This is a genomic window from Bradyrhizobium sp. RD5-C2 (assembly GCF_019972155.1).
Classification (GTDB): Bacteria; Pseudomonadota; Alphaproteobacteria; order Rhizobiales; family Xanthobacteraceae; genus Bradyrhizobium.
In genome coordinates, this window is record NZ_BOVL01000019.1 from 158,015 (window position 1) to 213,338 (window position 55,324).

The following is a 55,324-nucleotide window of genomic DNA, read 5'->3' on the forward strand; positions in this document are numbered from 1 at the left end:
TATCGCCGGTGCGCAGGCCGAAGCGGCGGATTTGCGAGGGCGAGACGTAGATGTCGTCGGGACCGGGCAGGTAGTTCGCGTCGGGCGAACGAAGGAATCCGAATCCGTCGGACAGCACCTCCACGACGCCCTCACCGACAATGTCGGTCTCGGCGGCCGCGAGGTTCTTGAGAATTGCGAACATCAGCTCCTGCTTGCGCATGGTGCTGGCATTCTCGACCCCGTTCTCTTCCGCGAACGAGACGAGCTCGGCCGGCGTTTTCGATTTGAGGTCCTGGAGCTTGATTTCCCGCATGGGGGTCGTCCTGTGAGGAAGTAAGTAGGGAAGGGGTGCGAGGTGGCTTGGAAAAAGCGGACGCCAAAGGAAGGTCCGCAGGTCTCAGCCAGGAAAGTGCCGTTTGGGCTTTCAAACCTGATGCGGCGCCGGCCCGAAAAGAACCGAAACGCGACCACATCCGCCTGCGTGGGGTGGGATAAACCCTATATAGAAAATCGATTCGTTCTTCGCAAGAAGGACTGAAGCATGCGTCCTAGGCATCGCGATGTCTAGAACGGCTTCACGACCACCACGATCACGATCAGGATCATCAGGAGCGTCGGCACCTCATTGATAATGCGATAGAATTTCTGGGTGCGCTGATTCCGGTCGGCGGCGAAATCCTTCACGCAGCGGGACAAAAAGCCGTGGATACCCGACATGATCAGCACCAGCGTAAATTTGACGTGAAACCAGCCCGATAGGTACCAGTGTCCTGCCCAGGCCAGATAAAGCCCGGCAAGCCAGGTCACGATCATCGCGGGGTTGATGATCGCCCTCAAAAGCCGCCGCTCCATGACCTTGAAGGTCTCGGACTGCTTCGAACCGATCTCGGCCTCGCAATGATAGACGAACAGCCGCGGCAGATAGAGCATGCCCGCCATCCAGGAGATCACGGCAACGATGTGCAGGGCCTTGATCCAGTCGTACAACATCGCGGTGATGCCTTTCAGGGAGCAGCTCGGGCGCTCTCAGCGTTGCGCGCCAAGCTCTGCTTGCGAGGGACCGATACATATCCGCTCACACGGCTCTCCTAAACTTAATTAAGTTTAGAATCTAAGGTTTGAGTCTAAGTGACAGTGAATTTGACTCATGCAAGACGATCCAGCCGTTCTTGCAGGCTTGTTCACATCCCTCAACATTTCCGCCAGCGAGCGCGAATATTCGGAATCTATCGCTTAACTCAATCGGTTGCGGACGTATGTGGGCAGCTTATCAAGAGACAAATCCACACCGATTCACTATCATCCGTCCGATGACGTCGACTTATCCTTTTCGGCAGTGCTGTGCAGAAGATGACGAGATATACAGGGACCTGGCGGCGGACCCGGATTCTTCTCCTCGACCTCCACAGGGATTCACAGGATAGACAGGGGCTCCGGTGCCGACGACCTCCAATTATTTCCACCTGCATCTGGTGTCTGATTCGACCGGCGAGACGCTGATCACCGTGGCGCGCGCGGTCGCCGCGCAGTACGCCAACGTGACCGCGGTCGAGCATGTCTATCCTTTGGTGCGCAGCCAGAAGCAGCTCGATCGCGTGCTCGACGAGATCGAGGAATCGCCCGGCATTGTCCTGTTCACGCTGCTCGAGAAGGATCTGGTCGGTCGGCTCGAGGGCAAGTGCAAGGAAATCAACGTGCCGAGCCTGTCGATCATCGGGCCGGTGATGCAGCTGTTCGAGGCGTATCTGGGTGCCGCGACGACCGGACGCGTCGGTGCGCAGCATGTGCTGAACGCAGAATATTTCAGCCGGATCGACGCGCTGAACTACACGATGATCCATGACGACGGTCAGCATGTCGAAGGCCTTGAGGATGCCGACGTCGTCCTGGTCGGCGTGTCCCGCACATCGAAGACCCCGACCTCGATCTATCTCGCCAACCGCGGCATTAGAACTGCAAATGTGCCGCTGGTGCCGGGCATCCCGTTGCCGCACCAGCTCGAGACCCTGAAGAAGCCGTTGGTGGTCAGCCTGCATGCGACGCCGGAGCGCCTGATCCAGGTCCGGCAGAACCGCCTGCTCACGATGGGCGATCGCGACAACGACACCTACATCGACAAGCAGGCAGTGGCCGACGAAGTCGCATTTGCGCGGCGCCTGAGCGCGAAATTCAACTGGGCATTGCTCGACGTGACGCGCCGCTCGATCGAGGAGACGGCGGCTGCGATCATGAAGCTCTATAACGACCGACAGCGCGCGCGGCCGTCGGAGTAGCGGCCAAATCATGAGCATCTGGCGTGGCCCGCAGAAGCTGATCCTTGCGTCGCAAAGCCGTGCGCGAAGGATGTTGCTTGAAAACGCCGGGCTCGAATTCGAGGCGCTGCCGGCCGATATCGATGAGCGCGCCGTGCAGAAGAACTCCGGCCTTTCGGCACCGGGCGAGATCGCCTCGCTCCTGGCGCGCGAGAAGGCGCTGTTCATATCGCGGCAGAAGCCGGGTCAATATGTTGTCGGCGCCGACCAGACGCTGGCACTGGGGCAGCGGATGTTCAGCAAGCCGGCCGGCCGTGCGCAGGCTGCCGAGCAGCTCGGCCTGCTCGCCGGACAGACGCACGCGCTGCATTCGGCCGTCTCGGTCGCGCGCGACGGGAAAGTTCTGTTCGACGATGTGAGCGTGGCCCGGATGACGATGCGGCGGCTTGCTGCCGGCGAGATAGAAGCCTATCTCGACCAGGCCGGGGAGGCTGTGACGACCAGCGTCGGCGCCTACCAGCTCGAGGGTCTCGGCGTGCATCTGTTCGAGCGGATCGAAGGCGACCATTTCACCATCCTCGGCCTGCCGCTATTGTCGCTGCTCGCATTCCTGCGCCGCGAAAGGCTGCTCGCGGTGTGAGATGCCGAGACATGGCGACGGAGAGATGCTGAACCGATGTTGATTTTGGGACTCACCGGCTCGATCGGGATGGGGAAATCCACCACGGCCAAACTCTTCATGGAGGCCGGTGTGCCGGTGTACGACGCCGATGCGGCCGTGCATCAGCTCTACGAAGGCGAAGCGGTCCCTGCGATCGAGGCCGCCTTTCCCGGCACCACCGCGGACGGCAAAGTCGACCGCGCAAAACTCTCGTCACGCGTGGTGCATGACCCCGCGGCGATGCGGCAGCTCGAACAGATCGTGCATCCGATGCTTGGCGCGTCGCGGCAGAGATTCTTTGCCGATGCGGAAGCCGCCCGCGCGCCGATTGTCGTCGTCGACGTGCCGCTGCTGTATGAGACCGGCGGTGAGAAGCGCGTCGATGCCGTCGTCGTGGTCACAACCACGCCGGAACTGCAGCGCGAGCGCGTGCTGGCGCGGGGCACCATGGATGCGGCCAAGCTCGACGCCATCATCGCCAAGCAGATGCCGGACGCTGAGAAGCGCAAGCGCGCGGATTTCATCGTGGATACCTCGCACGGACTTGATCCGGTGCGGGCGCGGATCCGCGACATTCTGGCCGAGGTTGCTAAGATGTCGGAGCGGCGAACCTGATTCGCGCCGCTTTTCCGGATTCCCTCACGTCATGCGCGAAATCGTTCTCGATACCGAAACCACTGGCCTCGATCCGCTGCGCGGCGACCGGCTGGTCGAGATCGGCTGCGTCGAGATCTTCAACCGCATGCCGACCGGACAGACCTACCACGTCTACATCAATCCCGAACGCGACATGCCCGCTGAAGCGTTCAACGTGCACGGACTGTCGACCGAATTCCTGGCCTCCAAGCCGCTGTTCAATGAGGTGGTGGACGAGTTCCTGGCCTTCATCGGCGATACGCCGCTGGTGATCCATAACGCCTCGTTCGACATCAGCTTCATCAACGCCGAGCTCGACCGCATCAAGCGGAAGGCGATTCCGAAGGACCGGCTGGTCGATACGCTGCTGCTGGCGCGACGCAAGCATCCCGGGGTGTCGAACCGGCTCGACGATCTCTGCTCGCGGTATCAGATCGACAATTCCCGCCGCACCAAGCACGGCGCTCTGCTCGATGCCGAGCTGCTGGCCGAGGTCTATATCGACCTGATCGGGGCGCGGCAGTCGCAGCTCATCCTGGCGTCGGAAAATTCGGATGCGCGCAGCGGAAGCCATGGCGATACGCCGCGGCGGCAGCGCGAGACGGCGCTGGTTGCACGGGTCAGCGAGGCGGATCGCGAAGCCCACCGGGCCTTCGTCGCGACGCTCGGCGACAAGCCGATCTGGAACGACTATTTGCCGCCGCCAACGCCCGCTGCAGCACCGGCGGCTTGATTCACGATTGCGATGTTTCCCCCGTCACCCCCGCGCAAAGGCTTTGCCTTTGTCGCTGGAGGAGCCGCGAAGCGGCGTCTCGAAGGATGAACGGACCGGCCGGTGGCCCGCCGATCCTTCGAGACGCCCGCAAGTGCGGGCTCCTCAGGATGACGGGTTAGGCTTCGGTATTCTCTAGCTCTAGCTCAGCTCGGCTTGACGCCGGAGGCGGCCTGGGCGGCGGCCTGCCGCTCCATGTTCTGGCGGTAGAGGCCGACGAAATCGACCGGGTCGAGCAGCAGGGGCGGGAAGCCGCCGTCGCGGACCGAGGTCGCGACGATCTCGCGCGCGAACGGGAACAGCAGCCGCGGGCACTCGATCATGACCAGCGGATGCAGATTCTCCTTCGGCACGTTCACGATCCGGAAGACGCCGGCATAGGCGAGATCGAAGCTGAACATCACCTTGCCCGCGGTCTCGGCCTTGCCCTCGATGGAGAGGACCACCTCGTACTCGTTTTCCGACAGGTTGTTGGCGCCAACGTTGATCTGGATGTTGATCGCGGGCTGCTGTTGCTGCTGGCCGAGCGAGGTCGGCGCATTCGGGTTCTCGAACGACAGGTCCTTGGTGTACTGCGCCAGTACGTTGAGCTGGGGAGCGGGCTGTTCGACGGGGGCGCCGTTGCCATTGGTCATGGAAATGTCTCCTGGAGCGGCGCTCGGGACTGGGTGTCCGACGGCACGCGTTAAGGTTTGGAAATGCCGATGCCGGCGAGTGGCTATCATAGCCCCGGCTTGGTCCACAAGGACGACGAGCGCGTGCGGGCCGGCGGCCCTGCGGCCAAATCGCCGGCATCGGGGCAGCGAGCGCAACTCCGCCCAATCCTTTAACGGCTTCCTAAATTATTGAAGATACGCGATTTCCGGGAAGGAACGGGTTTCCCCCCGGGGTCAAAACGCGCTACACTTGCCCGTGCCAAAAAGCGCCATTGGCCGGGCATAGTTTCGTGCCTACATGCTGCGGACTCAATCGGTGATGTAATCTCTGCCGTTCCCGACCGGGAACGCTTTGATGCCCGGCCCGTTGCCGGCAGAGACCAGAAAGCGAACTCGACGTGGATATCTACACCATCATCTTCCTGGCGCTGGCCGTATTTATCTTCCTGCGTCTGCGCAGCGTTCTCGGACAGCGCACGGGAAGCGAGCGGCCGCCGTATGATCGCGCAGCACCCAACGTCCTGCAGCGCGGCCAGGATAACAACGTCGTGCCGATCCCGGGATCGGTGATCGATCAGCCGGCCCCGGCCGCGCCCGCCGAACCGGTCGAGCCCACGGAACGCTGGAAGGGCATCGCAGAGCCCGGCACGCCGCTGGCGCAGGGTCTCGACGCGGTTGTCGCCCAGGATTCCTCGTTCGACCCGCGGCATTTCCTCTCAGGCGCCCGCTCGGCCTATGAAATGATCGTGCTGGCCTTCGCCAACGGCGATCGCCGCGCGCTGCGCGACCTGCTGTCGGCCGAGGTCTATGAAAGCTTCGAGGCCGCGATCAAGGATCGCGAGAAGCATGAGCAGAAGACCGAGACGCGGTTCGTGTCGATCGACAAGGCCGAGATCGTCAGTGCGGAGACGCGCGATCGCTCGACCCAGCTCACCGTCCGCTTCGTGTCGCAGATGATCTCGGTCACGCGCGACAAGGCGGGAACCATCGTCGACGGCAGCCCGGACAAGGTCGCCGACATCACCGACATCTGGACATTCGCCCGCGACTCGACTTCCCGCGATCCGAATTGGAAGCTGGTTGGAACTGGAAGCGCTCACTAAACATCTCAGCTACGGGCGCCTCGCGATCGCGTGCTGTGCGCTGGCGGTTGTGTGCTCCACGGCGGCGATCGGCGCGCGCTACAGGTCGAACAGGCACGCTCCGCCGCGACACGAGCAGTCTCACCCGATCCCCTATCCCAATCTGGAATTGCCGCTGCAGGTCAGCGGCAGCCAGTACGAACCGCTCGCCTGGGCCAATGTCTCCGGCTGGAACGACGACGATCATCTCGCCGCCTACAACGCGTTTCGCACCAGCTGCAAGCCGATCGCGGCCCAGCAGGGCGCGCCCGCGGATTCGAAGGCGCTCGGCGGCTCGTTGCGCGATCCCTGCCGGATCGCCAAGGGACTCGATCTCGGCAGCGGGGCGAAGGCGAAGGAATTCTTCGAGCAGAATTTTGTGCCGCTGCGGATCTCGCGGCTCGGCGAGGATGCTGGCTTCGTCACCGGCTATTACGAGCCGGTGCTTGATGGCTCGCGGACCCAGACCGACGTCTACAATGTTCCGGTCTATCGCCGCCCGTCCAACCTGTTCGTGCGCGGCAAGACGCAAGCGTCGGTCGGCTTGCCCAACAGCGGTCCGGTGTATCGCAAGATCGGCCGGCGCAAGCTCGTGCCCTATTACGACCGTGGCCAGATCGAGGACGGCGCGATCGCCGGCCGTGGGCTGGAGATCGCTTGGCTGAAGAGCCAGACCGATCTGTTGTTCGCGCAGATCCAGGGCTCGGCGCGGATCAAGTTCGAGGACGGCACCACGCTGCGCATCAACTACGACGCGCATAATGGCTATCCCTATACGCCGGTCGGGCGCGTCCTGATCGACCGCGGCATCATCCCAAGGGACCAGATGTCGATGCAGAAGATCAGGGAGTGGATGGAGCAGAACCCCGACGGCGCCAAGGAGCTGCGCCGGCAGAACCGCGCCTACGTGTTCTTCCGCGAAGTGCCGCTGTCGGACAAGGACGAGGCGGTCGGCGCGCAGGGCGTGCCGCTGACGCCGGGCCGCTCGATCGCGGTCGACAAGGCGCTGCATGTCTACGGCACGCCGTTCTTCATTGCCGGCGAGCTGCCGATCGAATCCGAGCAATCCAAGACGCCGTTCCACCGGCTGATGATCGCGCAGGATACTGGATCGGCGATCGTCGGCCCGGCGCGCGCCGATCTCTATTTCGGCGCCGGCGCGGACGCCGGCAAGGTCTCCGGCCGGCTGCGGCACAACATGCAGTTCGTGATGCTGGTGCCGAAGGGACTCGATCCCGTTGCGCGCGGCCACAAGCTGCCGATCCCTGACGAACGGCCGTCGGCCAAGATCGCGAAGCTGTTTCCGCAGACCGATCCGCAGAAGGACAAGCCGGCGGATGTACCGACTGCGACCGTCGCCAAGGCTGGGAGCAAGGACGCCGCCAAGACCCCGGCCGCGAAGGATGCCGCGCCCGCAGCACCGGCCGCAACAACCTCTGTTGCGCAGTCGGCGCCTGTGGCAGAACCGGTGCCGCTGCCGGTCGCCCGGCCTGACATTCCGCAACCGGAGAAGCGGCGCACCCGGCGCACTCGCCATCACCGCGATCAATGAAACGACCCGTGCCGATCCCCGATCTGTCCGCTCCGTCGCGGCGCAAGCGTGCGCTGAGCGAGGAAGAGCGTGCGCTCTGGGAGAGCGTGGCCAAGCAGGTCAAGCCGCTGCGCAAGAAGCCGGCCGCACCGAAAGCCCACGCCGCAGCTTCTGACCCGGCCACGCATCACGCCGCGGCCAAACCCATCCCGGTCAAGCCGGTGACGTCGGTCAAGGCCGCGCCGGCGTCGCGCCCGCAGGTGCCGCCGCTGGCGCCGATCGGCCGCCGCGAACGTGCAAAACTGTCGCGCGGCCGGCAGGAGATCGATGCGCGGCTTGATCTGCACGGCATGACGCAGATCCGCGCGCATCGCAGGCTGTTCGCGTTCCTGCAACGCGCGCACAGCGACGGGCTCACCTTCGTGCTCGTCATCACCGGCAAGGGCAAGGTCGGTGGGCTGGAGTCCGAACGCGGCGTGCTGCGCCGCCAGGTGCCTGAATGGCTCAGCCTGCCGGAATTCCGCTCGCTGGTCGTCGGCTTCGAGGAAGCGCATATCGGCCACGGCGGCGAGGGCGCGCTCTATGTGCGCGTCCGGCGCGCGCGCTGAACCTAAAAAGGTCTGACGATTCCGACGCGAGGGATCAGCGTCACGATCCAGCCCAAAATCGTCGACTTGCGATCGTCTGACGGGATGGGCGGCACGTCCTTTGACGCCGGCAGCATCTTCACGGCATGCAGCATCAGGAACATGCAGACCGCCCAGTTCGAGATCCAGCGCGAATAGTCGAACACGGTCACGAACATCACCAGATAGCCGGCGCTAATCATGATGAGCGCGGCGAACACGATCCGCCGATGTAGCTCATTTGCGAGCGCGCCGATCAGCCGCGCGAAATAGCGCCACAGCGGCACATGCAGCCAGATCAGCAGCGCAAATACCGGGACGCCGAGGATGTTCGAGGGCATCCGTGCCCAGGTGTCGGCGAACTCCTTCGACAGCGGCTGGTACCAGATGTAGCCGAACTGAAGCAGGTCGGTGCGCGACGGATCGGCCATCCGGCTTTGCAGGTGACGGATGAATTCGTCATCGGGCACCTCGACCGTGCCGGCGAACTGCGCGACCAGGAACAGGATGCCGACCGCGGCGACTGCCACGAGGCCGACGGCGATGCTTCGCGGCGTCACGCGTTGCATCAGATAGAAGCGCAGCACCACGATCGCGGCGATGGTCGGAACATACATCAGGACGAAGATGTGATGGACCAGGATCAGCAGGATCGAGAACAGCGCCGCGATCAGCACATAGATGACCGAGCGCGCCGGGATCAGCAGCAGCGCGATCGTCAGCGCACAGCCATAGATGTCGAAATGGCCGAGCGTGTGCATGAAATTCTTCAGGAAGAACGGCGATCCCGCGATGAAAATGAACAGCGGCCAAAGCGCGTCGTCGAAGCCGAATGTCCGCTGGAACAGTTTGACGAACAGGGCGAGCGTCACCAGCCAGACAGCGCCGGCCAGCGCGAACACCAGCCACACCGGCACCTTGTCGGTAAACAGCGACACGATCGCGCCGATCAGCGCGCGCTTGGTGAAGCCGTAGTGATAGTCGACCAGGAGATGGATGTAGGGAACGAAGGGCGGCAGTGCGATCTTGTGCAGGAACACCCCGACCAGCACGGCCGCATTGACGGTCAGCATCAAGCGCCAGGGTCTCTCCCAGATTCGCAGACTCATCGATCGCCCACTCTCGTCGTCCTGGGCAAGCGAAGCGCGACCCGGGACCCATAACCACCGAAGGCAGCTTTTAGAAGGAATGTCGTCCCGAGTCTTGGTTACTGGGGGCTGCAGGGGTTATGGGCCCCGGCCTTCGCCGGGGCGACGATGACTGTACGTCTACAAAATAAACCGGCTGAGATCGGCGTTCTTGGCGAGGTCGCCGACATGCTTGGTCACGTAATCGGCGTCGACCTGAATGGTCTCGCCGTGGCGATCAGGGGCGGTGAAGGAGATCTCGTCCAGCACCCGCTCCATCACGGTCTGCAGCCGCCGCGCGCCGATATTCTCGACCGTGGAATTGACCGCAACGGCAACATCGGCCAGCGCGTCGATCGCGCCGTCGGTGATGTCGAGCGTGACGCCCTCGGTCTTCAGCAGCGCGACATATTGCTTGATCAGCGACGCCTCCGGCTCGGTCAGGATCCGGCGCATGTCGTCGCGGGACAGCGCCTGCAGCTCGACGCGGATCGGCAGGCGGCCCTGCAACTCCGGCAGCAGGTCCGACGGCTTGGCGATATGGAAGGCGCCCGAGGCGATGAACAGGATGTGGTCGGTCTTGACCGCGCCGTGCTTGGTCGAGACCGTGGTGCCTTCGATCAGCGGCAGCAGATCGCGCTGCACGCCTTCGCGCGAGACGTCGCCGCCCTGGCGGTTCTCGCGCACGCAGATCTTGTCGATCTCGTCGAGGAAGACGATGCCGTTGTTCTCGACGGCGCTGATCGCCTCCTGCACCAGCTGGTCGGTGTCGAGCAACTTGTCGGATTCCTCGTTGACGAGGATCTCGTGCGAACCTTCCACGGTCAGGCGGCGGGTCTTGCTGCGTCCGCCCATCTTGCCGAAGATATCGCCGAGCGAGATCGCGCCCATCTGGGCGCCGGGCATGCCGGGGATTTCGAACATCGGCATGCCGCTGCCGGACGACTGCGTCTCGATCTCGATTTCCTTGTCGTTGAGCTCGCCGGCGCGCAGCTTCTTGCGGAACGACTCCCGCGTCGCCGGGCTCGATGCGGGACCGACCAGCGCATCCAGCACGCGCTCCTCGGCGGCGAGCTGGGCTCGGGCCTGGACGTCCTTGCGCTTGCGCTCGCGGGTCTGCGAAATCGCTACCTCGACGAGGTCGCGGACGATCTGCTCGACGTCGCGGCCGACATAGCCGACCTCGGTGAACTTGGTGGCTTCGACCTTGAGGAACGGCGCGCCCGCGAGCTTGGCGAGCCGCCGCGCGATCTCGGTCTTGCCGACGCCGGTCGGCCCGATCATCAGGATGTTCTTGGGCAGAACCTCCTCGCGCAGGGAACCGGCAAGCTGCAGCCTCCGCCAGCGGTTGCGCAGCGCGATCGACACCGCGCGCTTGGCATCGGCCTGGCCGACGATGAAACGGTCAAGTTCAGAAACGATTTCGCGGGGGGAGAAGTCGGTCATTGGCTCTAGCTAGGTTGAAAAGGTGGTCTCGGCAAGCGGCAGTCTTCCAGGGCATGATCCCCTAAAGGATCGGCGGCCCAGCCTGCCAGTGCCTGATCGCCTCGAACGGGTGGATCAGCATGATGATGTTCAGTGTCAGATTGTCGCGAATGTGCAGCAGCATCACGGTTTCGAACACAACTCCAAGCGCGACGGTTGCGGCGACCGGCAGCTTGCGCGCCAGCAGGAAACCCAAAACCATCGCAAGCGTGTCCGACACCGAATTGACGATGGTGTCGCCGTAATAATCGAGCGAGATCGTGCCGGCGCGGTAGCGCTCGATGATCCAGTTGGAGTTTTCGACGAGCTCCCAGCTGCCTTCGACCAGCATCGCGACAATCAGCCGCCCGGGCCAGGCGAGCCGGGGCAGCAGCAGGAAGGTCAGGCCATAGAACAGCAGGCCATGCAGTATGTGCGACAGCGTGTACCAATCGGCGATGTGCTGCGAATTCTGCGAGCTCTGCACCGTGCCGTGCCAGAGCTTGACATAGCCGCAGGCGCAGATCGGCAGACGGCCCATCGCATAGAGCAGCGCGGCCTGCAGCACGAGCAGCGCGGCGGCGATCGCAAACCATTGCCACGCCGGAACATTGGTGTCGGGCTTTGGCGCGAGTGTCATGCGTCGCGGACCATCAGCAGCGCAGGCCCGTCAGGCGTATCGACCATTCCGGCCTCCCGAAAGCCCGCCTTCGCATAGGCGCGCACGGCACGCGCATTGGCCGGATCGGGATCGGTGACGATGCGGGGCACGCCTTGCGCCAGCCAGTCGTCGACAAAGGCGCGGATCAGCGCCGAGCCGTGGCCACCCGCCGTCATGTCGGGCGCGCCGATGAAGAGATCGATGCCGCGGGTGCCTTCCGGTTGCTTGCCGAAGCCGGAATTCCACGCCGTCAGGTCGTAGCACTGGATGTAACCGAAATCGTTGCCCTCGGCGGCAACGATGAACTGGTCCATCGCCGGCTCGTCGAGGTCGCCGCTGACGAGCGCATATTGCTCGGCCGGATTGCCCCACCACTGGCGGACATGCGGCAACGCCAGCCACTGCCTGATCTGCGGCAGATCGGCCGTCGTCATCGGGCGGAAACGGTAGGGGCCGGCCATGCTCAGCCGCCGATCGTCTCGATCGTCACGTTCCGGTTGGTGTAGACGCAGATGTCGGCAGCGATATCCAGCGCGCGGCGCACGATGGTCTCGGCGTCCTTGTCGGTATCGACCAGCGCGCGGGCCGCGGCGAGGGCATAGTTGCCGCCGGAGCCGATCGCCATGACCCCGGATTCGGGCTCCAGCACGTCGCCGGTGCCGGTCAGCACCAGGGAAACGTCCTTGTCGGCCACGATCATCATGGCTTCCAGCCGGCGCAGATAGCGGTCGGTCCGCCAGTCCTTGGCGAGCTCGACGGCCGCCCGGGTCAGCTGCCCCGGATATTGCTCCAGCTTGCTTTCCAGCCGCTCGAACAGGGTGAAGGCGTCGGCGGTGGCGCCGGCAAAGCCGCCGATCACGTCGCCCTTGCCGATCCGCCGGACCTTCTTGGCATTGGCCTTGATCACGGTCTGGCCGATCGAGACCTGCCCATCACCGCCGATCACCACCTTCCCGCCCTTGCGGACCGTGCAGATCGTGGTGCCATGCCAGACCGGCAGCTCATTTTGGGATGCTTGCATAGGTTACCTCTCTTCCGGGCAGATTTAGGCGGTCGGGCAGGGGGTTACAATCGGGCGATTTAGCAAGGAATTTGGGTCACCATGGCCCGAAGTTAGGGCGTTTCGGGGTCATCCCGCAGTAGCGAAGGTGACATCAGCCTGTTAAAAGACCGGCGTTTTCGGCACGGGAAAGCTCAATCTTCATGCGCACGGCAACCATCAAGCGCAAGACCAAGGAGACCGACATCGAGGTGACGGTCAACCTCGACGGGGCAGGCGTATCCACGGTTTCGACCGGGATCGGCTTCTTCGACCATATGCTCGATCTCCTGGCCCGGCATTCGCGCATCGACATCACGGTGAAGGCGGATGGCGATCTCCATGTCGATTACCACCACACCACCGAAGACGTCGGAATCGCGCTCGGGCAGGCCGTGAAGCAGGCGCTCGGCAACATGGCCGGCATCACCCGCTACGCCTCGATCCACATGCCGATGGACGAGACGCTGTCGCGCGTCGTGATCGACATTTCCGGCCGCCCGGTGCTCGTGTTCAAGGTCGAGTTCCCGCGCGACAAGATCGGCGAGTTCGACACCGAGCTGGTGCGCGAATGGTTCAACGCCTTCGCGATGAACGCCGGCGTGACTCTCCACGTCGAGACCCTATATGGCGAGAACAGCCATCATATCTCCGAATCCTGCTTCAAGGGTTTGGCGAGGGCACTCCGGACGGCGGTTGCGATCGATCCGCGTGCCCAGGGCGAAGTGCCCTCGACAAAGGGTCAGCTCGGCGGCTGACCCCGGGAGCATGATCCGGACACGGTGGCACCGGTTTTCCGGGAGATCATGCGGTAAGTAAGAGTCCATCCTCGGCGGAGCGTTCGATGCCGGTCTATACAGTGCATGCCCCCGTGGCCAGCGGCGCCGATCTCGCGGCAGCCGACAAGTTCGTTTTCGTGCGCGACGGCTTCCATTTCTGGGCCGCGGTCGCGGGGGTGATCTGGCTGGTCTGGCATCGGCTCTGGCTGGCGCTGATCGGCTGGCTGGTGCTGACTTTCGCGATCGATTTTGCGCTGACCAAGCTCGGGATCGGCCGCGGCGCGATCTTGCTCGTCGACCTGGTGTTGATGGTACTGATCGGGCTGGAGGCCGCGACCTTGCAACGCTGGACGCTGTCGCGGCGCAAATGGCGCCAGCTCGACATCGTCGTGGCCCACAACAGGGACGCCGCCGAGCGCCGCTTCTTCGAGCGCTGGACCGCGCGGCATCGCGGCGCCGTCAACGATCAGCGGTCCGTGGATCGCGGCGGGCCGCCGCCGACCCGGGACGTTCCGGGCCAGTCATTCTCAAAGCCCCCGCCGATGCCGCAAGGCGGCATCATCGGATTGTTTCCAGAGCCAGGAGGATCGCGATGAGCGTTGCAATCATCGATTACGGCTCCGGCAATCTGCATTCGGCGGCGAAGGCGTTCGAGCGCGCCGCGCGCAGCATGGAGGATCCGCAAGCCATCAAGGTGACGCGCGATCCCGACGCGGTGTATCGCGCCGATCGCATCGTGCTGCCCGGTGTCGGCGCGTTCGCCGATTGCCGCCGCGGCGTCGACGCGGTCGACGGCATGCTGGAAGCGCTCACCGAGGCGGTGCGGGTCAAGGCGCGGCCGTTCTTCGGCATCTGCGTCGGCATGCAGTTGATGGCGACGCGCGGCAAGGAGCACGTCATCACCGAGGGCTTCAACTGGATCGGCGGCGATGTCGTGAAGATCGAGCCGCGCGACGAGAGCCTGAAGGTCCCGCACATGGGCTGGAACACGCTCGACATGGTGCGCGAGCATCCGGTGCTGGAGCGGCTGCCGCTCGGGCCGAAGGGACGCCACGCCTATTTCGTGCACTCCTATCACCTCAACGCTGCCAACGAGGCGGACGTGCTGGCGCGTGCCGACTATGGCGGGCCGGTGACCGCGATCGTCGGCAAGGACACCGCGATCGGCACCCAGTTTCACCCCGAGAAGAGCCAGCGCTTCGGCCTCGCTTTGATCTCCAATTTCTTGAAGTGGAAGCCGTGATTCTCTTTCCAGCGGTTGATCTGAAGAACGGCCAGTGTGTGCGCCTGGAACAGGGCGACATGGCGCGCGCCACCGTGTTCAATCTCGATCCGGCGGCGCAGGCCAAGAGCTTCGCCGCGCAGGGCTTCGAATATCTCCACGTCGTCGATCTCGACGGCGCCTTCGCCGGCAAGCCGATGAATGCGCATGCGGTGGAGGCGATGCTGAAGGCCGTCACCATGCCGGTGCAGCTCGGCGGCGGCATCCGCGACCTCAAGACCATCGAGGCCTGGCTCGACAAGGGCATCACGCGCGTCATCATCGGTACCGCGGCGGTGCGTGATCCGGAGCTCGTGAAGGGCGCGGCGAAGCAATTCCCCGGCCGCGTCGCGGTAGGCCTCGATGCGCGCGACGGCAAGGTTGCGGTCGAGGGCTGGGCCGAGACCTCGCATGTGACTGTTCTCGAGATCGCGCAGCGCTTCGAGGACGCCGGCGTCGCCGCGATCATCTTCACCGACATCGCCCGCGACGGCCTGCTCAAGGGCCTCAACCTCGAGGCCACGGTCGCCCTCGCCGACCGCATCTCGATTCCGGTGATTGCCTCCGGCGGCTTCGCCTCGATCGACGACGTCAAGGCGCTGCTGGAGCCGCGTGCCAAGAAGCTCGCCGGCGCCATCGTCGGCCGCGCGCTCTACGACGGTCGGCTTGATCCCGCCGCCGCGCTCAAGCTGATCCGCAGCGCGGCCTAGGAGACACAGACATGTTCAAGGTTCGCGTGATCCCCTGCCTCGACGTCAAGGACGGGCGCGTGGTCAAGGGCGTCAACTTCGTCGATTTGCGCGACGCCGGCGATCCGGTCGAGGCCGCGATCGCCTATGACGCCGCCGGCGCCGACGAGCTCACCTTCCTCGACATCACCGCCACCCATGAGAACCGAGGCATCATGCTGGATGTTGTGCGGCGGACGGCGGAAGCCTGCTTCATGCCGCTGACCGTGGGCGGCGGCGTCCGCACCGTCGACGACATCAAGATCCTGCTGCGGTCCGGCGCCGACAAGGTCTCGATCAATTCAGCGGCGGTCAGCCGCCGTGAGTTCGTCAAGGAAGCGGCCGAGAAGTACGGCGAGCAATGCATCGTGGTCGCGATCGACGCCAAGCGGGTCAAGCGCGCCGGCGGCTCGGACCGCTGGGAGATCTTCACCCATGGTGGGCGTAATGCCACCGGGATCGATGCCATCGAATATGCCCAGGAGGTCGTCGCGCTCGGCGCCGGCGAAATCCTGCTGACCTCGATGGACCGGGACGGCACCAGGCAGGGCTTTGACCTGCCGCTGACCCGGCTGATCGCGGACAGTGTCCCCGTACCGGTCATCGCGTCCGGTGGCGTCGGCAATCTCGATCACCTGGTCGATGGCGTCCGCGAGGGTCATGCCACCGGCGTGCTGGCCGCGTCGATCTTCCACTTCGGGGAATTTACCATCCGCCAGGCCAAGGATCACATGGTGCGCGCCGGCCTGCCGATGCGGCTCGATCCCTAACGTGCGTGGTTTGGGACTCCTTGTCACAAAAATGCTAAGCCCCCACCTGAGGGATGGCACCAGAGCGGTGCCGGTGCGCATGCTTGAGTTGAGTTGATGTCGCGTTTCACGGTCCACGATCTGGCCGCTACCATCGACGCCCGTGCTGCAACGGGCGGCGAGGCGTCCTACACCCGCAAGCTGCTCGACAAGGGTGCGGAGCATTGCGCGAAGAAATTGGGCGAGGAGGCGGTCGAGACCGTGATCGCCGCGGTCGGGAATGACCGAGATCATCTCATCGCTGAAAGTGCCGATCTCGTGTTTCACCTGCTGGTTCTGTTGAAATCACGCGGCGTGAAGCTGGAGGATGTCGAGGCCGCGCTGGAGAAGCGCACCTCGATGTCGGGACTGGAAGAGAAGGCGGCGCGCAAGCGCGACTAGCGCACATGATCGAGCGCATTGAGAGGGGCGGCCTTATGGACATCCGGTCACCAGATCAGCAATACAACCCCTATCGCACCTTCACGCGCCAGCAATGGTCGCATCTGCGCGACGATACGCCGATGACGCTCGAGCCGGGCGAGTTCGACCGCCTGCGTTCGATGCACGACCGCCTCGATTTGCAGGAGGTCGAGGACATCTACCTGCCATTGTCGCGACTGCTCTCCATTTATGTCGATGCGACCCAGCGGCTGTATTATTCGCAGCGCCAGTTCCTCAACATCCGCGACCGCAAGATGCCCTATATCGTCGGCGTCGCCGGCTCGGTCGCGGTCGGCAAGTCGACCACGGCGCGCGTGCTGCAGGCGCTGTTGGCGCGCTGGTCGCCGCGCCCGAAGGTCGATCTGATCACGACCGACGGTTTCCTGTTTCCGAATGCCGTGCTCGAGCGGCAGGGCATCATGCAGAAGAAGGGTTTTCCCGAGAGCTACGATCTGCCGACGCTGCTGTCGTTCCTCAGCGACATCAAGGCAGGGCGACGCCGGGTGCGTGCGCCGGTGTATTCGCATCTGACCTACGACATCGTGCCGAACAAATGGGTCGAGATCGACCAGCCCGACATCCTGATCGTCGAGGGCGTCAACGTGCTGCAGACCGGGCGGCTGCCGCGCGACGGCAAGGCGGTGCCGTTCGTCTCCGACTTCTTCGATTTCTCGGTCTATATCGACGCCGACGAGTCCGCGCTGCGGCAGTGGTACATCAAGCGCTTCCTGGCGCTGCGCGACACCGCGTTCACCGATCCAAGGTCCTACTTCCACCGCTATGCGCCGCTGTCGGACGAGGAAGCAACCGCAACCGCGATCGCAATCTGGGAGCGCACCAACCTCGCAAATCTCGAGGACAACATCCTGCCGACCCGGCCGCGCGCGACGCTGATCCTGAAGAAGGGCGCCGACCACGTGGTGCAGACGGTCGCGCTGCGCCGGCTGTAACACCCGCTGTTCTGGTCGTCATTGCGAGGAGCGGAGCGACGAAGCAATCCATGTTTCCGTTATGCGGCGCGGTGGATTGCTTCGCTTCGCTCGCAATGACGGGTAGATTTACGCCGCGACATGCCGCGCAGCGGCGAGGCCTGCGAGCGCTTCCTCAAGCTTCTCGCGGTCGAGCGGCTTGATCAGAAAACCATCCATGCCGGCTTCGAAGCAGGCATAGCGATCTTCCACCAGCGTGTTGGCGGTCAGTGCCAGGATCGGCGTCCGGCGTCCGGACTGACCAGCCAGCCCGCCGGACTCGTGGGCGCGGATTTGCTTGGTGGTCTCGATGCCGTTGAGGCGCGGCATCTGGATGTCCATCAGCACGAGATCGTAGGGCGTGCCGGCGGACGTCGCCGAGAGCCAGGATTCCATCGCCTGCTCGCCATTGGTTGTGATGACCACGGTGTGGCCGAGCCGGGCGAGCAGCGAGCGCATCAGGAGCGCGTTGATCTCATTGTCTTCAGCGACCAGGATCGAGAGCCCTGGTGGCGCGGCCGCCGGCGCAGTGGGCGCGGACTCCGTGTCCGTCTCGATCGCAGTGCTTGGCGTCACAAGGCTTGGCATCATGAGGCTTGGCGCGGTGATTTCGGGTGACGCGGTCAGGCGAGCGGCGAGCGACGACGCCCGCAGCGGCTTGACCAGATAGCCGGTGAGCATGGTTGTCTCGGAGGCCGAAAGGTCCTGCCGCGTCGCCGGCGTCACCATCACGATGCGATGGGTAGTGTGGATGCGGGCAGCGTTGGCGAACGTCTCGATCGTCGGCGTGCCGAGCGTGTGATCGATCAGCACCGTGTGCCAGCTCCGCTCCGGCAGCAAGGCCTTGGCGACATCGGCATCCGACACGATGCAGGTCTGCGCGCCCCAGCGTTGCAGCCGCCGCGAGATCAGCGAGGCCTGGATGCTGTGCGGTGCGACCAGCATGATGGATTGGCCGGCGAGATCAGGCGCGGTGAAGCCGTTGGCCTCGCCGCTGTCGGCAGCGACGAGCGGAATCGAGACCTCGAAGGTCGAGCCCGCGCCCGGCGTGCTTGCGAGCGAGATCCGGCCGCCCATTCGCTTGACGATGCGGTCGCTGATCGAGAGGCCGAGGCCGGTGCCGCCATAGCTGCGCGCGATGCGGTCGTCGGCCTGCTCGAATTCCCGGAAGATGCGCTGCTGCGCTTCCGGTGCGATGCCGATGCCGGTGTCGCGAACCAGGAAGCTGATCTCGTCCGGCCAGATGCCGGGCTCGACGATCAGCGCCACGCCGCCGGTCGCGGTGAACTTGATGGCGTTGCCGGCGAGATTGAGCAGCACCTGGCGCAGCCGCGCGGCGTCGCCGGTCACCTGCATCGGCAACCGCTCGTCGACATAGGCGGCGATCTCGATGCCCTTGGCCTCCGCGCGCGGCGCCAGCAATTCGGTGATCTCCTCGATCAGGCCGGACAGCGCGAAGGCGCGGTGTTCGAGATCGATCTTGCCGGCTTCGATCTTGGAATAATCGAGCAGCTCCTCGATCAGCGCGAGCAGCGCGTCGCCGGAGGTCTTGACCGCCTTGACGTAGGTGGTCTGCTCCGGCGTCAGCTGGGTGTCCATCAGCAGTCCGCTCATGCCGATGATGCCGTTCAGCGGGGTGCGGATCTCGTGGCTGGCCATCGCAAGGAAGCGCGACTTGGCGCGGTTGGCGGCGTCGGCCTGATCGCGCGCCTCGGCCAGCGCGCGCTCGCTCTCGGTGCGGTCGGTGACGTCGCGGCCGACGCTCTGCATCTCCGCCGGCGCGCCGGCATCGTTGCGCACGAGGCCCTCGCGCCAGGCGATCCAGCGCGGCCCGAGCGGTCCCTCGATCTTCTGGTCGTAGACCCGCGTGCCGTTGGATTCGAGTGCGGTGTCGCCCTGCTCGAGCACCTTGAGGGTAGCGGTGCTGCCGATCAATTCGCCACGGGGGATCTGCGCCAGCGCGCAATAGGCGTCGTTGGCATAGGTGATGAGGCCGTCGAGGTCGCGCAGCACGATCAAATCGTCCTGCGCCTCGAACAGGGTGGAGGCGCGCTGTTCGGCTTCCTGCAGTTCCCAGTTGCGGTCGGCCATCGCCTCATTGTGCATGGCGATGGTGCGCAGCCGTCTGCGCATCAGCCGCAGCCGGATGCCGAGCGTCACGATCCAGAGACAGGCGAGCGCGAACAGGAAGCTGACGCCGATCGCGAATATATTGGGATCGTAGCCGCTGTGGCTCGAGAGCGCGCCGGAAATGAACCCGAAGGCGCCGCCGAATGCGACGGAAAAGATCGTGAAGGAACGGACGATCGTCGCGACCCAGGAATGGCGTCGCAGGAAGCGGCGAAGGCGTAACTTGATCCGGAAGAAACGCCCCATCAATGGTGGTCCTGAGAGTGCCGATCTGCCGATGACGATGCGTCGGCCACCTTGAAAAGTGCTTGAGGTTGGTGGCCGTTTCGCGCCGCCCCTCGCAACAGGGTTAGCGCGGGGTTAACTCCGCCATTGTCTGGTCGAGGAAGCGCGCGTGCGGCTCTAGCGCTGCCGCCTCGAGGCGGCGGTGTCCGCCGCGGGCGCTGACGATCAGGGCCGCGGCATCGCGCGCCGAGAACGTCTTCGACTGCACGTAGACGCGGTAATCGAACGGACCGTCATGAGAAAGATAGATGATGGGGCCGGTTGCGGTCGGCGCGCCGGAAATCCCGATCAGCTGCGGCACTGAACTGCTTTCGCAGGCGCCGGCCTCGGCATCGTCGATGTCGTCGATCACGGTGAAGTCGGCGGCCTCGGCGCTGTCGGCGACCCGGACCCGGACGGTGGCAAGGCTGGGGTCGTCGGTGAAGCTGACGTGAAGCTGCGCCTGCCAGGGGACCGATGCGATTTGCATCGTGGCGCCGCCGACCTCGATGCAGGGCCGGGGACCCGGCAGGAATTCAGCGCGGGCGAATACCGCGGCCACGGCAAGGGGGACCACCGAGGCCAAAACCTTCATACGCAACATGACACAACTCGCTCGACCCAAGCTTGCCGCGGACCGCGGTGCTTATGGTTTGCGCAGCGTAAATGAGAGTGGTTACCGTCGCGTTGACGCGGATGATTCCGGCATGAATCGGGACAGTGCTGCGGTTCGAGTCAGGCCGCGCGGCGCAGATCGTCGGCCAATGCACGATAGGACAGCGCTTCGGCGAGATGCAGCCGGCCGATCGTCTCGGCGCCGTCGAGATCGGCGAGCGTGCGCGCCACCCGCAGCACGCGGTGATAGCCGCGCGCGGTGAGGTGCATGTTCTCGGCCGCCTCGCGCAGCAACTTCTGGCCATGCGCGTCGGGCTGCGCGATGGTCTCGAGCAGCGCGCTCGGTGCTTCCGCATTGGTGCGGACATGCGGCATGCCGGCCGCAGCGTAGCGCGCGAGCTGGATGTCGCGCGCGGCCGCGACGCGTGCGGCGACCTCGGCCGATCCCTCCGCCGGCGGCGGCAGGATCAGATCCGCCGCGGTCACGGCCGGGACCTCGATCCGCAGATCGATGCGATCCATCAGTGGGCCGGAGATCCGCATCTGGTAGTCGGCGGTGCAGCGGTCGAGCCGGCCGCGCTTGCAGGAATAGCCGGGCTCATAGGCGTGGCCGCAGCGGCACGGGTTCATTGCCGCGACCAGCATGAAGCGCGCCGGATAGGTGACGCGGTGGTTGGCGCGGCTCACCGAAACCTCGCCGTTCTCCAACGGCTGGCGCAGCGAATCCAGCACCCGCGGATCGAACTCCGGCAATTCGTCGAGGAACAGCACGCCCTGATGCGCGAGCGAGATCTCGCCGGGCTTGGCGCGCATGCCGCCGCCGGTGAGCGCCGCCATGCTGGCGGAATGATGCGGGCTGCGGAACGGGCGCCGCGCGGTCAACGCGCCGTCGCGGATCTCGCCGGCGACCGACGCGATCATCGAGACTTCGAGCAATTCCGGCATTAGGTAGCAAACTCACCTAATTGCCATTTTGGCTTTTACCCACGATCTCCACAGGGAGTACAACGGGATAAAGCACAGCAAAATCAGATGGATAGTTTAATGTCAGAAAAACCCTATCCGAGGGTTGCATTTGTTCCTTGCGGGGTATCCGGGGAACTGGTACTAGACTGGCAACTCCTCGGAGAATCCATGTCTGACGACCCCATCAGCAGCGCTTTGGAGCGCATCCAACAGCACGACGCTCAAGCCGCATTCCATGCGGCCGAGTCGGTGCGTTGGAAAACGGTAGTCAACGCGCTGGACGAGCTGGCACAGCGTGCTCCCCGCTTCACCGACCTTTCACCCACGACCACACCAGGAGCGGCGGTCGCGCAGACTGCGCGCATCTCGACAAAGGCTTGGGCCGCTGGCGAGTTTTTGGGTGTGCCGTTCGCAACGGCGGCAAAGGCCATTTTTCAGGCCCGCTTTGACGCTGCCGGTAAAGCGTCGCCGGCTCCCGTCGAGGATATTCGGGAAGCTCTTTTGCAAGGGACATACAACTTCGGCACCTCAAACGCAGATGTGCAGAAGCAGGGTATTCGCATTTCACTCGGCAAGAATTCGGCACTCTTCGTGAAGCTGCCGAACACAGATTTATTCGGCTTGCTTGAATGGTATCCGGGCCTTCGAAAGCCGACGCCGAAGGCGCGCGTGGCGAAGCCGCAAGACGAGAAGGAGCCTACTTCTGACCCTTATTTCACCGCGTCTGAGGACGCCATCGTGGCGGAGGATGACAAGGCGAAGGGCCTATAAAACAAAACCGGAGCCGCGAGGCTCCGGTTCTATAAAATGGGGATGGCGTAGTGCGGGGTGCGGCTTTCCATCCAACGCCCCGAGGGTGCAAATCCCTCCATCTCCACCGTACCACCGCTAGAGGGCCAATCTTGGCGGAAAAACCCTCTGGCATGTTCAACCCCGAGACCCTTACCGAGGGCAGAGACTAGGAGTATCCCATGTGGCAAGCCCACATAATAGTTCACGGGGCTTAACGCCCCATTTTTAGCAGACCCGCCGAATCGCGTCTAGCGCGGCATGAAAATGCCGCGCTTCTTTTCATCCTCGACAAATGAAACGCCACCTTTTTCCAGTGCAGCTTGCATTGCCGTTAGATTGTTTCGCGTCGGCTCCCGCCTGCCTGCCTCAAAGTCTCGAACGGTCGAAACGCCCACGCTCGCGGCTTTTGCAAGCGCGTCTTGAGGCCAATTTAGCCATGCTCGGGCGGCTCGACACTGTTCCGGCGACATCATCGCAATATGTTGACAGTCAACATATTCGTCAAGGTCAACGATTTAAGTTGACGTCATTACTTTCAACACTTATCAATGAGGTCAACGGAAAACGTTGGTCTCATGTCGCAACACTTCCTTCTCACGGCAAAGGCGACGTCGCTAAGTTTAGCGAAGGTCGCCCGTTTGTCGGACGAGGAAGCCTATCAGACCTTCAAGCTTGTCCGTTGGGCCGCCACTGACGGCGAGCCGGTTTGCCCTCGGTGCGGTTGCGTCGCGGTCTACACTTACGCGACCCGCAAGCTGTTCAAGTGCAAGGCCTGCAATCACCAATTCAGCGTGACGAGCGGGACCATCTTCGCCAGCCGCAAACTATCGATCCGTGACTACTTGCTTGCCATCGCCATTTTCGTGAATGGCGCGAAGGGCCATAGCGCGCTCCAACTGAGCCGTGACCTGGACTGCCAATACAAGACGGCTTTCGTGATGGCGCATAAAATCCGCGAAGCTCTTGCGTCCGAAGCTAACGGCGCAATCGTTTCGGGTGAGGTCGAAGTGGACGGTGCATACTTCGGCGGTCACGTTCGCCCGTCCAATCGCCGTGTTGACCGCAAAGACCGTCGCCTTGCTGAAAACCAAACCGGCAAGCGCCGCGTGGTTGTCATTATGCGCGAGCGCGGCGGTCGGACGCTGCCATTCGTGTTCAAGTCGGAAGATGCTTCGGTTGTTACGATTGCCCGCACCGTCGCGCCCGGCAGCACCGTCTACGCTGACGAGGCCGTGCATTGGGACGCGCTACATGCGCGCTTCCTGACGAAGCGGATCAATCATTCCGAGGCCTATTCAACCGAGGAAGCTAACACCAACCAAGCGGAATCGTTTTTCTCTCGCTTGCGTCGCGCTGAAATCGGCATTCATCACCACGTTGCCGGGCCGTACCTGTCAGCCTATGCCAGCGAAATGGCGTGGCGCGAAAACAACCGGCGCGTGAGCAATGGCGAACAATATTTGATGACCACTAGCGCCACTCTCAACCATCCCGTGTCTCGCCAATGGAAAGGCTACTGGCAACGGTCGGAGCGTCAATAATCCGACGCTGGCCTATCAAACGCTCCAACCCGTCATTGATAAATTGCCGGATGGTCGCGGCCTCGTCGCCATACAGCTTGCGGGCGACGCACTGATCCAGCAGCGCCTTCATGCCGTCCGGGAGGGTGGTAGATACTTTTGGCACAGATACGCCACACGAGGTGCTTCAAAGACCCTTGGAAGGTGCCATAAAGAACCTTGCAGGGCGAATCCTTCTATGAGACATTTGAATTGTTGATTCGCCCGTCTAGATGGGCTTGGAATTAAAAGAGGCCCCTTCTTGCGAAGAGGCCTCTAAGTGGTGAGGACGGCGGGACTCGAACCCACATTCTCCCGATTACAAATCGGGTGCTGTGCGCCGTGGCAGGCTTCCAGTTCAGCTACGTCCCCAATCGCTTCTAGGAACAGCGCCTCGTCGAATCATCGACGGGGCGCTTTCTTTTTAGCCCGGCCTTAACCATCCGTCCACGACTAGTACGAGTTTCTGAATCAAACACTAAATATGGTGGAAGGACAGGGGGCGGTGCCGCGCCTGTGATCGAGCCAAGTATCAGTGAGTCCTCAGAGATTCCCAAGCTCAAAAAATGTGGCCAATGGCCTACATCATGCCCGCCGGTCGCTGTTCACAGGGCAAGTATTTATTCGCGATAACGGATTGAATTTCCGGGACTCACGTAAGCCTACGACCACGGTCGATTTCCCACAGCATGTACTGCCCAGGCCCCTGCTCGCACTGGACAAGGCCGTTCTCCCGCTGGCCACGAAGCGCGACTCCGACCCGCTTCGTCATGAGCCGCAAGAGCCGCTGATCGCTCTTATCCAAGGCCCGCTCGACTAGAAGCTGGAGAGCGATATCTCGCGTCGTCAGCGGCTCTGCGGCCTGCCTGAGCACGCTCAAGATGATCCGGGACATCTGGCCACGGTTGCTCCAATCCTTCGGCGGCCGGAAGGCCTTGGCCTTGATGGTCTCAACTCGGTAGTCCGGATCGAATTGGAGGATGGTCGCGTCTAGGCTTTCTAGGTCCAAGACCATCTTCCGCAGGGCTTCATGGATGTTTTCGATATCGCCCGCCAACTGCGCGCGGCGCTTTACCAGCCCATTCAGGACGAATTCGCTCATCGGCGGCGTCGCTTATCGACGAGGGGAGAGAATGCGTAATGCAGCGCTGCCTCCGCCGCAAAAGCTGCGCTACCGGCGACGCCGCCCCAAAACCATCCTATGCCGACATCGTGACCTAGATACGCTCCGATCCCGCCGTACATGACGGCCAGTACCGCAATCAACAAAGCGCCAGCCCATGATGTCTGTTTCATGGGTGGAATAGTAGCAAAACAGGCAGCATAGCTGCGAGGCGTTGCTTGGTGAGTTTGCTACCTAATGCCGAGCAATTCGGACGGCGACAGCGGTGGCAGGATCGAAGGCAGCCGCGCCGCCAGCATCGATTTGCCGGCGCCGGGCGAGCCGATCATGAGCAAATGATGTCCGCCGGCGGCGGCGATCTCGAGCGCGCGTTTGGCGCTCTCCTGGCCCTTGATGTCACGCAGGTCGAGCAGCGCTTCCTCGCGCGCCTCGTTCTGGTCTTGCACCTTCGGCTGTGGCCGCGACAGCAGCTGCGTGCCCTTGAAGTGATTGGCGATCTGGATCAGCGAATGGGCTGCGATGATCTGGATGTCCGGGCTCGCCCATGCGGCTTCCGAGCCGCAGGCGGCCGGGCAGATCAATCCCTCGTCGCGCGAATTGGCGCCGATCGCCGCGGGCAGCACGCCCGCCACCGGTGCGATCGAGCCGTCGAGCCCAAGTTCGCCGAGCACGGTGAAGCCGCTGAGCGCATCCGGCGGGATCGCCCCGATCGCCGCCATCAGGCCGAGCGCGATCGGCAGATCGTAATGGCTGCCCTCCTTGGGCAGGTCGGCCGGCGCGAGGTTGACGGTGATGCGGCGGGCGGGAAGCGCCAGCCCGGAGGCGATCAGCGCCGAGCGCACCCGCTCGCGCGCCTCCGACACCGCCTTGTCGGGCAGGCCGACGATCGCAATAGTGTAGCCAAATAACCCCCAAGCCTTCGCGTGCATCGCAGCGATGATCGATGGTTGCGTTTCTCCTCCCGGCTCGGGTATTGCGGCCTCCGTTGAAACGAAAGGACTGAGCATGGTCCGACTAACCGATGAAATTTGGAGCGAGCTCGTATCGAGCTGCCTGCCGCCGCCAAAGTCCGGGAAAGTATGCCAACTGCCCCCCGAGTCTCGGCAAGAAGTTGAAAGCGCGCTGGCAGACTACGCAGCGGGTGACAAGATGCATCTGTTCAACCGCATAACGCCAGAGACGCGCGAGGCGCTGGAGCGCACCCGCAAAGACACCAAACGGCTGTCGACACAGCTGACAATCCTAAAAGCCCGACAGGACTTCGATCGCATCGCCAAAGCATTTGGCGAGCCTACAATCAATTCTCATCTGATGGAGCTGGATACGCTCGCTGCCATTTTGGACTGCGCCGTAGAAGGCCTTCAGTTTCGCAGCCGGAATAAGACGTGGATGAGAACGATGGTGGGCGTGCTCTTTGTCGAGCTTCTCAAGATTCGTTCCTATTACCTGAAGATCGACGTGCCCAACCAGGCAAAGGAGACCTCTTCGAGTGGTGCGTTTCGCGAATATCTCAAGATCTGCCTCAAGCAGGCGGAGCCGTTGATTGGCAACGACGACCTTGAAGAGATGCTGAAGCAGGGACTGGAATACGTCGTCGAGACTTTTCAATTTTACAAGAAGGATGAGGATCATTGCTGGGAATGGCACGAGATCTTCCCGGAGAGTGAAGAAAATCTCATGAAGTCAAGCAAAATATGGAGGGATTAAGGTACAAGAAAAGCGTTCCTTAACCACCGGTCTCTTTCCCCAAACATCTCCCGTGATGTGAGAGATGAGGCTCCGTCTGAAATCACTCAGAAGGAGCAGCAACTTGAATACGATTGAAACTCAGCCGGGTGCCCTGGCGCCCGACGCCTTCGATACTCTCGCCGTTTCGCACCCGGTCTCCGTAGGCGATGCGTCCCGGGGTGTGAGCATCTTCGCCGACCTCGATCAGTTCAAGGTCGACATGAAGGAAGCCGGTCTCGATGGCGCCGAGGAACAGCTCGCCGTCGTCTCGGTACGGAAGCCTCCCGCCGAGGAGTTTGTCCGCGTCAGTCCGGACAGAGCCATGACGATCACCGTGGCTCTGCACGACTGCAGGGACAACTTCACCAGCGAATATTACATCGTCGCTCCGCGCATGCTCGGCGAGATGATGGACCTGCGGGCCGCCTTCTACGCGCAGCTTTGCGTGACCGTCACTCGGTCGGGCTTGGTCATACTATGGCCAGTCAAGCTCCCGACCGGCGGCGCGAGCAATCCCTGGTATGACAGCGCGCTCAGGGGCGCCGAGATGGCCAAAGCCGACTGGATCCGGATCTATGCGGACCCGGGCCAGAAGCAGTATCGGATCAGGAAAGCATTGGGCGACTTCGACCCGCCCGCGTTCCCCGACAAGCCACTTAACGAGCTGCTCGAGATCGCCTTCAGGGGTCGCATCATCGACAGCTCGGATCACCCTATCTGCAAGAAGCTTCGCGGCGAGGCGTGAGCGCATGGGGACCGAGGAACGGCGGGATGGCCTGCGGGCCATCCCATTCAAACACGTCAACTGCGTCGACTTCGAATTTCAATCGGGCCGAGGAGGCCGCCCCAAAGTCGTTTGCCTCGTCGTACACGAGGTTCGAAGCGGAGAAACATGGCGCTATTGGCAAGACGAGCTGTACCGAATGTCGCGGGCTCCGTTCGCGACCGACGCCGATTCATGCTTGGTGGCCTACGCGGCGCAGGCCGAGATCGGCTGCTTTCTCGCGCTGGGTTGGCCGCTGCCCGTCAATGTCCTCGATCTATACGCTGAATTCAGGGTCGAGACGAACGGCGCCCGGCGTACCGCGAGCCTGATCGACGCCCTGACGCTGCATAACCTACCCCACATGGACGCCGCGACAAAGGAGTCCATGCGCGACCTCGTGCTGGGCGGTGGCGACTGGAGCGAGGAAGAAAAATCGCGAATTCTTGACTATTGTCAGTCTGATGTGGACGCGACGGTCGCGCTGCTACGGTCGATGGCCCCATCGATCGACCTTCCGAGGGCCGCTCGCTTGCGCGGTCGATATGCGGTCGCTGTCGCGGCCATGGAGCATGCCGGCATACCGATCGATCTCGGGCTGCTCCGCAGGATCCGGCACAAGTGGCCCCGCATCCGCAGAGATCTGATCGCGGAAGTCGACGCTGGCTTCGGCGTCTATGACGGCGAGACCTTCAAGCGCGACCGGTTCAGTCGATGGCTGTACCGTCGGCGCATTTCATGGCCCAGGCTCGCGTCCGGCCTGCTCGCGCTTTCTGACGACGTGTTCAAGCAGCAAGAGGCAGCTTGGCCCGTCATCGCGCCGCTTCGGGACCTTCGCAACGTCGCCCGCCTCGCCGATTTAGACGGTCTCCTCGTGGGGCCAGATGCTCGCGCTAGGACCTCACTGAGGCCGTTCAGCTCAGTGACGGGGCGCAACCAACCCTCGACTACCAAGTTTGCGTTCGGAAACGCGAAGTGGATGCGGGGTTTCATAGCGCCTACTGATGACGTCTACCTGGCATACATCGACTTCACCAGCCAAGAGATCGGTATCGCGGCCGGCCTATCGGGCGACGAACGATTGATCGCCGCCTACGTTTGCGGTGACCCGTATCTCGCCTTCGCAACCGACGCGGGCCTCGCCCCGGAAGGCGCAACGAAAGAATCGCACTCAGAGGTACGCAACGCCTGCAAGGTCGTCGTCCTTGGGTTGAATTACGGGATGGGACCAGACTCAATGGCGCTTCAAGCAGGAATTTCGGTCGCGATGGCGCGCCATCTCATCGCGCTCCACAAGCGCACCTATCGAGCATTCTGGAAATGGAGCGACGACATGGTCGACGCGGCGCTCCTTTCGAGGCGTATGAGGACCGTGTTTGGCTGGCCGCGCCGGATGGTCGGCGGAGAAAAGATCACCTCGATCCGGAACTTCCCGATGCAGGCAAACGGTGCCGAGATGATGCGGATCGCGGCCATCGGCGGCGTCAGCGCGGGCATTGAGCTCTGCGCGCCCGTTCACGACGCCTTCCTGATCGCCGCGCCGCCGGAACGGCTTGAGCACGACGTCGAAATCATGCGCGCGATCATGACCAAAGCAGGCGAAGCGGTTTGTGGCGTGCCGATTCGCACCGAAGCGAAGTTCATCCGACACCCGCAGCGGTACATGGAGGACCGTGGCATCGACATGTGGAACCGAGTCATGCGGTTCGGGCGTATGCCGCATGCCCATTTCGAAGGAAAAGCTACCGTCTGACGGTCGCGACGCGACTGTCTGGCACGGCAGACACCGGGACATCTAATAGGAGTCTTTATGCTTGGTCTTCGCATCAACGAGATAGAAGTGGCGCCGCCATCGCGGCTTCCACGGACGCCTCGATTTTTAAAAGGCCCCATTCCATGGTCGGCGGTCTGCGCGGCAGCGAGCCTGCCTGGGCAGACGCTCGCCGTCTTCTTGGCGATCCATCACCGCGCGGCTGTCACGGGAAGGCTCACCGTCACACTCCCGAAGAATCTGCTCGCCGAACTCGGGATCAGCCGAGATGCGAAGTCACGGGCCCTGCACGCCCTCGAACAAGCATCTTTGATCACAGTCGAGCGAGTGCGTGGACACGCCGCGCGGATCAAGCTTGTGGCCGCAGCAATACATGGTGCTGCCTCAGGCATACAAACCCCCAAGTAAAACAAACCTCACTGAGAAGAAAGGAATCGATATGTCGCGCAACCGCAGTCGTACCGAAGCATTCAAGATTTACGGCTTAACCCCGAAGAATCCCCGCTCCAGCCTGTCAGCAATGTCAGAAGACCCCCCGGGCGCGGCGCTCAGTTTGTGGCAGGACGAGTTCAGGATGGTCGACGGCCGGATGATATACGAGAGGTCGAGCTGGGGGGATTGGTTCGACGGTCCCAGCAGACGCGAGTGCTTCAAACACCTCGCGTGGGCTCGGCGCCACCTCGATGGGAAAATCAACGTGGTTATTTCCACACGCAAGTGGACCGAAAATGGATACGTCAGGACGGACAGCTTCGCGCGGCCGGGTGTGATCATGCGCGTTGTGCACCTGGACCCAGTCACGGGCGCCTTCAGGCTCGAACAGGTCCTGCCGGAGAAGAAAGCGGCCTGAAGGTCACAGACGAGGCCTATTAATCCCGCCAGGGCCATCGTCGTGGCTGTTTCCTCACCCTCGCGGTGCGAGGGTGAGCGCCCTTCGGGCGAGCTCCGCCTGCTAGCCGGTTTGAAGGATCCATCGAGATCTCAACGATCACGTCGCTGAATGTCGATGTGCGGTTATGGAGGAGGTCATCACTTTGCCAGTGAGGCAAAGTGATTCGTGCGTGTAACGGCATCGGTATCATCGGACCAGAGGGGCCGTGGTCTCGGCCGGGACGGGTAGTGCGGTTCGCCCCCTCACGCCTCTGCTTGTCTACGCAGGGTCTCGGCACGACCGGTCCGACGATCGCGCCACCCTCGACGGTCTAAAGCTTCTCCGTCTCTCGTCGGGCTTAGATTAGCGACCGTGCCCGCTTTGGTCGTTCATTCCCAGGAGTGGACCGGACCGGCTGGTCCGATGCTCCGACCGATGTCTCAGCCCACCGGAGTTTCCGCGAGTACCCCTGCAATGGAGGTCACGGTTGATCAATTGACGCCGAGATGTCGCGATATTTATAGGGCGTGGTTCGATAACGGGCGCTCCTAGCTACGCTCCGAACCGGATGGATGGGCCGGAAGGCGCACTGATGCTCTCGGCGCGACGGCAGTTAGGAACGTTCGTTCAGATCGCGCACCCGCAGTCACTCGCCGGCTTACCTTTCTGGGGAACCCTAAATCGGCTACCCGGGGCTAGGCTACGCTCCGATTCACTCATCCGCGTCGGGCGGAGCAAGGTTGTCAATTTCCGGAAACAGGCCCCGGTCTCGCAACGCGGCGGCTACTCCATCGGGCGTCAGCTCGCTTTGAACGCGCAACAACTGAGCCTCGGCCCATTCCATCATTCTACTCAATTCGCCAGTTGGATTCTTCGGCACAAGCTCACGCAACCGCGCCACGAACGATTTGAGCTCATCCGCCTCTATCGAGATCCTAACAAAGCGCTTGAGGAATTCGCGACGCTGCGTCTCCCGCTCTTCTCGAGCTCTTGCCAGGCGTGCCCGTTCCTCTTGCTGCTCCCACTCACGTTTCCACCGCTCACGTTCCTCGCGCCGGGCCTTAACTCCCGCAAGATAGGTCGCTATCCCGCCGACGATGTCGTCGACGAGACTCTCTATTTTCTGACGCTTCCCGTCACCCCAATTGCGACGTAGCCCCCTTACGTATTCATCCGCAATTTGGATGCTGAGCTCTCCGGTACGAATGAAATCAAATTCTGGATAGGCCCGCTCTCGACTAAACGACCAAATTCCACGCTGCCGATCACGCTCCTCCTTCTCGCGGAGTCGCTTCTCCTTCGAAAGCTCTTCCACAGTCGGCTCGTGATTTCGCCTTTCGATTCGCTCAACCAGGGAGAATGTGAGGCTGTCTGGAGGTAGAGTCACACGTATCCGGTCGCCGACGGGCTCAACCGTCAGCCCCCGCGCATCAATCCCGCGCGCGATGGCGTCTAAGATCGCGATCGCACGCTCTACACTTGCGGTGCCGACTTCGATCCCGCAACACCCCTGACCATTCGCCCGAACTACTCCGTCGGCACCCGCTTTTGGCTTACGCAGAGCTCTGGCAGTTGCCGCGATAGCGCCGTGCGGATCTTGGATTGGGGACGTCGCCGTGGACTCAACAGAAGAAATCGGGCGCGCTTTGATACTTCGGCGCTCTCGCTCCTGATTCAGAAGCGCGCGGACCTCTGGCGCTAAGGTGTTCCGCGAACCGTGAATAACGATGTGTTCGTGTTGCGGATCGGCCGTGCTGTGAAGGGGAATTTGCTTCGTTGGCTTGCCAGCTTCCCGCTTTGCCCAATAGCCGCGCGGGGGCGTGGGAACTCGGTGCTTGTCACAAATCTTCTTCAGAGCAACGTCTGAGATCCCGAGATCCTCAGCCACTTTTGTCATCGGCCGTGACCAGACCATGTCATACATGGCGCGGCGTGTCAGTTCTTGCACAGGCATTTGGTTTTAGGAGATGCGGGCGGACAATAACCGTCAATAGCATACTGCCGATGATGGTCGAGCGAAGGCGGCTCGCCCTGCTTATTCGTTGGCCTTCCTGAGCCTCACGCGCACGCTCGATCACTAGCCGGCTCTCCTTTTAACGGAACCCTAAATCGGCTACCCGGGCCATCGCTACAAACTAGCCAAGCCGGTTGCATCGGAATTCGCGACTTTCCTCGCGTAGGGAGCCGAAGCATTAGCGGTTGTAGCCGTCGATCGAGCGAGTTCACGACCAATGCGATCAGCGCGAAGACTACGCCGGGTCCACAAACGGCCGTCCAGCCGTGTAGGGAGCCAAGTGAGCCGCTAAGAAAGATACTCTGACGAACAATTCATTGAGCTGGCCGCACAGTTCATCCGAGCTCGTCGGAACCATCAACGTCGTCAGCAACCACTATTCGGTCGGCCGATGCGTTCTTGGCGCGCCTGCGGCAAAAACGCTCACTGAGCGGGAGCGGTGTGCGACGGGTTTTGCAAACCGAGAGCTTCTGAGCCCGTTAGAAGATCAAAAGTCGTTAGTGATCAGCCCAATGAAGAAGAAAAGCGCCAACTGTCACAAAGAAGATGCCGGACCAGAGCAATGGAGAACCATAGTTAAGTTTCTTCCGCGCCAATCCCAATCTAGGCAACATGGCTTCAACGGCAAGTGCCACCAGAGGGATTAGAATCAGCGACGCCGCCGTAGCCGCTTCCGATTGGATATGAACCGCTGCGAAGAACCCGCCGCCGATGAAAAACGCTCCTCCGAGGAAAGTAACAACGCATAGATCGAGAGGTAGCGGTGGCCAAGATGTCTTTGTATCCCGCACGGCCAGCAGCAGACAGACGAACGCAACTCCGCCATACCTGCACATGACCGCAAAGCCAAGGCTGGTACCAAATTGGTGTGTACCGGTTCGCACAAGCCAAAGAGAAAAAGCTGTTCCCAAAGCACCGACCACACCGCATAGAATCAACGTAAGTGCGTATGGTGAATCGAACGGGCGAAGCCCGGTTGACTTGGAGGGTAGATGATCGGCTGGCCAGAGGGCCGGCGCTGAGCCCACAATTGCTAGCCCGCAAACGGCCAATGGAATCGCAACGACTGTGGCCCAGAATGACGCCGGCCGTGAGCCAGCTAACAGCGCCGCGAGGCCAAGATAGAAGCAAGGACTCAATGTACTATCTATTATTTCGGAAAGACCGGCACCGAGGCCATCTGCGTTCAGGCCAACCACGGCGATAAAGTAAGACGCCCCGGCGATGCCCGCCGTTGCGAGTAGCGCTGGGTACCAGTAGCGGATAGACGCGCCATGGGCGGCATCCGGACCATTCCAACCAAACATTACCGGTGCAGCCACTGACGCACCGCAGGCGAGAAAAAAGATTGTCCAGGGTATGGTGCCTGGAAGGAGCTTTAGCTCCTCACCAGGAGGCAACTTCGCTTTGATGTCCTTTTGCAGCTTCCCAATAACCGCAACGATCAAATTGGGAACTAAAGCAACACACAACGCCATGAGAGCGCCCCATAGAAGATCGTGCTGCATGACACTCTCACTTCCTTCAAGTGGCGATAAATTGCGACATGGCGCGACACCATCGGGGACTAGGCAAACGGACTAGACGCCACTGTTGGGAAGATCAAATACCAAGGCATAGCAAAGGTAAGGTGCTGGATTCTGTATCTCCATGGTGAATTCAACATAGGCCGCGCCCTCTCCGCTTTCTGCTTTGGCCAGTTCGGTTCGAAGAACCTCAGGTACTTTGACATCAGTTCCTGTCACGCTTGCTTGACCGAGAACATTGAAGTATGGCCCCAACCATCTTCGATCGAGTCCGCCAGACAGGAACTGCTCTAGCGTTTTGAAAGGAACGCCGTCAGGAAGGAATTGAAGACATCGCGGAATGCTGAATTTGTGCAAGCTGAAGATATCATCTGACATCTTAAGCAGATTTTGTGGAAGGCGAATGAGGAGAACCAATCGATCGACTGGAATGCCTACCATGCCCCCCAAGTATTCGTACGTCGGGCCGTTTTTCCCCCCGCTCGAAACTGTTGATTTAAGTCGAACCCTGTAACCGAAATCCTTGAGCTCATCACTCGCGAGCTCCCACGCGATCGCGACGATTCCGCCCTTATTATCAGGGGAAATAGCGATGGGACGCGACTCGTGATGTTCGTCCGTGATCAGATCAATCACTTTTGGATTGGGATCCCATTCTCCGGAATACCAAGTTCTATGCGTTAGAAACGCTGCCTCATCAGCGGAAACGGTTTTCCTGACACCGGTCCAGAGCCTGAGAACTGTGCAGTCATGGCTTCCGCTATTTTCCTGCGGGGAGACGGTGAAAGCTTGCCAAGACTCTCTGCCAATGACCCGCGCCTGCTGAGGGGTCTCGAGAGACCTGTCTCGGCCGAAATAGTCTAAGGCGGCGCCCTCGAATAAGGCGGGCGGTATTCTCCGCCGCCGCCAATTGGCCAAATCTGAATCGCTTAGAGTTCCATGTCCTAAAAGGTCTCGAGCCTTATCCAGGACGTCCTTGGTTTGCAACCAACTTTCAACGTCGGCGACAAGCTGCTCGCGGCCATATTTCAAAGTCCACTCCCGATCTAGTTTTCCCAGTCATCTGGCTTCTTATATCACGTCATTTGACGGTTGCATCGATGCATCAACCGCATCACCGTCTTGTGACGAGAAAATTCATAGCAAACTCTTCGGTCAATTGACCAATAAAAATTAGAATCCATATTGTGCAACAAATAACATGCCAATTGACAGGAGGCAAGATGAGCGGTCCTGATGAGCGGTCGAGGATTGGCGAGCTGGAATTTGGTTCACCGTGCTCAGCCTTTGCCGCGTCGCCTGCTGATTCCCTCAATGGGCTCGTAACAGACAGGGTGACGATCACGTCTGAAACGGTCTTGTGCGCCTATCAGCACGGGGTCTTTCCGTGGAGCGTCGATCCTCTGTCAGGTCATGGAAGATGGTATCACCCTCCGCGACGCGGAGTGTTGTCTCTGCCTTGCCGGGCCATCAGCCGCACAGACCGCGCCTTCATCGCCGCGGCGCAGGCTGACCGGGGCTTGGAGATCACCATCAACAAGGATTTTGAGGGCGTTATCCAAGCGTGCGCAGCGATGCCCCGACATCGTCTCTTGGCTTCCTTAGAAGGCGGGCAGGAGATAAAGCGTAAGATTCCCGCCAAGACTTGGATTACGGCGGACTTCATCGCCGCTTATTGCAAATTGCATCAACTGGGCGTCGCCCACAGCATCGAGGTTCGTCGCGAGGGCCGTTTGGTGGCCGGGCTCTATGGGGTCGACGTGCGCGGTGTCTTTTCCGGCGAATCCATGTTCCACATCGAATCTGACGTCACAAAACTGGCCTTTTGGGCCTTGATTGAACGGCTGCAGGCAATCGGTCGCACGTTTATCGACACCCAAATGGCAGTCGGTCTCGCCGGCAAGTGGGGTGCACAGCTTGTTCCTCGAGGGGAATTTGAACAGCTCCGTGAGCGCGCGGGACTCCAGTTTAGGCCATTTTGATCATGAGCGCGGCCCCCTTTTTTGCGTCGCTTCTCCCGCCGTAGGGGTCCGCAGCGGCGCAGCGTAAACCCAAGCCGGATTGAACCGCGGCTAACCCGCGCGACACCTGCTCCTGTGGTTCCGCGCCATTCGTCGTGCATCCGAGGCTGTTTAGCGTAGCGCCGAGCTCAGGCTCGAAGCCCCTCCCTCCGTGGTGGCATGTTGCTGGTTCGCGAGCATCTCGCCCGCTGCTTGGTCGGCCACCCTGGTCGCCCCGAAAGATCCCAAGCCCATTCCTAACCCCTTTCTCGCTGCGTGCCATGGGGGTAGCTGCAGTATTATATTACCGGGATTCTTAAAGCATGGAATAAAGGGGATCAACCGACCGTCGATGCCAGTCGATCGAATCACTCACATGTGACATTAATTTGGTTACATCGCATTGACTGCATCAGTATTCGTGTCTTTATCTATGTAACATGTGGCATAGCCCACGACATAGAGTAGGATCCACGGAGACCAAGATGACCACCGAAATCCGCTCCGCGCTGGCAGCCCGACTTCCGAAGCTGGTGCAACCCGCTGTTACTTTCCTCACCGGTGAGCCGACGAACAGTGAGGTTCCGCTGTTCCGGCATAACTCGGCATCCCGCATTGCTTCCGCGTCCTTCACCTTGATCCTTGGCGTGTCCCTGTCCGTCGGCTGGACTTGGGGCGGCGCCGCCTTTCTTGCCGTGGTTCCGATCGGACTGCTTCTGACGACCGGAGCCATGCGAACCCTCTACGTTGGCATCGCCCACCACGCCTCGCACGGGACGGTTCTCGACACGCCGCGGGCTAATGCCATCCTCGGCGACGTCATCTCCATGCTCCTCGTCACCCTGGCGCATGATCGTTATCAGGTTGAGCACGCGCGCGACCACCACTCGCCGCGGAAACTCAGCACGCAAGATGACCCCGACCTGCGCTTCTTGATCGACGTTTGCGGGTTCGATCCCTCGCGTTCGCGCGCCTGGAATTGGACCCAGCTTGCGCGCATCCTCACCTCCCCCCGCTGGTATGCGACCTATTTCCTGGCAAGGATCCGGGGTTCGATCACCTCGCCGACGCGCGCCGTCGCTGTGACCTTCATCCAGGCCACCGTGTTCGCGGGTCTCACCGCGGCCACCAAGCAGCCGCTGGCCTGGTTCGTCGGCTGGTTCATCCCGCTCGTCGTCGGCTTCGCCGCGTCCGCGGTCCTGCAATTCCTTTCGGAGCATCGTTGGCTGGCAGGCAAGCCGGTGACCATCGCTCGCTTCCTCGGAGATGCGCCGCCGAACCATGCGGTCGGCTGGGTCAAGTGGTTGGGGCGCGCCGTGACGGTCCATCTGGCGGCACGGGTTGCGGTCCTCGTCAGCGACCTCAGCCAGCACGATCTGCATCACGTGATGGTGCGCTCGGACTGGGCCAATCCCTCGTTCGCCAGGCGGGACTACTTGCTCGCCCACCCAGGTCGCCTGCACGACGCGTACGGCAGCCTCGCAGATCACATCGATGCGACCTTTGTCGCGTGGGAAATCCTCGCCCGTCAGGCGACGGCAACCACGCCGCTGCCGCAGCCGATCCTCTCCAACCAGTCAAGCTCTTAGCCAGCAAACAGGAGACCACTATGAAGATCGCCGTCACAGATCCCATCTCGTCCGGTTCGCTGCTCGCGCGGCGCGCCCAGCAGCTCGGGCACTCCGTGATCGAGCTTCGCACCTTCGACGCTCGCTCCGAGTATTACACGCGCGGTTACGATCCGAGCATCTTCGAACGCACCATCGAGTACGATGGTGACGACGCGGCCGCCATCCACGCCCTGCGCGACGTCGACCGGATCATCGTCGGCGCCGACAGCGGCGTCGCCATCACCGATCGGCTGAAGCTCTATCGCGGTGAGCTGAAGAACGATCCGAAGACGATCCTTGCCCGCTCCGACAAGGTCGAGCAGGCCCTTCAGTTCGACGCTGCGGGCCTGTCGGTGGTCCCCCAGAAGTACTTCACCGCCGACGAGATCGACGCCGCCCTACGCTTCGCCCAATCGAGAGGGTTCCCGGAGCGGCCGATGGTGCTCAAGCCTCGCGCGAGCGGCGGAACGAACAATGTCCGGTTGGTCGGCGACGCCGGCGAATTCGCGGCTGCGTTTCACGCTGTCAGCAGCGCGAAAAGCCTGTACGAGCGGCCGAACGGCGGCGTGCTCGTCATGGACTATCTGCACCCCGAAGAGGCTGAGGAGTTCGTCGTCGACGCCGTCTCAGCCGAAGGCGAGCATTTCGTCACCGACATCTGGCGCTATGAAAAAGCGCCGCTGAACGGCACGCCGGCCATGTACCGCTCGATGCAGCTGGTGTCCTTCGAGGATGCGCAGGGCCTGACGGATTACGCCCGCGACCTCCTGGATGCGGTCGGATACCGTGAGGGGGCGTCGCATGCGGAAGTGTGGCGGACCGATAAGGGCTTTCGTCCGGTCGAAATCGGCTTTCGCTTGCCGGGTCTCATCACCCGCATTTCCGCGGATGCGACCGGCAGGGATCAAATCGACTTGACGCTGAAGGCAGCGCTCGATCCGTTGCAGCTGATCCGAAGCTTGCGCGCCTCGACCGACCGCCGCGCGACGCCGGCCTCGGTCGTCTTCCTGGCGAGCCCGATGAAGGGACGGCTGCAGCGCCCGTTTCCCGCAGAAACGGTGCGCGCGCTCCCTTCCTTCCACTCGATGGCGATCAAGGCGCAGCAGGTCGGCGACACCTACAACGAGACCGTCGACGTCGCGACGATCGCTGGCTGGATCGGCCTCCTTCACGACGATCCGGCGACCATCGCGAAGGACGTGGCGACCCTTCGAGAGATCGAACATCAACTCTACCACGGCAAATAGACAGGAGGTTTCCGTGACAATCGTTGTTTCGCGAGACATGATTGCGACCGCCCGCCGCTGGCGGCATTCGATGGTTGCCGGATGGATGCTGACCATCACCGTTCTTTGCTGGGCGATCTCGTTCCCGATCGCCAAGCAGGCATTGAACGAATGGAAGGACTTCAAGTTCTTCTTCCTCGCCGGCCGGTTCTGGTTGGCGTTCCTGCTCTTCGCGCCATTCGCTTTCTATCGGTATGGTCTCGCTACGATGATCCGCCATATCAAGCCGGGATTGCTGATCGGTGCGTCACTCGTTCTGACGTACGCTTTCCAGTACGAGGCTCTTCGATCGCCGGGCACCTCGGGTGAGGTGGCATTCATATCCGCCTTCAGCTCGGTGCTGGTTCCGCTCGTCATGTGGATCGTGTATCGCTCCGATGTCCGGTTGACGACGCTTGCGGGCCTGGTGACTGCGACCGTCGGCGTGATCCTGATGACCGTCAGGGACGGGCTGCTCAGTCTGAGCCCAGCCGCCGTGTTGTCCGTCGTCGGCGCCTTCGGAATAGCGCTGAACACCATCCTGGTCGCATCCTTCCGCAAGATGGAATCCTCGCCCGGAACACCGCGGTACGATACCGTGCCTCTCCTGGTCACGCAGTTCATGACTGTCGCGCTGGGAACGAGCCTCGCCGCGCTCGCCTTCGAACAACCGCAGCATGGCTTCCCGACCTGGAGCGGCAGCGCCATGTTCGGGATGATCTTCATGTCCGTGGTCGCCACCGGCCTTGCTTTCTATCTCCAAACCAGGTTCCAGCGAGACATCTCGGCGGACCGCGCCGCGCTGATTTTCACGATCGAGCCGGCTGCGGCCGCACTTTTCTCCTACGTCTTGCTCGGCGAAATCTTCACGGCCCGAATGGCGGTCGGGGCTGCGCTCATTCTCGCTGGAGTAGGCGCGGCAGAGTACTACGCGGCACGGCGTAAACTGCGCCGTGCCGGCTAAAACCGTCTCGTTGTTCAATTGCAAAGCGGAGTATCGCACCATGGGTACGGCATTCATCATCTATCTTCTGATCATGGTTCCGGTGAGCATCCTGCTGAGTGTGGGAGGCGCGCGCGGCAACCCGTCACAGAGTGACAATCCATTCAATTCAGATCGCAAGAAGGGATGGGATCCGTCCGAAACCGACAGCTTCGGCCATACGAGTCATTGGCACGAACACAATCATCACGACCACAGCTCTCCGTTTTAGGGGGCTGCTCGCTTCGTTACTATCTGCTCGGATGAACCCATCGTACCGTGACCTCGCGTCAACAGTCCTGCAAGGCGAAAGAGCATGACGGCGGAACGGAATCTCGAAGACATGGCCTTGCCAGCAGGGGAAGCTCGTCAGCGCCTAGACGACCTGCGCAATTCAGGACTCCTCTCCCGGAAAGAATGGGCAGAGAGGGTGCGCGAACTCGACAGGTTTGTAGACACCGCCATTTCAAATCGCTGGATACGCAAACACCTCTTATAACGGAGGTCGACGCGTTCTCAAAAAACTGATCCGTTTAGGGAGCGAAGCGTATGTCGCCCCCCTGATTCACCAAATGTGAGCGTTTGGCGCTACGCCCTTTCAATCGCTTCCTGGAGTAACTCGATGGCTCTCCTTTTGGGGGATCCCTAAATCGGCTACCCGGGGTTTTTATCACATTTGCTGAACCACCCGTCGTTGGGCGTCGACATCCTGCTCGATGTAGCGCTCCGTAGTTCTCAGATTGACGTGCCCAGCGAGCATTTGGACGTCCCTCAACGAGCCACCCACAGTCGGAATCTTCCGAGCTGCGTTCGTGATGAATGTCCTTCGTCCGCTGTGGCTCGAGCAACCCAAAAATCCGAGGTGCCGGTACCACCGTTGAAACATATTCACGATAGCTTGGGGCGAAGTGGACAGTCCACGCTCCGTGCTGATGACGAACGGTCCCGCAAAATGCACCACCTTGCGCCTGTATTCGATGAGCGCCGCTCGGACGTGGCTGTTCAAGGGGATCATCCTGCCTGAGTTACCTTTGCTCGCTACGTCCTGGAGGCAAATCTGGTAGCCGATCTCTCCGGAAGAGTCGTTGGTCATCCACCAGGTGAGGCGAGCGATCTCTTTCGCCCTCAGCCCGGCTTTCACCGACAACAGGAAGATGAGCCGATTGCGTTCCGGGTGCCGTGTACCTGAGAGGTACGAGAGCATGGCCTCGATCTGACCCTTGCTCAACGTCTTGGCTTGCTTACCGAGTCCCAATTTGCCCTCCTGACTGGTTACTTATGGTCAGCAGGACGCTGGATTGTAACGGGTCAGGCAGGCACGTACATGCTTGGCCGGAAATAATGCGTGGTAGCTCAGGGCCTTGTTTTGACTGATGATAGAATTGTCCTTCTATCATCAGTTCGCCGCTCGCCGGCGACGGGCAGTGCTTGCTGGGTATCGACGATTTGAAGCCACGCCTAAGGTGGCGCAGACCGATGCAGTTCGCTATGAGTAAAGGGGCCCTTCAGCGGGGGGCCAAAGCTCTTGCTGGACACAGCTGATGTATCCATGGGTGATATTTGATGCCGACAACACTCTCTGGGAGACAGAACGCCTCTATGATGAGGCCCGTCGCAAGCTAGCAAGCCAACTAGCGCGGAGAGGGATCGACGAGGCGACTGCGACTGAGGTGCAGCAAGCCATCGACGAAGAGCTCTATAAGACACACGGCTATTCCGCGCAGCGTTTCCCGGAATCATTCGATCGAACACTAACGTATTTTTTTCCGGACGCGACTGATCTCGAAAGAGACACCATCAGGTCGATCGCTGAACGGGTTTTCCGGGACCCAGCCGCTGTGCACGATTCTGTCACCGAGGTTGTCGAGCAGTTGAGGCGCCACTATCGCCTCGGAATTCTGACGGCCGGGGAGAATTGGGTCCAGCAGAGTCGCCTATCTCAGTTTGCGCACTTGCATCATTTTCAAGCTGTCGAAGTCGTCGATCAAAAGAATGCGGCAACGTTCGAAAGTTTCATCGAAAAGCATGAGGTGGATCGGAAAAATTCTTGGGTTGTCGGTGATAGCCTGAAATCAGACATTCTCCCAGCGCATGAGGTCGGCTTGAATGCTGTGCTGATCGTTACCCGCAACTGGGACCGAGTCGAAATGAGCGAACTTCGCCTACCTTTGAACGTGGAGAGCGTCCGGGACTTGAGCGAGGTCCTTAAAATCATCCCCCTCCCTAACTAACCTTGGGCCTTGCAGCCTGATCGACCATCTTGGTTCGGACGTTCACAAGAGCGGACGTTAGCTTCGCTGTTCCGGCCGCCTTCTCTATTGCTCCAGCAATTTCTTGCACGGAATGTTGATCCAGGAAGCCCTTTGGGTAGGCGTCCATATAAAAAATCGCAAGAGGGACGCGTGAACTGTCGCGGAGGATCACGGAGAGAAAAGTCTGACGGCCTTGGCCAGCCGCCTCTGCTTCCTTCGCTGTCATACCCCAATCCTTGATCAGATCGTTTCGCTGCGTCGACACCGCAGGCGAATAGTCGGAGCTTTCAAGTCGCCAGGCTTTGCCGATTGCTCCAAATCGGATCGATTTCCTTCGTCCCTTCGAGTTAGGAAATGGTCCCGCTGGATAATAGTCGATCAGTTGGTACAGGGTTTCGGGCTCAAGTGTGTCCGGCATATGCAGGGTCACCCGAAAGGGAAACGGACTTTCAGCGTCTGGTCGCGGCACCTCGGTATGAATAAAGGGCCTTAGCCCCTTCTCGATAACCTGCTCGAACTTAGACCAAATCTTTTGCTTCTCGACCTCGCGATCAATGACTCGCTCAAAATCAGCATAAACCACCTCGCTCGTAATACTCAGCAGCTCCTTTGCCTTCCCGGGATCAAGGTTGATCTTCAAGCCGGCCATCTTGATGGCGGTTACCGCGCGGGGCAGCTCCGCAAAGGCAATCGCAAAATTGCTCAAGCTCCTGCGAACGGGCGGCGACACCAGGATCGCGAGGATCAGAGCGGGCCAAGGAAAGAAGGATGAAATGATGGGTGCAACCCATTGCACGATGGCCCACCAGCCCGTCCCGATGCACTCAGCCATACCTTAATCTCCGAACCTGTTTCGAGCTTGCGATCGTTACAACCCGAAGAACTCATGGCGCCAAACTCACCATTCGCAATTAGAATCACGGTTCTCGGCACCAGGGAGCGCACTTATCCACGTGTTGCATGCTGAGATGCGCAACCTGGGATGCCCCCCATCCGACGCAGAAGGCCCTTGGGGTGATGAAGTGGAGCATCCGCACTTTCAGCCGCCCCTGTGACGTGGTGTTCGACCCGTACGCGGGATCAGGCACAACGCTCGTCGCAGCTAAGGAGCTGACCCGAATGCGCTCTTCACACGCTCACTCATGGTCGGGATACAGGCTGAGACGTGCTCTGCTTGCAGTGCTGGCACGTGAAACGCGGCTTTGGCAGCTACGCCGCCGACCGGCAACTTGCCGATATCCGCCAAAAGAGCCCCGCGAGGGGCTCTTTTGCGTTAGGGCCGGTCCGGTTCCATTCAAGGCGATTCCGTGACGTCTCTACCGGATTTTCTCGCTGAATCAATGCCTTGATTGCTCCCTTGTGGTTCCATACTGCGATCCCCAGTTGAGCGAGCAGAAATATTCAATTCGATTCTTATGGAGTTTTCCCCTTGGGACTTGAGATTGAGTTTTTGCCCACCGGTGACGACAGCGGCGACGCCATCATCATCCGTGAAGGCACGGCCTTGACCGGCTACACCATCTACAACGTGGATGGCGGCTACGCGAGCACGTCCGACACCATCATCAACCATATCGAAAAATACTACGGCAGGGACGTGAGCATCAATCACATGGTGCTCTCGCATGCCGACGACGATCACGCCACCGGCCTGATCAAGGTCCTCGAGCGCTTCCATGTCGATAACCTCTGGATGAACCGGCCGTGGCTGTTCGTCGACGAGGTGATCCAACACTTCCATGGCAACTACACGCGCGACGGCCTCTACAAGGACATGCGCGACCTGCACCCGTACCTCATCCAGCTGGAGGAGCTTGTAGCCAAGAAGAACAAGCAGTCCCTCTTCAAGACGAACATCAATCACGTCTTTCAGGGGTCGCAGATCGGCTCTTTCACCGTGCTCGCGCCGTCGCGCGAGCGGTACATCAGGCTTATCCCCGAGCTGCCCAAGACGCCTAAGAACTACAGCGCCGACAGCGCGACGGGCACGCTGCTTGGCGGCCTGTTCACCGAGGCGAAGAAGAAGGTCGCGGAATACATCGACGAGAAGTGGAACATCGAGACACTGTCATCGAACCCGCAGCCGCCGACCAATGCGTCCAACGAGACGAGCGTCGTGCAGCTCGGCCGGTTCGGCAAGCGCTCGATCTTGCTCACCGCTGACGCCGGTCCCGAAGCGCTCAACGAGGCGGCGGATTATGCGCAGATGCTCGGCATGCTCGCCCCGCCGACGTTCGTGCAGGTGCCGCATCACGGCAGCCGCCATAACGTCACGCCTGAGGTGCTCGATCGCTGGCTCGGTGCTCGCGTCCCCGAAGGAACGAAGTACGGCACCGCCTATGTCTCCGTCGGAGCCAAGCGTCTCGGCCATCCGCGCGGTCAGGTCTCGAATGCCTTCCTGCGCCGCGGCTATCCGGTTCATACCGTGCGAACCCTCGCGAAGCGCTACAGCTTCGACATGGACGACCGCAAGGATTGGGTCGACTCGGTCCCCGAGCCGTTCAAGACAGAGGTCGAGGCATGAAGATCAACGTCGCGATGCCGGACACATACGCGCTGCGCGCGCGCCTGATTCCGGCGATCGTCGCCGGTGCGCCGGCCTTCGCGCTCGCGGCGATCCTGATCTCATGGACATCATTCAACTTCACCCAGCTCGTCGCCGCGATCGGCCTCACGGCGCTGTTCTCGGTGTTCAACAACGTCGCGCGCCAGCGCGGCAAGGCCATCGAGCCGGGCTTATACGAGAAGATGGGCGGAATGCCGAGCACCGTGATGCTCCGGCATCGCGATGACACCTTCGATGCGATCACCAAGGCAAAAATGCATGCTTTCCTCGCGCAGAAGCTCAACGAGGCAGCGCCCACCGCTGTTCAGGAGCAGGCGGACCCTGCCGCCGCAGATGGCTTCTACAAGCGGGGCGGTGACTGGCTGCGCGAGAATACGCGGGATGCGAAGAAATTCCCGATCGTGTTCAGCGAGAACGTCAGCTACGGCTTCCACCGGAATCTACTGGGCCTGCGCGCTCCGGGCTTTTACCTGAATGCGTTGATCGTGATCCTCTGCGGCACAACGCTCTGGCTGCGCTTCCCGATCGATGTGACGCGCAGGTTCGATCAGGCGCTCATCACCGTCATCGGCGTCGCAGTCCTGCATGCGCTGTACCTCGCGTTCTTCGTGAACGAGCAGAACGTGTTCCAGGCAGCGCGCCTCTACGCCCGCCAGCTTCTCCTGAGCATCGACAAGCTCAACAAGCCTGCTCCGGCAGCCCCCGCGACCCGGTCGCGATCGAGGGCGAAGAAAGAGAATTGAGACAAAAAGCGCCGCTTTCCTTAGGGACGCCGCGCCCCTCCCCCCCCCGCATATTCCGGGACAGCCTCGACCACGAACCGCACGGTCTCAAGCATCCGTAGTGCGCTCCCGCTCGCAGGCGCAAGCGGCTTCATGAGCGCATACAGTGGCGCGACATGCACCATTAATTCTCCCGCTCGCTCAACAACCTCAGAAACCATTCGCCGTGACGACGCGATGATCGACGCACGTATCTTCCCGGTTCCAAAATTCTTCTCGACTCCCTTCGTTCAGTAATTTAGAAGATTTTTTGGCTCGTAATTTATAAGGCTAGTTACTAAGAATAGGACGAAAATGACCGGTCAGGAGAACAAGGAAGCCGCAGCATCAAAGGCTGCAAAGCGCGCAAAGTTCGTTGAGTTGGCCGAAAGTCGGACTGTAAATGCGATCAAGGCGATCCGTATAATCGGTAAGCTGGGGAATAAAAACGCCTACCAGTTCGACGATTCGGACGTTCAAAAGATCGTCAAGGCGCTCAATAAAGAGGTCGATGCGCTCAAAGCGCGGATGTCCGCAACGGGGAGCAAAGAGACAGTCGACTTCAAATTGGATTAATATTTCAATGAATTAGGGGCAGGGAATGCAAGACAATCAGCTTTTGGACGAGTTTTTGGCGGCCGAGAATGAAGAGGTCGCCTTGGAGATTCTCACCAAGAAGGGGCTTTTGAACGATGAGAAGCGCTGGCGCTTCCTGGGCAACATGCCGAACAACCAATCGGTGGTCCATGCTCAGCAGAGCACAGCCGCAGCCGCTCTCGTCGAGAAGGTGACCAACGCGATCGACGCCATCCTGATGCGGAAGGTCCGGGCTGCCGGCATTGACCCCCGTAGCCCCAAGGCCCCGCAGAGCATGCCTGCCGCCGTGGAGAAGTTTTACGGCGACCTCTCGGAGAGTGGTGAAATCCGCAAGCTGGCCGAGGAGTCGATGGTCCTGTACGCCACCGGGAGCAATCTCTTGCCCTCTATCTCGCTCTACGACGCCGGAGAGGGGCAGCTTGCCGAGGACTTTCCCAAGACCTTCTGTTCGCTGATCTTCGGCAGTGCCGAAGGTGCCTACAAGGGCGCCGTGGAGTTCACACAGGGCCGCTTCAACATGGGAGGCACAGGCGTCCTCCCTTTTTGCGGCGACAATCGCAAGATGCAGCTCATCGTCTCCCGCGTACCTGACGACATGTGCTCGAAGCCGCATGAGTGGGCATTCACTGTTTTCTGTTTCTTCCCTCATAAGTCCAGCCCTTCGTGGAAGTATCTGGTCGGAACGGACGGTAATGTCATGACTGCTGGTGCCGAGCCCCTGGGGCTGGTGCCGAAGCTGATGGCGAAATCGGGCGAACTGTGCGCGCCGCGCGAGCGCAAGGTACCCAGCGGCACCCTCATCAAGATGTACAACTTTAAGGCCCCGCGCTCGAACATCTGCGGGGAGCTTTTTCGCAAGCTGGAAGATTATCTGCTGAAGCCGGTCCTGCCGTTGCGCCTCATCGAGTGCCGCGAGCACTACAAGGCCAACGTCATGCAGAACACCATTTGGAATCGCCTGGCGAAGTGGAACTACAAGAAGCTTGAGGAAGGCTTTGAGGACGGTGCAAGCGTCCAGATCAAGCTTTCAAGCGGCGAGACCATCCCGGCGGAGGTGCGCGTCTTCAAGATGATGGACAAGGACGACCCCGACCAGGATGCGCCGCAGACCGGATTGCGCGCCCTTATCAACGGCCAGTCGCACGCGAAGCGTGACACGCAGTTCTTCAAGACCAAGGCCGTGGACCTTGAACACATCGCCGGCAGCATGTTGGTCACGCTTGACTGCACAGGTCTCAGCCAGACCTCGCGCAACGCCATCTTTATGGCCAACCGCGAGACCTTCCGCGAGGACGCGCTGCTTCAGGACCTGTTCAAGAAGCTTCAAAAGGAATTGCGCGACCATGAGGGATTGAACGCCCTGAACAAGAAGCGCTACGAGGAAAAGATCGCCAACGCTACTTCTGACGAGCTCGGCATCAGCGCGCTCGAAGAACTACTTGCCAATGATCCCTCACTGGCCGATCTGTTCAGCAGTATGTTGCCCGGCAAGGCCGCGGCGGCGATGGCGTCACAGAATCCCGGCCAGAAGGCGACGGGCGATCCCAAGCCCTATGTCGGCAAGGAGTATCCCACGTACTTCAAGCGCGCAGACGGGTTGACGGTGGTGCGCGTCAATCTGCCGAAGGGCGACGATACCCGCGTCTCGTTCATCACGGACGTGAAGAACAACTATTTCACCCGAAACAAGCATCCCGGATCTGTGACGACTACAGGACCGTTCGAGCCGTCATCCCGTCTTTTCAATGGACGCCTCACGCTGACGTTCCACTGCCCGAAAAAGGCGCTCGTCGGCTCGACCGACACAACCGAGGTGTTCATCAAGGACGATGCCGGTCACTCTTTCAAGCTGACCGTTCATGTCACGGTGGTGCAGCCCCGCGAGAAACGCGAAAAGGATCCGCCGCAGGACAAGATGCAGACCCAGGATTCTCCGAGTCGTCCTGACGTGATCGAGGTAAACAATGGTCCCGAGGCTTTACCCCTCACTGTCGAGCGCATCCCCGGCACCACGCGCCTTCAGCTCGCGCTGAATAAGGACTCGCGCCTCTTGGAGCAGGCTAAGCATACCCGCGCGCCCGAGGAGCAGCTCGCCGTGGATTTCGTGTTCAAGTATGGTCTTGCGCTGATCGCCATGGGCTTGCTCGAAAACGTCAAACCCACCTCGGCATGGAAGGAAAATGAGGAGCAGTGCCGGAAGGCTATCAATGAGCACTGCGCAGGAGTGGCGCGGGTTATCGTGCCACTCTGTCTGACACTGCCGCAGAAGCTGCCGAAGGCCGCCTGAGCTTCCGATGAAACAGAACGACTTCCTGGCTGCCTGGAGTGGTGCCGCGCTGTGCGCTATACCAACGGCGGCCGGGGACGCTCCGCCATAAGCGGCCGTCACGGTCGCCCTTTAAGACTGACAAGTGCATTTCAGTGAGGCCCGCCTCTTCCATGGCTTCGAGATAACGCGGAAGCTGCCAGTCAGGGGCAGAGAACGCCACCATCTGCACCACCAAGGTGTCATGGTCCGCGAGGGCGGCGACCGACGACATGGAGCCGGTGATATTGTCGAAATACGTCTTGAGACCGGGATATTTCCGGTCGCCCATCGTATAATAGCTCAATCCGGCGCCGTCCAACTTGTTGGCGATCATGAAGGGCAGCGGCGCTTCTTTCCGGCCATCGACTTGCCAACGGTGATAGAGGACGTGGACGCCAGGGTACGGAGGAGACGTGACGACCAAGCGCGGTGCGCGCATGTCGTTCAATGAGGGCTCCTCGTTGATCCCGATGGCACTTCTCCGCAAGACGGTCACCGATTGCTGCGGGCCATGATTTCTCACTGCGCGCCGGAGATTGTGCGCACCGTTGACCATATCGTCTGCGGTCTCCCGGAGGGTTCGCCGGAAGTCCTCGATGGTCGCGCGCTTGCTGCGGCCATCGAGTGCCCACTGCGCACTTCGCAGCACCACGCACCGACCGAAAGCTTCTAAGCGCGGCGTGCCAAGATTGACCGCTGCGGCGATGGACTGCTCAATGGCTTTTCGGAACCGCCAGCGCGAGGGATGGTCGAGATGCTTGTAGTATCCTAGCTGCTCATAGTCGGTCAGCGGTGTTGATGGCCGGTGTATATCCACAGCGGCGCCAATCTTCGTGGACCATGTCTCAAGCGTCTTCAATTCGGCTTCGGAGTACACGATGCATTTGACGTTTGTGATGAACTCGGCAAGTGAGCTGATGTCCACTCCAACAGCCTCGCGGCCGCAGGCCAGCGCCTCCACCAAGGTTGTGCCGCCTCCGACGTGGGGATCGAGTACAAGGTCTCCCGGTTGGGTGAATGCCTTGATCGCGGCGCTAGCGAACACTGGTGAAAAGCGGGCCGGATATTTGTAATAGCCGTGCGTTAGCCCGCGTACGGGCGAGGCGTCACGGGCAGCGGCTACAAGCGCCGCTTGCGATTCTTCGGTGAGATCGGCCAAATGTTCATACATCGGTAACCATAAACACCAGTCTTGGTTAATTTCGCCTTACCGAGTCGTCCTACGGCAAGGTGACTTCCGATGAAAGCCAATGAGTAGGTCGGGAATCAAACCGGCGCCGAAGTGGGGCTAGGAAGAGGAATTTCGAGCATCCGACGCGGACAAAAAGGGCCGCACTAAGTCGGCGAGCTACAGCATGTACATCGCCATGCATCGAGTTAGAATCGGGCGGGTTTATCCATCAACGGAGAACCCAAATGCCGATCCTCAAGTCGCTCTCGTTCACCGCGCTGCCCAAGGCCGGCAATGACCCGGTCCAGATGCGCAGGACCAAGTTCATCTCTAGGCTGGAGGAGCAGAAGCTGCTCCTGAGCGATCCCAACCACGTCCGCGTCGTCCAGCGTTGGACCAAGGTCAACGGCGAGCGCCAGGCCACCACCAAGCAGCAAGCCGTCCAGCCCTGGTGGAAGACCGACCCATCCGGCCAGGTAGTCATGTCCGTGAAGTTCGGAGCCAAGCCGATCGAGTTCGAGAAGGGGAAGGCCGGCATCGTCGTCGGCTCCAAGGACAAGCTTCCCGCCGTGATCGATGCCCTGATCGGCGCGGTTCGAGCCGGCGAGTTGGACGCCATCTTTAGTCAGGCCGCCAAGACCGGAGCGATCGGAAAGCCCCGGAAGGCCGCTTGAGAGCTCAGCCGCCCGGCGGGCATGTTGAGTCATGCCCGCCGGGCGATTCTAAAGACGATGATTATGGCCATGCGGGTGTGGTGCAGGACGTGTTGGGAGACAGACGGCGTCATGACCAACGCCGTCGTCGACCACCACTGCTATAACCATCGAACCAAAAAGCATTTCACCGCGCCTGTGTGCGGTCGGTGCTTGGATGCAGTGACGCGGGTGACTTGCCGGACGTTCGTTCGGGCCTGCCCGAAAGAGACGGCCTGAGGTGGATCTGCCCATCGGGATTCGGTCACCGCCGTCTGTCCTGTCAGAGCACGGCCAACTGGTGATCTTTTGCACAATTAGCGGCACCGTGCCCGGTCGCCCCTGGGCCGGATGCCCGTCCATAGATCGCCGGCCGGGCGGGTAGAAGGCTGACTTGGTCCGGACCCACATGACCGGTGAGCTCGGCAGGGGCGGGCACGACCTATTCAGCCTTCTTCCGGGAGGCTGGCCTGGTTGGGCGCCGAAAGAATTCGACCGGATCGACCTCCAGCACGTCCGCCAGCTTCCCGATGATCTCCAGGCCCACCCAGGTCACTGCCCGCTCGACCCGGCTCATGTAGGCCCTGTCCACCCCGGCGTCGTGCGCCAGCTGCTCTTGAGAGAGCTTCCGATCATGCCGGATGCGTCGGAGGTTGGCCGCAAAAAGTTGGCGCAGGTCCATGTACGGACCCAATCGTCTTGTGGTTTAGTAGCCCACGGCTTTAAAGCCTCAAATCGGGACATGCACCGGGGGTAGAAGTGGCTGATACTGAACCAGGTCAAGCTCGCGCGAATGCAGGACTCCAACAAGGCGGCGGTTCTCCGCCGGGCACCTTACCGCTTGGCGAGGAACACGAGACACCTGCTGCTTCGACCGGCCGGAACGACGTGCGCAGGTTTAGGGTGGCGAGCGAACTCCTGAACTTCCTTCTCGTTATTTTCTTGTTGCCCGTTGTCGTGGTTGCGGTTCAAAAGGCCTTTTCAAGCAACCTGATTTCCGCTGGGCGCTCAATGCTTGCTCTAACAGACCCGCCAAAGATGAAGGTCTGGTGGTCCCGAGACAGCCAAGTCGGCCAGCGACTGCACATACAGTCAAAGGACGATCGAGAATTCACGGTCATCGATCTGGTGGTCAACAACAAACGGGAATGCACCATCATTGACCAAATGAAAGGGCAAATTCAAAACTCGGGTAACTCTGACGCTAACAAGATCAACTCGCTTGTAGTCATCATGGCTAAGGCGATGGCTCCCCCGCCCCCTTGGAAGTTCACCCTCGGTGACGAGCACCAGACCGTTTACACCTGCGACCCCATGAAAGTTGACGTCTACACCGACCAGGGCACCGTGTCCTTCAGGTTCAGAGATGAAGATGACTAGGGTCGATTGTGCGAGCAGGGCTCATCTCTGACCCTTGTCTTCCCGAGAAATCCGCTTGGAGCCGATCCAAATCCGCAGGGCGTTGTCAGTTGGGGCGAGACGGAGTGACATGAGACAGGTCGATGGCCGTGGCGAGCGAGACGCGGGGCGGGCCCCCCTTACCGTCCCAAACGACGACTTGTTCGTCATATCTCAACGGGTCGCGTATGGCAGGATAGACGGCCCTGCCAGGACCATTGCGCAGCCAGACCTCGAAGTAGCGACCGTCTCTCTTTTGGTGACGTATTGTCTTGTGCTCCTTCGGCTGTACCAAAAGGGGCGCGACGAAAAGATGCTCGACCAGCACTTTCAGATGCGACGCCAGTCGCGCTCGGAGCTTGAACATCTCGGGGGCTCCTTCGCGCTGAACGCGTTCGATCAGCTCTCGAACCTCCTCCTTGCTGCGATGAGTTTGATCTTGGCGCGATACCACCTGCTCTCGCTCGTTTTCGTACGAATGATGGCGTTTCAAAAGTTCAGCCTTCCGCGCTTCTTGCTCCTTTAGCTTGGCAGTCACGAACTCAATCGAGCCGCCGGTCACCAGAACCGCAAAGGTCTTTTCCATGAGTTGTTCGACCTGAGCCAGTTCGCCCTTGACCGCCGCGATGTCGGACGCGAGCCTCAACTTCGCGCTTTCTGCCGCTTCGTTCGTCAGTCCGTCCAAATCGACCTCCTCCACGAACGCGAGGAACGAAGTCTCGAAATCTCGATACCGCCATCTGATGCCGGGGCACCCCAGCTTGCGCAATGCTCCGTCACAGACCAGATAGGTTCCTCCTTTGCGACCGGCCCCCTTGTTCTCCAGCTTCATTGGGGAACGACAGTAGGCGCAGGCAGCCAAGCCGGAAAACAGGTTGGTGAAAGCAGCGCCCTTCCGGCCCTTTCCCGAAATCCTTCGTTCCGATTTTGCTAACTGGGCTCGGTAGAACAGTGCCTCATCGACAATAGCCGGATAATAGGCCCGGCTCGGTTCGCCATCAGGGACACGCTTTCCATCCACTCTGCGGTGAGGTTGAAACTCTCCCAGCACAGCACGGTTACAAAGGATCTTTGTGACATACGACGTGTGCCAGCCGTTTGGGCTGTCGAAGGTCGGCACGCCGCGTTGGTTCAAGCCGTCGTGATAGAATAGACACCCATTCCCGATGCCGCGTCCTCAAAAATGCCTCGCACTATCTCAACGCGCTCTGGAATCGGCTCATAGCAGGTTCGGTCCTCCGCCAGCTTCACCCATGCGGGGCACCATTTTGTCATGGGTATCTGGGAAGCGGCGCGCGTCCGCTTGTTTTTCCACGCGGCCCCAATTCGCTGACTCTTGATCTGTGATTCCTCGTGCGCCCGAGCCATCACCACGAGTGAGTAGATCAGGTCACCAAGGTCGTTGGTACCGGCCGGATACAACCGGCCGTCAGCCAGCGTAACCACATTAATTCCGCCTTGGATGATGCTGAGAAAGAGGGACTGGGCCTTCAGCAACTCCTGCCGGGTCAGCCGATCGAGCGATTCGACCAAGAGGAAAGAGCCGGGTTTCACCGCTCCCGACTGAACGGCCTCAAGGAATAGACCCAGCTTTCCACCGCGAACGTTGGCGCCCTTGAAGGCCGACACCCCAAGATCCTCGTATTGAGCGTCCTCGGCTAATTCCAGCCCATTTGCCTCGGCGTATTCCCTAGAAGCCTTCAGCTGACGACGCTTGCCGTCGCCTTTGAGCTGCGGTCCTGTAGAGAGCCGCAAGTAAGAGTATGCCCGCCTGTTCAAAGAATTAGCCCGCCTCGACCGGATACCGGTCAGCGACCTACCACCATTGGGGGTTAATTGACAACGCTATTGCAAACGCCGGCAGTCCCGGCGCGACCTGCACCTGCACGTCGACCGCACGGGCCTCAATCCCCTCGAATGCGACGGTGGAAACCCGCTGGACCATGCTGCCCCTATCTTCCGCCACCCAAGGTAGCGGAGCGGACTGCCCAGCGCAAGAACATTAAGGGAACATCCGGGGGCGACACGCGCCGACCCCGGATGCGCCGGCGTTACAACGTCATCTGCATCGGTTCCGGATAGTAGTGGAAGCCCTCGCCGGCCTTGGCGACGTGGCCGTAGCCCGGCCAGGCGAAGTGATAGGACATCACAGGCGTCTTGTTCGCGGCCAGCATCTCAAGGAGCTTGACCCGTGAGTTCGCCGCCTGCTTCGGATCGGTGTCGTAGGAGAACTCCATCCGCGGCCGCTCCAAGAGCAGCACCGCGTGATGCGAGAGATCGCCAAGGAAGGCAAAGGACTTGCCGCCCGAGCTCACCATGAAGATGGAGTGACCCACGGTGTGGCCGGGCGCTGCGATCGCCGTCACGCCGGGCAGGAATTCCTGGCCGTCCTTGAAGAACACGATGCGGTCGCGCACCGGCAGCAGGTTCTTGCGCGCGTGCACCACAAAGTCCTTCAACGGACTGCCCATCTTGCCTTCGTCGGTCCAGAAATCGAGATCGCTCTGCGCGATGTAGTATTGCGCATTCGGGAACAGCGGCTTGTCGTCGGCGCCGACGATGCCGCCGATATGATCGATATGCGCGTGCGACAGCACGACGGCGTCGATGTCCTCCGGCTTGATGCCGGCTTCCTGCATGCTCTTCTGTTGCCGGCCGGTGGTCGGACCGAACGCCTTCGAGGTGCCCATGCCGGTATCGAACAGGATCAGCCTGTCGCCCATGTTGACGATCGGCGAGTTCTGCTCGAGCACGACATTGTCGGGCGAGAGGAAGTTGTCGGAGAGCATCTTCTTCACTTCTTCCTTCGGCACGCCGGTGAAGGTGCCGGAGGGATCGCCGAGCGGAAGCGGGCCGTCGGAGACGACGGTCACTTCGGCATCGCCGAGAACGAAGCGGTGCCAATAGGGAGTCTGCGTGCCGAGCTTCGGCGCGCGTGCCTGTGCAGTGCTGCCGAGAAGTGTGCTGGCGCCGAGACCGGCACCGAGCGCGAGCAAGGATCGTCGTGAGACATTGAGCGTCATAACGTCTTCCTCCACAATTTTTATGATGTTTTCGCGTTGTCGCCCGCGTTGACCCGCCGCTTGACCTGACGCAGGCAAGAGAATGCTGCCCTCGCCCGCGCAAGCTGGCAAGTAGAATAAGGCGAACGCACACGCGCCCGTACGCTGGCTAAAATTCAGCCAGCCTGTGCGGCGCACAAGGGAGGAGGATTATTTCGCGGCGCGCTTCTTCTCGATGGTATCCCAGATCATCGCTGCGACATCCGGGCCGTTGAGCCGCTGGATGGCGCGGATGCCGGTCGGCGAGGTCACGTTGATCTCGGTCAGATTGCCGTCGATCACGTCGATGCCGACGAACAGCAGGCCGCGTTCGCGCAGCGCAGGTCCGAGCGTGGCGCAGATTTCGCGCTCGCGATCCGAGAGCTCGGTCGCCTTGGCCGCACCGCCGCGCACCATGTTGGAGCGCAGATCGTCCGCGGCCGGCACGCGGTTGACGGCGCCGGCGAATTCGCCGTCGACCAGGATGATGCGCTTGTCGCCATGCTTCACCTCGGGGAGGAAGCGCTGGATCACCCACGGCTCCTTGAAGGTGACCGAGAACATGTCGAACAGCGAGCCGAAGTTCATGTCCTGCGGCATCACACGGAAGACCGCGGCGCCGCCATGGCCGTGCAACGGCTTCATGACGACGGCGCCGTGCTGGTCGCGGAACGCGTTGATCTCGTCGAGGTCGCGCGAGATCAGGGTCGGCGGCATCAGCTGCGGGAAATTCATCACGAACAGCTTTTCCGGCGCGTTGCGCACGCTGGCCGGATCGTTGACGACCAGGGTCTTCGGATGGATGCGCTCGAGGAAATGGGTCGAGGTGATGTAGGCGAGGTCGAACGGCGGGTCCTGCCGCAGCAGCACGACGTCGAAGCCATTGAGGGCCTCTCGCTTCGGCTCGCCCAGCGTGAAGTGATCGCCGACCTCGTCGCGCACGGTGAGCGACTGCACCGGCGCCACCAGCTCCTCGCCGCGCAGCGACAGCTTGTCGGGCGTGTAGTAGGAAATGCCGTGGCCGCGCTTCTGCGCCTCGAGCAGCAGCGCGAAGGTCGAATCG

At 61.3% G+C, this 55,324-nt stretch carries 56 protein-coding genes, 1 tRNA gene and 3 pseudogenes (2 of these 60 cut by a window edge); 33 read left to right on the plus strand and 27 right to left on the minus strand.

Going from position 1 to position 55,324, the window contains the following annotated elements; translation table 11 throughout:
- Together rho and hemJ are read right to left on the minus strand one after the other, a co-directional pair.
- A protein-coding gene (rho, locus tag BraRD5C2_RS21740) for a transcription termination factor Rho (RefSeq protein ID WP_028341998.1) crosses the window boundary here: on the minus strand, positions 1–295 show its 5' portion. It extends 971 nt beyond the left edge of the window; 295 of the gene's 1,266 nt are visible here — the first part of the coding sequence; the start codon lies at positions 293–295; its stop codon lies beyond the left edge, outside the window.
- A gap of 251 nt (positions 296–546) precedes the next feature.
- Positions 547–969: a protoporphyrinogen oxidase HemJ gene (gene hemJ / locus BraRD5C2_RS21745; protein WP_223972501.1), complete on the minus strand. Its 423-nt coding sequence runs from the start codon at positions 967–969 to the stop codon at positions 547–549.
- A 449-nt stretch (positions 970–1,418) separates the two neighbouring features.
- Here hemJ and BraRD5C2_RS21750 point away from each other — a divergent pair, with 449 nt between their 5' ends.
- Genes BraRD5C2_RS21750 through dnaQ form a run of 4 tightly spaced genes read left to right on the plus strand, consistent with a single transcriptional unit; the run spans position 1,419 to position 4,264 of the window.
- Positions 1,419–2,255 carry a pyruvate, water dikinase regulatory protein gene (locus tag BraRD5C2_RS21750; protein ID WP_097676194.1) on the plus strand — a complete coding sequence of 279 codons (837 nt, stop codon included), beginning with the start codon at positions 1,419–1,421 and terminating at the stop codon, positions 2,253–2,255.
- Positions 2,256–2,265: 10 nt separating this feature from the next.
- Complete coding sequence (locus BraRD5C2_RS21755; protein ID WP_223971302.1) at positions 2,266–2,874, plus strand: Maf family protein; 609 nt, start codon at positions 2,266–2,268, stop codon at positions 2,872–2,874.
- 36 nt (positions 2,875–2,910) lie between these two features.
- A complete protein-coding gene (gene coaE, locus BraRD5C2_RS21760; protein WP_223971304.1) occupies positions 2,911–3,510 on the plus strand; it encodes a dephospho-CoA kinase in 600 nt (199 codons plus the stop codon).
- Positions 3,511–3,541: 31 nt separating this feature from the next.
- The gene (gene dnaQ, locus BraRD5C2_RS21765) at positions 3,542–4,264 is read left to right on the plus strand and encodes a DNA polymerase III subunit epsilon (protein ID WP_223971307.1); all 723 of its coding nucleotides are present in this window, start codon (positions 3,542–3,544) and stop codon (positions 4,262–4,264) included.
- 185 nt (positions 4,265–4,449) lie between these two features.
- Here dnaQ and secB read toward each other — a convergent pair whose 3' ends face one another.
- The gene (secB, locus tag BraRD5C2_RS21770) at positions 4,450–4,938 is read right to left on the minus strand and encodes a protein-export chaperone SecB (protein ID WP_223971308.1); all 489 of its coding nucleotides are present in this window, start codon (positions 4,936–4,938) and stop codon (positions 4,450–4,452) included.
- A gap of 419 nt (positions 4,939–5,357) precedes the next feature.
- Between secB and BraRD5C2_RS21775 the strand changes: the two genes are divergently transcribed.
- Genes BraRD5C2_RS21775 through BraRD5C2_RS21785 form a run of 3 tightly spaced genes read left to right on the plus strand, consistent with a single transcriptional unit; the run spans position 5,358 to position 8,219 of the window.
- A complete protein-coding gene (locus tag BraRD5C2_RS21775; RefSeq protein WP_092121026.1) occupies positions 5,358–6,062 on the plus strand; it encodes a Tim44/TimA family putative adaptor protein in 705 nt (234 codons plus the stop codon).
- Positions 6,046–7,632 (plus strand): murein transglycosylase A, encoded by a 1,587-nt coding sequence (gene mltA / locus BraRD5C2_RS21780; RefSeq protein WP_374708041.1) that lies wholly within the window; start codon positions 6,046–6,048, stop codon positions 7,630–7,632. Before BraRD5C2_RS21775 ends, mltA begins: the two co-directional genes overlap by 17 nt.
- Entirely contained in the window at positions 7,629–8,219 is a 591-nt protein-coding gene (locus tag BraRD5C2_RS21785) for a Smr/MutS family protein (protein WP_223971312.1), read from the plus strand. Before mltA ends, BraRD5C2_RS21785 begins: the two co-directional genes overlap by 4 nt.
- Positions 8,220–8,221: 2 nt before the next feature.
- On the opposite strand, the gene BraRD5C2_RS21790 is transcribed toward BraRD5C2_RS21785, so the two are convergent.
- From BraRD5C2_RS21790 to hslV, 5 genes are all read right to left on the minus strand, one after another.
- Positions 8,222–9,346 (minus strand): hypothetical protein, encoded by a 1,125-nt coding sequence (locus BraRD5C2_RS21790; RefSeq protein WP_223971313.1) that lies wholly within the window; start codon positions 9,344–9,346, stop codon positions 8,222–8,224.
- A gap of 159 nt (positions 9,347–9,505) precedes the next feature.
- The gene (gene hslU, locus BraRD5C2_RS21795; RefSeq protein WP_223971315.1) at positions 9,506–10,810 is read right to left on the minus strand and encodes an ATP-dependent protease ATPase subunit HslU; all 1,305 of its coding nucleotides are present in this window, start codon (positions 10,808–10,810) and stop codon (positions 9,506–9,508) included.
- Positions 10,811–10,871: 61 nt separating this feature from the next.
- Positions 10,872–11,468 (minus strand): DUF2585 domain-containing protein, encoded by a 597-nt coding sequence (locus BraRD5C2_RS21800; RefSeq protein WP_223971317.1) that lies wholly within the window; start codon positions 11,466–11,468, stop codon positions 10,872–10,874.
- Positions 11,465–11,950: a GNAT family N-acetyltransferase gene (locus tag BraRD5C2_RS21805; RefSeq protein WP_223971319.1), complete on the minus strand. Its 486-nt coding sequence runs from the start codon at positions 11,948–11,950 to the stop codon at positions 11,465–11,467. The genes BraRD5C2_RS21800 and BraRD5C2_RS21805 overlap by 4 nt, the downstream gene beginning before the upstream one ends.
- 2 nt (positions 11,951–11,952) lie before the next feature.
- A complete protein-coding gene (gene hslV / locus BraRD5C2_RS21810; RefSeq protein WP_024583062.1) occupies positions 11,953–12,510 on the minus strand; it encodes an ATP-dependent protease subunit HslV in 558 nt (185 codons plus the stop codon).
- A gap of 182 nt (positions 12,511–12,692) precedes the next feature.
- Between hslV and hisB the strand changes: the two genes are divergently transcribed.
- From hisB to coaA, 7 genes are all read left to right on the plus strand, one after another.
- A complete protein-coding gene (hisB, locus tag BraRD5C2_RS21815; RefSeq protein WP_021078165.1) occupies positions 12,693–13,286 on the plus strand; it encodes an imidazoleglycerol-phosphate dehydratase HisB in 594 nt (197 codons plus the stop codon).
- Positions 13,287–13,372: 86 nt separating this feature from the next.
- Positions 13,373–13,903: a DUF2628 domain-containing protein gene (locus BraRD5C2_RS21820; RefSeq protein ID WP_223971322.1), complete on the plus strand. Its 531-nt coding sequence runs from the start codon at positions 13,373–13,375 to the stop codon at positions 13,901–13,903.
- Positions 13,900–14,550 (plus strand): imidazole glycerol phosphate synthase subunit HisH, encoded by a 651-nt coding sequence (gene hisH, locus BraRD5C2_RS21825; RefSeq protein ID WP_223971325.1) that lies wholly within the window; start codon positions 13,900–13,902, stop codon positions 14,548–14,550. Before BraRD5C2_RS21820 ends, hisH begins: the two co-directional genes overlap by 4 nt.
- Entirely contained in the window at positions 14,547–15,278 is a 732-nt protein-coding gene (gene hisA, locus BraRD5C2_RS21830) for a 1-(5-phosphoribosyl)-5-[(5-phosphoribosylamino)methylideneamino]imidazole-4-carboxamide isomerase (RefSeq protein ID WP_223971327.1), read from the plus strand. The genes hisH and hisA overlap by 4 nt, the downstream gene beginning before the upstream one ends.
- An 11-nt stretch (positions 15,279–15,289) precedes the next feature.
- Complete coding sequence (gene hisF, locus BraRD5C2_RS21835) at positions 15,290–16,066, plus strand: imidazole glycerol phosphate synthase subunit HisF (RefSeq protein ID WP_223971329.1); 777 nt, start codon at positions 15,290–15,292, stop codon at positions 16,064–16,066.
- A 96-nt stretch (positions 16,067–16,162) separates the two neighbouring features.
- Positions 16,163–16,486 carry a phosphoribosyl-ATP diphosphatase gene (locus tag BraRD5C2_RS21840; RefSeq protein WP_092120999.1) on the plus strand — a complete coding sequence of 108 codons (324 nt, stop codon included), beginning with the start codon at positions 16,163–16,165 and terminating at the stop codon, positions 16,484–16,486.
- 35 nt (positions 16,487–16,521) lie between these two features.
- Positions 16,522–17,478 (plus strand): type I pantothenate kinase, encoded by a 957-nt coding sequence (coaA, locus tag BraRD5C2_RS21845; protein WP_223972509.1) that lies wholly within the window; start codon positions 16,522–16,524, stop codon positions 17,476–17,478.
- A 108-nt stretch (positions 17,479–17,586) separates the two neighbouring features.
- Here coaA and BraRD5C2_RS21850 read toward each other — a convergent pair whose 3' ends face one another.
- The 3 genes and pseudogenes from BraRD5C2_RS21850 to BraRD5C2_RS21860 all read right to left on the minus strand — a co-directional run.
- Positions 17,587–19,872, minus strand: a complete 2,286-nt coding sequence (locus BraRD5C2_RS21850; RefSeq protein ID WP_223971331.1) for a PAS domain-containing hybrid sensor histidine kinase/response regulator — start codon at positions 19,870–19,872, stop codon at positions 17,587–17,589.
- A gap of 103 nt (positions 19,873–19,975) precedes the next feature.
- Positions 19,976–20,494 (minus strand): hypothetical protein, encoded by a 519-nt coding sequence (locus BraRD5C2_RS21855; protein ID WP_223971333.1) that lies wholly within the window; start codon positions 20,492–20,494, stop codon positions 19,976–19,978.
- Positions 20,495–20,625: 131 nt separating this feature from the next.
- A pseudogene (locus BraRD5C2_RS21860) lies at positions 20,626–21,444 on the minus strand (ATP-binding protein); the annotation flags it as partial.
- A gap of 195 nt (positions 21,445–21,639) precedes the next feature.
- On the opposite strand from BraRD5C2_RS21860, the gene BraRD5C2_RS21865 reads away from it, so the two are divergent.
- A complete protein-coding gene (locus BraRD5C2_RS21865) occupies positions 21,640–22,242 on the plus strand; it encodes a hypothetical protein (protein WP_223971335.1) in 603 nt (200 codons plus the stop codon).
- A 269-nt stretch (positions 22,243–22,511) separates the two neighbouring features.
- Here BraRD5C2_RS21865 and BraRD5C2_RS21870 read toward each other — a convergent pair whose 3' ends face one another.
- Entirely contained in the window at positions 22,512–22,736 is a 225-nt protein-coding gene (locus BraRD5C2_RS21870) for a helix-turn-helix domain-containing protein (RefSeq protein ID WP_308444444.1), read from the minus strand.
- A gap of 102 nt (positions 22,737–22,838) precedes the next feature.
- Here BraRD5C2_RS21870 and BraRD5C2_RS21875 point away from each other — a divergent pair, with 102 nt between their 5' ends.
- Complete coding sequence (locus tag BraRD5C2_RS21875) at positions 22,839–23,804, plus strand: IS1595 family transposase (protein WP_223971337.1); 966 nt, start codon at positions 22,839–22,841, stop codon at positions 23,802–23,804.
- A 299-nt stretch (positions 23,805–24,103) separates the two neighbouring features.
- Here BraRD5C2_RS21875 and BraRD5C2_RS21880 read toward each other — a convergent pair.
- The 3 genes and pseudogenes from BraRD5C2_RS21880 to BraRD5C2_RS21890 form a co-directional block, all read right to left on the minus strand.
- Positions 24,104–24,194, minus strand: a tRNA-Thr gene (locus BraRD5C2_RS21880).
- 280 nt (positions 24,195–24,474) lie between these two features.
- Positions 24,475–24,924 (minus strand): hypothetical protein, encoded by a 450-nt coding sequence (locus BraRD5C2_RS21885; RefSeq protein WP_223971339.1) that lies wholly within the window; start codon positions 24,922–24,924, stop codon positions 24,475–24,477.
- 257 nt (positions 24,925–25,181) lie between these two features.
- A pseudogene (locus tag BraRD5C2_RS21890) lies at positions 25,182–25,874 on the minus strand (magnesium chelatase domain-containing protein); the annotation flags it as partial.
- Positions 25,875–25,881: 7 nt separating this feature from the next.
- Between BraRD5C2_RS21890 and BraRD5C2_RS21895 the strand changes: the two are divergent.
- From BraRD5C2_RS21895 to BraRD5C2_RS21910, 4 genes are all read left to right on the plus strand, one after another.
- Positions 25,882–26,652, plus strand: coding sequence for a hypothetical protein (locus BraRD5C2_RS21895; RefSeq protein WP_223971342.1), 771 nt, complete (start codon positions 25,882–25,884; stop codon positions 26,650–26,652).
- A 103-nt stretch (positions 26,653–26,755) separates the two neighbouring features.
- The gene (locus BraRD5C2_RS21900) at positions 26,756–27,418 is read left to right on the plus strand and encodes a hypothetical protein (protein WP_223971345.1); all 663 of its coding nucleotides are present in this window, start codon (positions 26,756–26,758) and stop codon (positions 27,416–27,418) included.
- Between the two features lie 4 nt (positions 27,419–27,422).
- Positions 27,423–29,189, plus strand: a complete 1,767-nt coding sequence (locus tag BraRD5C2_RS21905) for a DNA polymerase (protein WP_223971348.1) — start codon at positions 27,423–27,425, stop codon at positions 29,187–29,189.
- 349 nt (positions 29,190–29,538) lie between these two features.
- The gene (locus BraRD5C2_RS21910) at positions 29,539–30,057 is read left to right on the plus strand and encodes a hypothetical protein (RefSeq protein ID WP_223971350.1); all 519 of its coding nucleotides are present in this window, start codon (positions 29,539–29,541) and stop codon (positions 30,055–30,057) included.
- Positions 30,058–30,790: 733 nt separating this feature from the next.
- Here BraRD5C2_RS21910 and BraRD5C2_RS21915 read toward each other — a convergent pair.
- The 3 genes from BraRD5C2_RS21915 to BraRD5C2_RS21925 all read right to left on the minus strand — a co-directional run bounded on the left by BraRD5C2_RS21915 (position 30,791) and on the right by BraRD5C2_RS21925 (position 34,650).
- Entirely contained in the window at positions 30,791–32,002 is a 1,212-nt protein-coding gene (locus BraRD5C2_RS21915) for an RWP-RK domain-containing protein (RefSeq protein ID WP_223971352.1), read from the minus strand.
- A 587-nt stretch (positions 32,003–32,589) separates the two neighbouring features.
- Positions 32,590–33,600, minus strand: coding sequence for a hypothetical protein (locus tag BraRD5C2_RS21920; RefSeq protein ID WP_223971354.1), 1,011 nt, complete (start codon positions 33,598–33,600; stop codon positions 32,590–32,592).
- A 72-nt stretch (positions 33,601–33,672) separates the two neighbouring features.
- Entirely contained in the window at positions 33,673–34,650 is a 978-nt protein-coding gene (locus BraRD5C2_RS21925; protein WP_223971356.1) for a hypothetical protein, read from the minus strand.
- Positions 34,651–34,841: 191 nt separating this feature from the next.
- On the opposite strand from BraRD5C2_RS21925, the gene BraRD5C2_RS21930 reads away from it, so the two are divergent.
- From BraRD5C2_RS21930 to BraRD5C2_RS21950, 5 genes are all read left to right on the plus strand, one after another.
- Positions 34,842–35,600 carry a leucyl/phenylalanyl-tRNA--protein transferase gene (locus BraRD5C2_RS21930; RefSeq protein WP_223971358.1) on the plus strand — a complete coding sequence of 253 codons (759 nt, stop codon included), beginning with the start codon at positions 34,842–34,844 and terminating at the stop codon, positions 35,598–35,600.
- 503 nt (positions 35,601–36,103) lie between these two features.
- Positions 36,104–37,207: a fatty acid desaturase gene (locus BraRD5C2_RS21935; protein ID WP_223971359.1), complete on the plus strand. Its 1,104-nt coding sequence runs from the start codon at positions 36,104–36,106 to the stop codon at positions 37,205–37,207.
- A 20-nt stretch (positions 37,208–37,227) separates the two neighbouring features.
- Positions 37,228–38,475, plus strand: coding sequence for an ATP-grasp domain-containing protein (locus BraRD5C2_RS21940; protein WP_223971362.1), 1,248 nt, complete (start codon positions 37,228–37,230; stop codon positions 38,473–38,475).
- A 13-nt stretch (positions 38,476–38,488) separates the two neighbouring features.
- Positions 38,489–39,457, plus strand: coding sequence for a DMT family transporter (locus tag BraRD5C2_RS21945; protein ID WP_223971364.1), 969 nt, complete (start codon positions 38,489–38,491; stop codon positions 39,455–39,457).
- 40 nt (positions 39,458–39,497) lie between these two features.
- Entirely contained in the window at positions 39,498–39,707 is a 210-nt protein-coding gene (locus tag BraRD5C2_RS21950; RefSeq protein WP_223971366.1) for a hypothetical protein, read from the plus strand.
- A gap of 438 nt (positions 39,708–40,145) precedes the next feature.
- Here the strand turns inward: BraRD5C2_RS21950 and BraRD5C2_RS21955 are convergent, their stop codons facing one another.
- The gene (locus BraRD5C2_RS21955; RefSeq protein ID WP_223971368.1) at positions 40,146–40,730 is read right to left on the minus strand and encodes a tyrosine-type recombinase/integrase; all 585 of its coding nucleotides are present in this window, start codon (positions 40,728–40,730) and stop codon (positions 40,146–40,148) included.
- 286 nt (positions 40,731–41,016) lie between these two features.
- On the opposite strand from BraRD5C2_RS21955, the gene BraRD5C2_RS21960 reads away from it, so the two are divergent.
- Positions 41,017–41,706, plus strand: a complete 690-nt coding sequence (locus BraRD5C2_RS21960) for an HAD family hydrolase (RefSeq protein ID WP_223971369.1) — start codon at positions 41,017–41,019, stop codon at positions 41,704–41,706.
- Here the strand turns inward: BraRD5C2_RS21960 and BraRD5C2_RS21965 are convergent.
- Entirely contained in the window at positions 41,699–42,559 is an 861-nt protein-coding gene (locus tag BraRD5C2_RS21965) for a hypothetical protein (RefSeq protein ID WP_223971371.1), read from the minus strand. The genes BraRD5C2_RS21960 and BraRD5C2_RS21965 overlap by 8 nt on opposite strands.
- Positions 42,560–42,687: 128 nt before the next feature.
- On the opposite strand from BraRD5C2_RS21965, the gene BraRD5C2_RS39700 reads away from it, so the two are divergent.
- The 5 genes from BraRD5C2_RS39700 (at position 42,688) to BraRD5C2_RS21990 (ending at position 47,938) form a co-directional block, all read left to right on the plus strand.
- Positions 42,688–43,038: a DNA methyltransferase gene (locus BraRD5C2_RS39700; RefSeq protein ID WP_223971373.1), complete on the plus strand. Its 351-nt coding sequence runs from the start codon at positions 42,688–42,690 to the stop codon at positions 43,036–43,038.
- A 118-nt stretch (positions 43,039–43,156) separates the two neighbouring features.
- Positions 43,157–44,251: a ComEC/Rec2 family competence protein gene (locus BraRD5C2_RS21975; RefSeq protein WP_223971376.1), complete on the plus strand. Its 1,095-nt coding sequence runs from the start codon at positions 43,157–43,159 to the stop codon at positions 44,249–44,251.
- Positions 44,248–45,036 (plus strand): hypothetical protein, encoded by a 789-nt coding sequence (locus tag BraRD5C2_RS21980; RefSeq protein WP_223971379.1) that lies wholly within the window; start codon positions 44,248–44,250, stop codon positions 45,034–45,036. Before BraRD5C2_RS21975 ends, BraRD5C2_RS21980 begins: the two co-directional genes overlap by 4 nt.
- A 333-nt stretch (positions 45,037–45,369) precedes the next feature.
- A complete protein-coding gene (locus BraRD5C2_RS21985; RefSeq protein ID WP_223971382.1) occupies positions 45,370–45,630 on the plus strand; it encodes a hypothetical protein in 261 nt (86 codons plus the stop codon).
- A 25-nt stretch (positions 45,631–45,655) separates the two neighbouring features.
- Complete coding sequence (locus BraRD5C2_RS21990) at positions 45,656–47,938, plus strand: hypothetical protein (protein WP_223971385.1); 2,283 nt, start codon at positions 45,656–45,658, stop codon at positions 47,936–47,938.
- Here BraRD5C2_RS21990 and BraRD5C2_RS21995 read toward each other — a convergent pair.
- Positions 47,886–49,130, minus strand: coding sequence for a DNA methyltransferase (locus tag BraRD5C2_RS21995; RefSeq protein WP_223971388.1), 1,245 nt, complete (start codon positions 49,128–49,130; stop codon positions 47,886–47,888). The genes BraRD5C2_RS21990 and BraRD5C2_RS21995 overlap by 53 nt on opposite strands.
- A gap of 245 nt (positions 49,131–49,375) precedes the next feature.
- Here BraRD5C2_RS21995 and BraRD5C2_RS22000 point away from each other — a divergent pair, with 245 nt between their 5' ends.
- Entirely contained in the window at positions 49,376–49,804 is a 429-nt protein-coding gene (locus BraRD5C2_RS22000) for a DUF6641 family protein (protein ID WP_223971392.1), read from the plus strand.
- Between the two features lie 460 nt (positions 49,805–50,264).
- On the opposite strand, the gene BraRD5C2_RS22005 is transcribed toward BraRD5C2_RS22000, so the two are convergent.
- The gene (locus BraRD5C2_RS22005) at positions 50,265–50,504 is read right to left on the minus strand and encodes a helix-turn-helix domain-containing protein (protein WP_223971395.1); all 240 of its coding nucleotides are present in this window, start codon (positions 50,502–50,504) and stop codon (positions 50,265–50,267) included.
- A 77-nt stretch (positions 50,505–50,581) separates the two neighbouring features.
- On the opposite strand from BraRD5C2_RS22005, the gene BraRD5C2_RS22010 reads away from it, so the two are divergent.
- A complete protein-coding gene (locus BraRD5C2_RS22010; protein WP_223971397.1) occupies positions 50,582–51,202 on the plus strand; it encodes a hypothetical protein in 621 nt (206 codons plus the stop codon).
- Positions 51,203–51,287: 85 nt separating this feature from the next.
- Here BraRD5C2_RS22010 and BraRD5C2_RS22015 read toward each other — a convergent pair whose 3' ends face one another.
- The 5 genes and pseudogenes from BraRD5C2_RS22015 to gshB all read right to left on the minus strand — a co-directional run.
- Positions 51,288–52,340 carry a recombinase zinc beta ribbon domain-containing protein gene (locus tag BraRD5C2_RS22015; RefSeq protein WP_249788356.1) on the minus strand — a complete coding sequence of 351 codons (1,053 nt, stop codon included), beginning with the start codon at positions 52,338–52,340 and terminating at the stop codon, positions 51,288–51,290.
- 11 nt (positions 52,341–52,351) lie between these two features.
- On the minus strand, positions 52,352–52,975 hold the full coding sequence (locus BraRD5C2_RS22020; RefSeq protein ID WP_249788357.1) for a recombinase family protein: 624 nt from the start codon (positions 52,973–52,975) through the stop codon (positions 52,352–52,354).
- Positions 52,976–53,066: 91 nt separating this feature from the next.
- A pseudogene (locus tag BraRD5C2_RS39705) lies at positions 53,067–53,165 on the minus strand (ATP-binding protein); the annotation flags it as partial.
- Positions 53,166–53,271: 106 nt separating this feature from the next.
- Complete coding sequence (locus BraRD5C2_RS22025) at positions 53,272–54,243, minus strand: MBL fold metallo-hydrolase (RefSeq protein ID WP_223971405.1); 972 nt, start codon at positions 54,241–54,243, stop codon at positions 53,272–53,274.
- A 189-nt stretch (positions 54,244–54,432) separates the two neighbouring features.
- Positions 54,433–55,324, minus strand: the 3' portion of a protein-coding gene (gene gshB / locus BraRD5C2_RS22030; protein WP_223971408.1) for a glutathione synthase. 56 nt of this gene lie beyond the right edge of the window; only the last 892 of its 948 coding nucleotides appear in the window; its start codon lies off the right edge, out of view; the stop codon is at positions 54,433–54,435.

Excerpts from the sequence above, each read along its gene's own strand:
- BraRD5C2_RS21755 (WP_223971302.1), top strand. The coding sequence starts at position 2,266 with ATGAGCATCTGGCGTGGCCCGCAGAAGCTGATCCTTGCGTCGCAAAGC.
- coaE (WP_223971304.1), top strand. The coding sequence starts at position 2,911 with ATGTTGATTTTGGGACTCACCGGCTCGATCGGGATGGGGAAATCCACC.
- dnaQ (WP_223971307.1), top strand. The coding sequence starts at position 3,542 with ATGCGCGAAATCGTTCTCGATACCGAAACCACTGGCCTCGATCCGCTG.
- secB (WP_223971308.1), bottom strand. The coding sequence starts at position 4,938 with ATGACCAATGGCAACGGCGCCCCCGTCGAACAGCCCGCTCCCCAGCTC.
- BraRD5C2_RS21785 (WP_223971312.1), top strand. The coding sequence starts at position 7,629 with ATGAAACGACCCGTGCCGATCCCCGATCTGTCCGCTCCGTCGCGGCGC.
- BraRD5C2_RS21790 (WP_223971313.1), bottom strand. The coding sequence starts at position 9,346 with ATGAGTCTGCGAATCTGGGAGAGACCCTGGCGCTTGATGCTGACCGTC.
- hslU (WP_223971315.1), bottom strand. The coding sequence starts at position 10,810 with ATGACCGACTTCTCCCCCCGCGAAATCGTTTCTGAACTTGACCGTTTC.
- BraRD5C2_RS21800 (WP_223971317.1), bottom strand. The coding sequence starts at position 11,468 with ATGACACTCGCGCCAAAGCCCGACACCAATGTTCCGGCGTGGCAATGG.
- BraRD5C2_RS21805 (WP_223971319.1), bottom strand. The coding sequence starts at position 11,950 with ATGGCCGGCCCCTACCGTTTCCGCCCGATGACGACGGCCGATCTGCCG.
- hslV (WP_024583062.1), bottom strand. The coding sequence starts at position 12,510 with ATGCAAGCATCCCAAAATGAGCTGCCGGTCTGGCATGGCACCACGATC.
- hisB (WP_021078165.1), top strand. The coding sequence starts at position 12,693 with ATGCGCACGGCAACCATCAAGCGCAAGACCAAGGAGACCGACATCGAG.
- BraRD5C2_RS21820 (WP_223971322.1), top strand. The coding sequence starts at position 13,373 with ATGCCGGTCTATACAGTGCATGCCCCCGTGGCCAGCGGCGCCGATCTC.
- hisH (WP_223971325.1), top strand. The coding sequence starts at position 13,900 with ATGAGCGTTGCAATCATCGATTACGGCTCCGGCAATCTGCATTCGGCG.
- hisF (WP_223971329.1), top strand. The coding sequence starts at position 15,290 with ATGTTCAAGGTTCGCGTGATCCCCTGCCTCGACGTCAAGGACGGGCGC.
- BraRD5C2_RS21840 (WP_092120999.1), top strand. The coding sequence starts at position 16,163 with ATGTCGCGTTTCACGGTCCACGATCTGGCCGCTACCATCGACGCCCGT.
- coaA (WP_223972509.1), top strand. The coding sequence starts at position 16,522 with ATGGACATCCGGTCACCAGATCAGCAATACAACCCCTATCGCACCTTC.
- BraRD5C2_RS21850 (WP_223971331.1), bottom strand. The coding sequence starts at position 19,872 with ATGGGGCGTTTCTTCCGGATCAAGTTACGCCTTCGCCGCTTCCTGCGA.
- BraRD5C2_RS21855 (WP_223971333.1), bottom strand. The coding sequence starts at position 20,494 with ATGTTGCGTATGAAGGTTTTGGCCTCGGTGGTCCCCCTTGCCGTGGCC.
- BraRD5C2_RS21865 (WP_223971335.1), top strand. The coding sequence starts at position 21,640 with ATGTCTGACGACCCCATCAGCAGCGCTTTGGAGCGCATCCAACAGCAC.
- BraRD5C2_RS21870 (WP_308444444.1), bottom strand. The coding sequence starts at position 22,736 with ATGATGTCGCCGGAACAGTGTCGAGCCGCCCGAGCATGGCTAAATTGG.
- BraRD5C2_RS21875 (WP_223971337.1), top strand. The coding sequence starts at position 22,839 with ATGTCGCAACACTTCCTTCTCACGGCAAAGGCGACGTCGCTAAGTTTA.
- BraRD5C2_RS21885 (WP_223971339.1), bottom strand. The coding sequence starts at position 24,924 with ATGAGCGAATTCGTCCTGAATGGGCTGGTAAAGCGCCGCGCGCAGTTG.
- BraRD5C2_RS21895 (WP_223971342.1), top strand. The coding sequence starts at position 25,882 with ATGATCGATGGTTGCGTTTCTCCTCCCGGCTCGGGTATTGCGGCCTCC.
- BraRD5C2_RS21905 (WP_223971348.1), top strand. The coding sequence starts at position 27,423 with ATGGGGACCGAGGAACGGCGGGATGGCCTGCGGGCCATCCCATTCAAA.
- BraRD5C2_RS21915 (WP_223971352.1), bottom strand. The coding sequence starts at position 32,002 with ATGTATGACATGGTCTGGTCACGGCCGATGACAAAAGTGGCTGAGGAT.
- BraRD5C2_RS21920 (WP_223971354.1), bottom strand. The coding sequence starts at position 33,600 with ATGCAGCACGATCTTCTATGGGGCGCTCTCATGGCGTTGTGTGTTGCT.
- BraRD5C2_RS21930 (WP_223971358.1), top strand. The coding sequence starts at position 34,842 with ATGAGCGGTCCTGATGAGCGGTCGAGGATTGGCGAGCTGGAATTTGGT.
- BraRD5C2_RS21935 (WP_223971359.1), top strand. The coding sequence starts at position 36,104 with ATGACCACCGAAATCCGCTCCGCGCTGGCAGCCCGACTTCCGAAGCTG.
- BraRD5C2_RS21940 (WP_223971362.1), top strand. The coding sequence starts at position 37,228 with ATGAAGATCGCCGTCACAGATCCCATCTCGTCCGGTTCGCTGCTCGCG.
- BraRD5C2_RS21950 (WP_223971366.1), top strand. The coding sequence starts at position 39,498 with ATGGGTACGGCATTCATCATCTATCTTCTGATCATGGTTCCGGTGAGC.
- BraRD5C2_RS21960 (WP_223971369.1), top strand. The coding sequence starts at position 41,017 with ATGTATCCATGGGTGATATTTGATGCCGACAACACTCTCTGGGAGACA.
- BraRD5C2_RS21965 (WP_223971371.1), bottom strand. The coding sequence starts at position 42,559 with ATGGCTGAGTGCATCGGGACGGGCTGGTGGGCCATCGTGCAATGGGTT.
- BraRD5C2_RS39700 (WP_223971373.1), top strand. The coding sequence starts at position 42,688 with ATGCTGAGATGCGCAACCTGGGATGCCCCCCATCCGACGCAGAAGGCC.
- BraRD5C2_RS21980 (WP_223971379.1), top strand. The coding sequence starts at position 44,248 with ATGAAGATCAACGTCGCGATGCCGGACACATACGCGCTGCGCGCGCGC.
- BraRD5C2_RS21985 (WP_223971382.1), top strand. The coding sequence starts at position 45,370 with ATGACCGGTCAGGAGAACAAGGAAGCCGCAGCATCAAAGGCTGCAAAG.
- BraRD5C2_RS21990 (WP_223971385.1), top strand. The coding sequence starts at position 45,656 with ATGCAAGACAATCAGCTTTTGGACGAGTTTTTGGCGGCCGAGAATGAA.
- BraRD5C2_RS21995 (WP_223971388.1), bottom strand. The coding sequence starts at position 49,130 with ATGTATGAACATTTGGCCGATCTCACCGAAGAATCGCAAGCGGCGCTT.
- BraRD5C2_RS22000 (WP_223971392.1), top strand. The coding sequence starts at position 49,376 with ATGCCGATCCTCAAGTCGCTCTCGTTCACCGCGCTGCCCAAGGCCGGC.
- BraRD5C2_RS22005 (WP_223971395.1), bottom strand. The coding sequence starts at position 50,504 with ATGGACCTGCGCCAACTTTTTGCGGCCAACCTCCGACGCATCCGGCAT.
- BraRD5C2_RS22025 (WP_223971405.1), bottom strand. The coding sequence starts at position 54,243 with ATGACGCTCAATGTCTCACGACGATCCTTGCTCGCGCTCGGTGCCGGT.